This window comes from Bradyrhizobium sp. CFUWI, assembly GCF_056429085.1.
On the sequence record NZ_JBWJZE010000030.1, the window covers coordinates 1 to 47576 of the forward strand.

The following is a 47576-nucleotide window of genomic DNA, read 5'->3' on the forward strand; positions in this document are numbered from 1 at the left end:
GCTCGCCGAGGACGGTCTCGAGGCTGAAACCGTCGCGGCGCACGTCGGACTCCGTCCAGATCTGCGCATCGATCGGCAGCAGGTAGCTCTGGCGCGCCGACTGGATGCCGAAGCCGCAGGTCGAGGCAGCCCTGCCCCCGCCGCCACCGCCTGCGCCGGTGAAGCCGATCGAGGCCGCGCCGGCGCCGAGCACGGACAGCGGACCGAGTGCCGCGGCCCTGGCCGACGATCCCACGATCAAGAGCCTGACCTCCAAGATTGCCGCCAATCCGGACGACGTGAACGCGCTGTACCGGCGCGGCCAGGTCTACGCCAGCAAGGGCGCCTACAACCTCGCCATCAAGGATTTCGACGATACGCTTCGGATCAATTCGAAGGACGTCGAGGCGCTGAACAATCGTTGCTGGACCCGCACCGTGGTCGGTGACCTCCAGGGCGCATTGAAGGATTGCAACGAGGCGCTGCGGCTGCGGCCGAATTTCGTCGATGCGCTGGATAGCCGCGGGCTCGTCAATCTCAAGTCGGGCGCGGTCAAGAACGCCATCGCCGATTTCGATGCGGCCCTGAAGATCAACCCGCGCCTGACCTCCTCGCTCTACGGACGCGGCCTCGCCAAGCAGCGCAACGGCTCCGCCCAGGAAGGGGCGCTCGATATCGCCAACGCCAAGGCGATGGATCCGAACATCGTTCAGGAATTTGCAAGCTACGGAGTGCGCTAGTATTTTTTTGAGCTGAGGCCGGCGGCGCCTCGAACCCTGGGGGGCCCAGGCAAGACTAACGAACGGATGCCGCAGGCTCCCCACGGGGGGCTGATTGCAGGAATTTTCGAACCGCGCGAGCTGGCTGCACTGGAGGGACTGGCTATGAAATCGGCTGCAAAGGGACTTACCGCGATCCTGTCCATCATCGCTCTTGGCGCCGCCCTGTCGCTGCCGGCCGCGCCCGCATTCGCCGGCGACGACGGCAACAGCAAGAACGTCACCGAGGACGACATCGTCCGCGCACTGGCACCGGCGCCGAAGAAGCCCCTGACCCGCGGCCTCTCGATCGCCCCGCAGGCCAATCCCGCGCCGAACGCGGCGGAGACCAAGCTGATCCAGTCGGTGCGCGGCCGCTCGACGCGTTCGCTGTCGTCGACCGAGCGCGAGGAGATCGCGTCAGTCGCCAAGGACAAGCCGAACATCGATCTCGAAATCACGTTCGACTACAACTCCGCCAATATCAGCGCCAAGTCGATGCCTTCCGTGCAGGCGCTCGGCCGCGCACTGACCAGTCCCGACCTGAAGGGCTCCACCTTCGTGGTTGCCGGCCATACCGACGCCGCCGGCGGCGAAGCCTACAATCAGGACCTGTCGGAGCGTCGCGCCGACGCGATCAAGCGCTACCTCGTCGACAAGTACAGCATCTCCGCGACCGACCTCGTCACCGTCGGCTACGGCAAGAGCAAGCTGAAGGATCCGAGCCAGCCGATGGCGGAGGTCAACCGCCGCGTGCAGGTCGTCAATATGGAAAACAAGACCACCGCATCGAAGTAAGCACGACGCAATCCTTTGAAGTGACCGGTCGTGATGTGGTGTAAAGTCTCGCTTCCAAAGCGCGTCCCGCAGCCTTGCGGGACGCCGCTTCGTTTCAGGGAAACGCGTTTCATGGGCCTCGCACGGACGGCCGTGAGCCAGGCCAGGATGATCCGGCGATGAATCTCTCCGAATATCTCAAGCCTGCCGGAACCGTGGTGTTCGTCGTGGCACTCGGCGTCGGCTATTATCTGTTCGAGCATCGCAAGCGCCCCGAGCCGAAGGAGACGCAAAGCGATGCGCTCGTCATCGTGACGAAGTCGACCAATGCCTGCTTCTCCGACCTCGTGCGTGTGACCGGCTTCTTCGTGCCGCGCCGCGAGGCCGTGGTCGTCGCCGACCAGGAAGGCTCCAAGGTCACCGACCTCCTGGTCACCGAGGGAACAATCGTCGCCGACAACCAGGAGCTGGCGCGCCTGACCGCGCCGCCGCAGATCCCGGGCCAGCCGCAGCGACCGGGCCCGCAAGGTCCGATTTCGCTGAAGGCGCCGGCGGCGGGCCTCGTCACCGAGGTCCGCACCATCGTCGGCGCGCCGGCCTCGCCGCAGGCCGGTCCGATGTTCCGTATCGCCGTCAACAACGAGATCGAGCTCGATGCTCAGGTCCCGGCGGTGCACATGACCAAGCTCAACTCCGGCGCCACCGTGCGCATCAGCCGCGACGACGCGCCCGATCTGATCGGCCGGGTCCGGCTGGTCGCGCCCGAGATCGACCGCACCACGCAGCTCGGCCGGGTCCGTATCAGCGTCACCAACAATCCCTCGCTGAAGGTCGGCGTGTTCGCGCGCGCCTCGATCGACGCGAAGCGAAGCTGCGGCGTCTCGATTCCCAAGACGGCGATCGACCATCTCACCATTCAGGTCGTCAAGGGCAACACGATCCAGACGCGCAAGGTACGGGTCGGACTGTCGTCCGACAGTGCCACGGAAATCCTGGAAGGGCTCGAGGTCGGCGAGATCGTCGTCGCCGATGCCGGCTCTTCGCTCCATGACGGCGACCAGATCAAGACCATGTTCGCCGATGAACTCGATCGCACGCGGGTACGCTGATGGCTCTCAATATCTCGGCATGGTCGATCCGCAATCCGCTGCCGTCGGTCGTCTTCTCGATCATCCTGCTGATTCTCGGCTGGGTCTCCTTCACCAAGCTCGCAGTGACGCGGCTGCCGTCGGCCGACATTCCCGTAATCTCGGTCGTGGTCTCGCAATTCGGCGCGGCACCCGCCGAGCTGGAATCCCAGGTCACCAAGACGATTGAAGACGCCGTCTCCGGCGTCGAGGGCGTGCGGCACATCACCTCCTCGATCACCGACGGCGTGTCGGTCACCACGATCCAGTTTGCGCTGGAGACCAATACCGACCGCGCCCTCAACGACGTCAAGGACGCGGTGACGCGCGTGCGCTCCAACCTGCCGCAGAACGTCACCGAGCCGCTGATCCAGCGCGTCGACGTCATCGGCCTGCCGATCGTCACCTATGCCGCGATCTCGCCCGGCAAGACGCCGGAGCAGCTCTCCTATTTCGTCGACGACGTGGTCAAGCGCGCGCTGCAGGGCGTCCGCGGCGTCGCCCAGGTCGAACGCATCGGCGGTGTCGAGCGCGAGATCCTGGTCTCGCTCGACCCGGACCGCCTGCAGGCCATGGGCCTGACCGCCGTCAATGTCAGCCAGAGCCTGCGCGGCACCAATGTCGACGTCGCCGGCGGGCGCGCCGAGATCGGCAAGAACGACCAGGCGATCCGCACGCTCGCGGGCGCCAAGACGCTGGGTGACCTTGCCGGCACCATGATTCCGCTGTTCGGCGGCGGCGAGGTCCGGCTCGACGATCTCGGCACCGTCACCGACACCATCGCCGACCGCCGCACCTTCGCCCGCTTCAACGGCGAGCCGATCGTCGCGCTCGGCATCAAGCGGTCCAAGGGCGCCAGCGACGTCAAGGTGGCCGAGGCCGTTCAGAAGCGCATCGACGCGCTCAAGGCCGCCTATCCCGACGTCGATCTGAAGGTGATCGACACCTCGGTCGAATACACCAACGGCAATTACCACGCGGCGATCTCGACCCTGTTCGAAGGCGCCATCCTCGCCGTCATCATCGTGCTGCTGTTCCTGCGGGACCTGCGCGCCACCATCATTGCCGCGATCTCGTTGCCGCTGTCGATCTTCCCGGCGTTCTGGGCGATGGATCTGCTCGGCTTCTCGCTCAACCTCGTCAGCTTCCTCGCCATCACGCTGTCGACGGGTATCCTGGTCGACGACGCCATCGTCGAGATCGAGAACATCGTTCGGCACATGAACATGGGCAAATCGCCCTATCGCGCCGCGCTCGAGGCCGCCGACGAGATCGGCCTCGCGGTGATCGCGATTTCGCTGACCATCATCGCGATCTTCGCACCCGCAAGCTTCATGTCGGGCATCGCCGGACAGTTCTTCAAGCAATTCGGCATCACCGTCTCGGTGCAGGTGTTCTTCTCGCTGCTCGCCGCGCGCTTCGTCACGCCGGTGCTGGCCGCCTATTTCCTCAAACATGGCCATCACGAGGAGCCGCCGCCCGGACGCATCTTGCGGTCCTATCACCGCATCGTGACCTGGTCGGTGAAACACTATTTCATCACGGTGCTGATCGGCCTCGGCATCTTCGCCGCCTCGATCTGGAGCATCACGCTGCTGCCGCAGGGCTTCCTGCCGGCGCAGGACAGCGCCCGCTCGCTGCTTGCCCTCGAGCTGCCGCCGGGCACCCAGCTCGCCTACACCGAAAAGGTCACCGAGGACATCGTCGCGCGCCTGCGCAAGCGGCCCGAGGTCAAGAGCATCTTCGTCGACGGCGGGCGCGTCCCGCCGGGCACGCAGGAAGTGCGGCGCGCCGCCCTGATCATCAACTACACGCCCAAGGGCAGCCGCGACATCACCCAGCGCGAGCTCGAGTTCTCGATCAGCCAGGAGCTGGAGAACGTTCCCGATATCCGCTTCTGGTTCCTGGACGAGAACGGCCTGCGCGCCATCTCGCTGGTGGTGACCGGCGTCGATCCCAACATCGTCAACAACGTCGCGAGCGAGCTTGCGACGCAGATGAAGCGCATTCCCACCATCGCCAATGTGATCTCGGAGACCTCGCTGGAGCGTCCCGAGCTGCGTATCGAACCGCGCGCCGATCTTGCCGCGCGGCTCGGCGTGTCCACCGAAAGCCTGTCGCAGACCATCCGCGTCGCCACCATCGGCGACGTCGGCCCTGCGCTCGCCAAATTCGACGTCGGCGATCGCCTGGTACCGATCCGGGTGCAGCTCGAGGATGCCGCGCGCGGCAATCTGAAGACGCTCGAACAGTTGCGCGTGCCGCTCGGCGAGCGCGGCGAGAAGGGCGGCGTGCCGCTCTCGGTCATCGCCGACGTCAAGCTCGACCAGGGTCCGACCAGCATCAACCGCTACGACCGCGAGCGGCAGGCCACCGTCGCCGCCGACCTCGTCGGCTCCGCCGCGCTCGGCGATGCCACCAAGAAGATCTACGACCTGCCGGTCATGAAGACCCTGCCGAAGGGCGTGAAGGTCTCGCCCTCCGGCGACGCGGAAAGCCTGAACGAACTGTCCGAGGGCTTCGCCACCGCGATCACGGCGGGACTGATGATGGTCTACGCCGTGCTGGTGCTGCTGTTCGGCACCTTCCTGCAGCCGATCACCATCCTGTTCTCGCTGCCACTCTCGATCGGCGGCGCCATCGCCGCCCTGCTCCTCACCGGCAAGCAGCTCACCACGCCGGTGTGGATCGGCATCCTGATGCTGATGGGTATCGTCACCAAGAACGCGATCATGCTGGTGGAATTCGCGATCGAAGCCATACGCGCCGGCAAGCCGCGCGAGGAGGCCATGATCGACGCCGGCATGAAACGCGCCCGGCCGATCGTGATGACCACGATCGCGATGGCCGCCGGCATGATACCGAGCGCTCTCGCGGTCGGCGCCGGCGGCGAGTTCCGCTCGCCAATGGCGCTCGCGGTGATCGGCGGCCTGATCTTCTCAACCATCCTGTCGCTGGTGTTCGTGCCCGCGATGTTCATGGTGATGGACGATTTCGGCGCCCTGATCTGGCGCTTCGCCAAGCGCCTGATCGTGCACAGCGAGGACGCCGAGACGGACGATCACCACGGAACGGCTCCAGCGGAGGCGCCCCGCGCACCAAAGAACTTCGTGCACCCGGCGGCGGAGTAGGACCGCGCGTCTCAAACGGACGACGCCGCCGGTTGGGTGCGATGATGAGTGCGCGGCGAGCAGGAAGATCGGACGACGCGAGCCGCCGCCTCCCCTACTCGTTTCGCGCGATCGCCGTCAGCTTGGTCATGTTCCGCAGCAGGATGCGGCCGCGCTGCAGATCGAGGATCGCCTCCTTGCGCCAGGCCTGGAGCTGGCGGTTGACGCTCTCGCGGGCGGCGCCGACGAAGACGCCGAGCTGCTCCTGCGAGATGTGCACCTCGGAGCCGAAATCGGCGGCGAGGGCGCAGAGCCGTCGTGCCAGGCGGACCGGCAGCGGCTGCAGCATGGATTCCTCCATGCGCTCGCTCTGCCAGCGGATGCGCTGGCACAGCAGCGCGATGATCTTGATCGCGACCTTCGGCTCGCGTTCGAGGAAGCTGAGAAAATCTTCGCGCCGCAGCACGAATAGTTCGCTGGCCTCGCCCGCGGTCGCATCCGCGGTGCGATTCTGGCCGTCCAGCACCGCGACCTCGCCGAACAGGTCGCCCGGACCCATGAAATTCAGCGTCAGCCGGCTGCCGTCGGCGGCGCCGGTCTCGATGCGGACCTGGCCACGGCGCACGCCGAACAGCGCGTCCCCGGGGTCCCCTTTCTGGAACAGCACCTCGCCATTGCCCAGATGCTGGGTGTGGCAGAGGTTGGACAGCCGCTGGAGCTCGTCTGTACCGAGATCCGCGAACATCGCGTTCATCTTCAGGATGACCGCAAATTCGGCCTGCTTGCTCATTTCAATGTCCTTGTGAACGTTTCTGGTCCGTTGTCTCGGCAAATCGCTTGAAACCATCACCATCAGGATCGCGTAAAACCGCGTCGGAGAAGTGTGTCATAAGTCACATAACTTTGCAGCACCCCCTGACTATTTTTACGCGCTTGGAGCCGCTTCCCGTCCGGGGATAAACTCAGGGCGCGAAGGATGGGTGGCCGGCGGGATTCGACGCCGACCGCCCGTCATTGGAAAGTCGACATGAGAGCAGTGAAATTCGTCGGCGCGGCTCTGGCCGCCGTCATTATCGTGATTGCAGCCCTGCTGGTGATCGGGATCCCGTCGGGCTTCCTGACCTCGACGATCGCCTCGCGGGTCGAGAGTGCGACCGGCTATCGGCTGTCGATCGACGGCACCACGAAGATCAGCCTGTGGCCGACGCTGAACGTCACCCTGAACGACCTCACGCTTGCCGACCCCAGGGATCGCAGCGGCATTACGCGCCTGACGGTCGATAGCGTGCAGGCCGAGATGTCGCTCTCCAGCCTGTGGTCGGGCCGCCCCGAGATCAGCGAGCTCATCGTCACCCATCCCGTGCTGTACCAGCCGCTGCTGCGTGAGCGCCTGCCGAATGCCGGATCGTCCTCGAAGCCGCCGACGCTGAAGGTCGACGGCGCGTCCATCGACCGCGTCAAGGTCACCGACGGCGAAGTCGCCTTCTCCCGCCTGCGCGATCGGGTCGAGGGCCGCATCAGCGCCATCAATGCCGACGCAATCGTCGGCCGTGACCGCAGGGTCAACGTCACCGGCACCGCGCGCGTGGGCGATCATCCGACCAAGTTCGACATCAAGGCAACCGCGCCGGCATCGCCGGCCGAACGGCCGACCGTTCCCGTGGATTTCGCCATCGACATGCCCGATGTGCTCAAGTCTCAACTCACCGGACATGCCGAGATGCGGCTGAGCGGCGACGTCGTGATGATCAACGGCGTGAATGGCCGGCTCGGCGACGGCGCGTTCAACGGCTGGGCGTCGGTCGACATCGCGAGCAAGCCCCTGGTGAAGGTCGATCTCGACTTCCAGCGGCTGGCGATCCCGCTGGCGAAATCGCCGCAGGGCGCGGCCGGACAGCCCTGGAGCAATGCGCCGATCGACGTCTCCGGGCTCAATTATGTCGATGCGCAGGTGAGAATCTCCGCGAACGAGGCCGTGATCGGCGATGCGCGCATCGCGCCGCTGGCGCTCGATGCAAAGCTCGCCGGCGGCGTGCTGAAGGCCGGCACCGCCAATCTCGGCGCCTATGGCGGCCAGGTCTCGGGCGAGGTGATCCTCGATGCGACCACCGGCGCGCCGAGCTTTGCCATGCATTCCGATCTGGTCGGCGTGCGGGCGCTGCCGCTGCTTCAGGGCCTTGCCGAATTCGACCGCATCGACGGCAAGCTGCAGGCCAAGCTCGCGCTGCGCAGCGCCGGCACCAGCCAGCGCGCCCTGATGGCGAACATGCAGGGCACCGCCTTCGTCAATTTCCAGGACGGCGCCATCCGCGGCATCAACGTCGCGCAGATGATCCGCTCGCTGACGACGGGCACGCTGTCCGGCTGGCAGGACAGCCAGAGCCCCGCTCAGGAGCAAAGCACGGACCTGTCGCAGCTCTCGGCCTCGTTCCGCATCGACAAGGGGCAGGCGGTCACGACCGATCTCAACCTGATCGGACCGCTGGTGCGCGTCACCGGCGCCGGCACCATCGCGCTCGACACCAAGATGATGGGTTTCCGCGTCGAGCCGAAGCTGGTGATGACCACCGAAGGCCAGGGCCGCACCAATGAGCCGGTCGGCTTCGGCATTCCCGTGATGATCCAGGGCTCCTGGTCGCAGCCGCGGATCTACCCCGATATGGCCGGCATGCTGGACAATCCGGACGCCGCCTATGCCAAGCTGCGCGAGATGGGCAAGGGCCTGTTCGGGCCTGACGGCGCCGGGCTCGGCAACATTCTGGGCAGCCTCGGTCTCGGTGGGGCCAATGCGCCGGGCAGCGGCAATGCGGCCGGCAGCGCCAATCCGCAGGCCCAGCAGTCCGGTCAGAACAACCCGCTCGGCGGCCCGCTGGGGGAGGCGATCGGCAATCTGATCCAGCAGGGGTTGTCCGGTGGCGCGGGAAGCAGCACCGGCACCGCGCCAGGCAGTGGCCGCAACCGCAGCCTGCCGGCCCCATCCTCCACACCGGCGCCGCAGGCTTCGCCCACCGCCCCGACCCTGGACGACCCGCCGGTCGCGCAGCAGGACAGTCAGCCAATGAACGACGTGCTGCGGCAACTCTTCAACCGCTGATGGGGCTGCGACCATCCCTCCTTCCATCCGCCCCGGCGTCCACAGCGGGTAACCACGCCGGCTTGTCGCCGGGGCGCGCGGCGGTCCTTTGGCCCAAATTGTGATAGAACGACCCCGCATGGGCCCATCGGCCCTTAGCGCCGGCGTCGATGGCGGCGCAAGAGGATCGGGATGGCAGGAGCGAACGACAAGACACGGTTTCTGCGCGAGGGCCTGTTCGCCAAATATGTCGTCTCCCTCGTCGGCCTCGTCGTGTTCGTCCTCGCGGTCAACGGCGCGATGGAGACCTGGATCTCCTACCGCGCAACCAGGACCCAGCTGACCGACGGCCTGGAGGACAAGGCGCAAAGCGCCGCCCGGCGCATCGAGCAGTCGATCTCGGAGCTCGACCGCCAGATCAGCTGGGTGACGCGGGCGAGCCAGGACACGCTCGAGAAGCGCCGCGCCGACTATGCCTCGCTGCTGCACCAGGTCTCGGTCGTCAAGCAGCTGTTCCAGCTCAACGGCGAGGGCCGCGAGGTGCTGCGCGTCTCGCGCCAGTCGACCACGACCGGCAGCAACGCCGACCTCTCCCGCGACATCCGCTTCACCGAGACGGTCGCCCGCGGCGTCAGCTATGCGCCGGCCTGGTTCGCCGACGGCACGCCCTTGATGTCGATCTCGGTGGCGCATTCCGGCTTCAATGCCGGCGTCACCGTGGCCGAGATCGATCTCAGCTTTCTCTCCGACTTCCTGTCCGACGCACAGGTCGGCAAGGCCGCCTTTGCCTATGTGGTCGATCCGCGCGGCCGCGTGCTGGCGACGTCGTCGAAGGGGCCCGAGGTCGGCAAGGATCTGTCGAAGCTGCCGCAGGTCGCGGCCGCGATCGCGCCCGACCACGCGGCCGACACGTCCGGCACCGACTTCAACGGCCATGCGGTGATGAGCGCCGCGAGCACCGTGCCGAAGCTCGGCTGGAGCGTGCTGTTCGAGCAGCCGACCACGCAGGCCCTGATGCCGATCCGCGACCAGCTGGTGCGCATCGCACTGCTGATCGGGATGGGCCTGATGGTCGCGATCCTCGCCGGCACGCTGCTCGCCCGCCGCATGATCATCCCGATCACGGCGCTGCGCGACGGCGCCCACAAGCTCGGCGAAGGCGATTTCAGCCACCGCATCGACGTGCACACCTCGGACGAGCTGGAAGACCTCGCCAGCCAGTTCAACCGCATGGCCGACCAGATCCAGGAGACCTATTCGAACCTGGAGACCAAGGTCGAGGAGCGCACCCGCGATCTCGCGCAGTCGATCAACGAGCTGAAGGTGCTGGAGGAGGTCGGCCGCGCGCTCGCCGCCTCGCTCGATCTCGACGCCGTGCTTCCGACGATCGCCGCGCGCGCGATCGAGATCACCCATGCCGATGCGGTGCTGATCTACGGCTTCGACGCCGAGCGGCGCCGCTTCAACCTGGTCGAGGCGGGCGGCATCGACAGATCCGCCGACGGCGCGCATGTCACCATCGACGAAGGCGACAACATCCTGAGCGATGCGGCCAGAAGCGGCGAGCCGATCGCGCTGGCCGATCTCGATCAGGCCACCGAGCAGCCGCTGCGCGAGGTCGCGCTCGCGGCCGGCTTCCACTCGGTGTTGGTGGTGCCGCTGGTCGACCAGCAGGGCACGCTCGGCTCGCTGGTGGTGCTGCGCCGCGGCGGTGGCGAGTTCGCTCCCAGCCTGATCGGCCTGATGCGCACCTTCGCCAACCAGGCGGTGCTGGCGATGCGCAATGCGCGCCTGTTCACCGAGGTCGACCACAAGGGCCGCGAGCTCGAGGCCGCGAACGAGACCGTGCGCGCCCAGGCCGACAAGCTGCGGATGCAGACCGAGCAGCTCAAGGACTGGAACAAGTCGCTGGAGGAGCGCGTCAAGACCCAGCTCGGCGAGATCGAGCGCATCCGCAAGCTCGAGCGTTTCCTGGCGCCGCAGGTGGCGCAGCTGATCGCCTCCTCCGACAGCCCGGAAGGGCTGCTCACCAGCCAGCGCCGCGAGGTGACGGTGGTGTTCTGCGATTTGCGCGGCTTCACCGCGTTCACGGAAGCGACCGAGCCGGAAGAGGCGATGAACGTGCTGCGCGAATATCACGCCGCGCTCGGCGGGCTGATCTTCAAATACGAGGGCACGCTCGACAAATATGCCGGCGACGGCGTGATGATCCTGTTCAACGCGCCGATCCAGTTCGAGGACCACACCAGGCGCGCCGTGAAGATGGCGGTGGAGATGCGCGACACCATCGGCCCCCTGACCGAGCGCTGGCGCAACCGCGGGCACAGCCTGGGGTTCGGCATCGGCATCGCGCTCGGCTATGCCACGCTCGGCCAGGTCGGCTTCGAGCAGCGGCTGGAATATGCCGCGATCGGCAGCGTCACCAACCTCGCCTCACGCCTGTGCGGCGAAGCCAAGCCCAACCAGATCGTGGTCAGCCGCCGCGTCTACGGCATGGTCGAGCCCTGGGTCGAAGCCCGCGCCCTCGACGATCTCCAGCTCAAAGGTTTCAATCACCCCGTGCTGGCGATGGAGATCCTGAGCTGGAACGATGAGGCGGAGAACGTGGTGGACGCATCAGCGGTGCGGCGACGGGGATAATCTTTCCGCCTGCGTCATGGCTTGTTCTCGTTCGCCGGCAGCATGTCGCGATCCCGCGGCGCATGGCGCCCGGGTTTTGCGCAGGTCTTGCGACCCTTCGAAATGGAAGGGCGCAGGGAAGGCCGGGCACCGGCTGGCACCCGCAAGACCCCTGTGCGTGAGTGCGTAATAAGTCGCTCACAGGGGAGAAACAGGTGTGGCCGAATGCCCGGCCTTCCCTGCGCGATGGTTGAAACGGCTTATGTCGCGCTCTCGCCGGTGAGTCGGTCCCTTTGCCACCGTCGCCTTGCGGCTTTCATCGGATGCGCCGTCCGGTTGGACCCACGCAACGCCGCAAGACTTGACGCCGGAGATTCGGGCGTCACGACCACACGATTTTGCCGTACGTCGGCAGCGCCGTCGTACACGCGCCCGCTGATCGCTCACGGGGACTACCCGCCCTGCGACCGCATCTGGCGCCAACGCCGCCCGCGTCCACCGCCCCTCATCCCACGAACCCTGACGATCGCGATCCGTCCCTTACCATGGGATGAGTTGGGAGAGATCATAGGGTGTGTCGCGCTTCTGGTAAAGAGAATTTTTGATTATTCGAATGTGGCCGGCTGCGGCCCGGACACGGAATGTAAAAAACAACCCCATGCACAGTAGATGGGGCCAGCCGGATCAAGGGGTTAGAGGACACGGATTCCGGCAGACTGAGGCTTGAGCGGGCACGTTCGCTGAGGGCTTGTTTGCTCATCGTGGTATGAGCCGAGAATGCATCCATGATGGCGTTCATCAACTCTTTCGACAACGTCGGCGCCCCCGCGCTCGCGACCCAACTCGAGCAACGGGATCAGCCGACGGTAGAGCATGAAACGCTTCTCAATGAGGGCGGAAAACGGCTCGTCAACGTTTTTCCTTAACGACGGATAGACCTCCTTCTGGACTACCCCTCTCCCCCGCCCTCCCCCGCAAGGGGGGAGGGAGCGCAGCAGGGCATGCCGCGCCGCAGGTCTCTCAATTTGGCACGAACCACATCCCCGCTCCCCGCGACTAACCCTCGCCTCAACGGCGAGGCGGCTTCGATGGGAGACGGCCTGTGACGTTTGCCTTGCCTTCGCGTGCTTATGATCTGCAGATGCTGGACCGGCCCACTGACCGCGCGCGCGACCAGGGCTGGGTCTTTGGGCTGCCGCCGGGCATCGCGAGCGAGCAATGGCCGCTCGATCCCGTCACCGGATATCCGCTGATGCACGGTTTTACGCTTCTGCTGCCGGAAGACTATCGCGTGCATGGCAAGGACATCGTCGCGTTGTCGTTCTTCGCCACTCCGGCCGATCACACTGACGGCGGCGCGATCGATGCCCCCGAGATCCGCGAGGCCGTGATGGCGCGGCCGTCGCATCCCCGTCTGTCGCGGATGACCGACATCCTCGACTACGAATATGCCGCGCTGTTGCTGACCAAGAGCGAGTACGAAGGCGCGTTGGCGACGCCGCCGGCGCCGCTTGCGCTGGCGACGGCCGATCGGCCGCGCTGGCTCGATGTCGGCGGCGCCAGCGCCTTCTACGGGGCCGCCCCGCCCTTCGCGCAGAAAATGTTCGCGGGCCCTCCACGCGCCGATCTGACAGAGACCCTCGGAATTGCCTTGAGGCCGCGGGCGACCGATCCCAACGCCGGCAAGCCTCCGCAGGACCCGCACTTCCCGCGCAACCCGCCGAGCGACTATCAGCCCTACTACTACTTTGTGGGCGCCCCGAGTCCCGAGAATTACCGCCTGCACGAGTGGGCCAAGGACCACGCCCACAATCATCTCGGCGGCACCATGCGGCCGTGCCAGGCGGTGCCGGAGATGAGCCCGTTCTACATCGAGTTCGAGGAATATTTCGGCGGTTACAATTTCGGCACGGGCAATGCGCAGCTCGATTTCAAGGAGATGAAGTTCGACTGGGCGTGCGGGTGATCACGCCCCCCGCTTCGGCCCGATCGCCTCGAACCCCGCCTTCTGCTCGTCGCTCAGATCCGCCTCGAAATCGTCGAGCGCGTCGGTGACGCCGTTGACGGCCTGCAGCATCACTTCCAGCCGCGCCTTGGCGGCGGTGAGGCGGGCTTGGGGTGTCGCGGCTGACACCGCCGGGCAGGCGCTGAGCGTCTGCATGGTGCGCAGGGCGGTGTCCTGGAGCACCTCGAAGCGGGCGCGGGCCGTCTCGTCGAGGCGCAGCGTGGCGGCGATGTCGTTCGCGGGCCATTGCTGCTGCACCAGCTGCTCGTATTGACGCTGCAGCTTTTCGTCATAGCGGGGATCGCTGTCGGCATCGCAGGCGGCCGCCTGCGCATCCTTGCTCGTATCCTTGTTCGTATCCTTGCTCGTTTCCTTGCGCTGCATCGACGCCAGCGCGGCGCGGCGCTCATTGGCGAGCGCATTGAGCCGGGCCTTCTGTTCGTCATCGAGCAGATCTGTGAACTTCGACAGCGGCGGCGCGACGGCGTCGATGGCCTTGATCATGGCCTCGATGCGCTCGCGCATCAGGCCGAGGCGCGCGGCGGCCGCGGCAGGCGCCTGCGCCGGGCAGGCCGCGCGAATGGTGTCGCGCGCATTGGTCCAGGCGGATGCGAGCTCGTCGAGCGCGGTGCGCTGCAATTCATTGGGTGCCACGGCCGCAGCGATGCGGTCGACCGGCAGGCCGCCGGTGTCGCTGGCCTCGCAGAGGGTCTCGGCGGTCGGCACGCGTCGGCCGCGCCGGCCTTGCGGCGTGGTGTAGGCCGCGAGCTCGGTCGCCGCATAGGGCGCGAAGATCGCGGCATAGATGTCGCCATAGCCGTAGAGCGAGAGGCTGGTCGCATCGCCGAGGATGATTGCGTTGGTGAGGTCGTCGTGCGCGAACGGCCAGAACACCGGGCCGACCCAGCCATAGCTGCCGTCGGGATGGCGCCACCAGCCTTGCAGGCGGCGGCCGCCCTGCCAGCCGGCAAGCGCGGCCTGCGCCGTGAGCGCCGCGCGCAGCACGTAAGGGTTGGCAGGCTGGCCGCGCTCGGCGCCGCGCGGGTCCTGCGATCGCAAGGCGGCGGAGCGGTAGCGGCCGCTCCGCACCGCCATGCGGGAATGGCGCAGCCGCGACATGCCGATCATGTGGCCGACGGCGAAACGCGCAACGCCGAGCGGGCCGCCGCGGATGCCGAATTGCGCCTCGGCTCTCTCAGGCAGCAGCACGGCCGCAATCAGGAGGGTCGCGCCGGTCAGCGCCAGTCCCATGCGTCCCGACATGACCGCCGACCTGACCAATCCGGCCTCCCTCCCAGCTGCTCACGCGCGCACTGCGTCGCAGGGGACATGACGCGCAAGGGAACCAATTGTTCCGGGTAGACACAGGGCAAAGCGTCGCGGGCGACCTGTGTCGGGGCCTGCACAATGACGCTTTGGCAACGGCCTGCGCGCGCGCCTCGTCCTTCGAGACGCTTGCGGCGCAAGCTCCTCAGGATGAGGCTAAGCACCATCGGTGTCCGTCGAAATTGCCGCCACACACGCAGTCCTCATCCTGAGGGCCCGCCAGAGGCGGGCGTCTCGAAGGATGGCCGCAGGGAAGCTCTCTCGAAGGCTTAGCTCGCAGAAAGACGGGAAGAACCGCGCTCACTCCGGCTTTTGCGGCAGCACGAAAGTCTGGCCGGGATAGATCAGATTGGGGTTGTTGATCTTGTCGCGGTTGGCCTTGAAGATGACGGCATAGCGGGCGCCGTCGCCATAGGCGAGCCGGCTCAGCGCCCACAGGCTGTCGCCGCGGGAGATCACGCGGCTGCCGCCGGCCTCCGGTGCGGCGTGAAGCACATCGGCTGGCGATGCCGATGCCACCGTCGTGGCCGCGGGCACCCGCGCCATGGCCCTGGGTTTCGGCCGGGCCGCTTGCCTGTCGGGCACTGACGCCAGGCGCGGCGATGCCGACGGCAGCGCGGCCACGACGTCCGATTTGTCATCGACCTTCTCGGCCTGCTTCGGCTCCGGCTTGATCTCCGGCTTGGTCTCTTGCCTTGCCACAGGCGCCGGGCGCGCGGGCGGCGGCGCCGCCTCGGCGATAGTCACCGGCATTGTCCGGCCGGACTGCGTGACCGTGCCATCCGGCGCCCTGGCCCGCAGCGTCAATTCATAGGAGCCGGCGGGAAGCCGCGGCGGGGTCATCACGAACTGGCCCGAGGCGTCGGCGATCACCGTATCGAGCGGCTTGCCGTCGCGCAGCAGCTCGACCTTGGCTCCCGGCGCGGCCTGGCCCGCGATCACTGCCGCCTCGCCGTGATCGTCGACGCGGGCGACGTCGAAACGCGGCCCGGTGTCGGCGGCCGCCGGCAGCTTGACCGGCGCGAGATCGGGCAGCGCCGCAGCCTGCTTCGCCGTCTCGGCCAGCGGGGCCGCCTTCGGCGCGAGGGCCGACGCCGGCGCAGGTTCAGGGGCGGGCGGCGTGACGGCAGCCAGCTTTGACTGATCCGGTTTGGGCTGTTCCGGTTTCGGCTCGGGCTTGAGCTCGACCTTGGCCTCGACTTTGGGTTCGACCTTGGCTTCCGGCTTGGCTTCCGGCTTGGCGGCGATTGCGGTCTTGGTCCCGTCGTCCGGCAGCAGGCGGCGCAGCTCGGTTGGACCGATCACCAGCACCGTGCCGACCAGGGCGAGCAGGCAGAAAGCAATGAAGGCCTTGGATGCGGTGATCATCGGAAAAACCTTGGATGGCAAATCAACCGAGGCCGGCAGGGTGCGCCGATTTGGCTGCGGCAGCAAGCCGGTCGAAGGGATGATCGCCCGGTCGCGCCCACGCGTCGCGGATGAACCGGCGCCGCCCCCTCGGCGTCATATCAGCGAGGCCACAACTCTATATTGTAGGATCTTCCCGTGACCGCATCCATTCGCACCGCGCGATGGCTGGCGCTCGCCTTGATGCTCGCCGCCGCCCCCGCGCTGGCGGCCTCCGGTCCGCCGCCCGGCTTCACCGTCACCGACGACGCCGACCTCGCCTTCACCTCGCCCGACGGCGCCACCAGGCTCGAACAATACATGAAGGACAATGGCGACTGGGACGTCAAATGGCAGGTCTGGGCGCGGCGCGGCGAGCAGATGACGGAGCTGAAGCCGGAGCAGGACTATCCGGCCGGCTTCCGCTTCACCAGCGACTCGCAATGGCTGGTTCGCATGCAGAAAGCCGGCTCCGGCGAGCAGGACCTCTTTCTCTACCGTGTCGAGAACGGCGCCTTCGTCAGCGCCACCAAGCAATCCCTCGGCGATCTCGCCTGGGCCTATTTCCGCAGCCGGCCCGACACCCACAAGATGAAGCTCGACTACCACATCTCGGCCAATCTCGTGAAAGGCACCGAGGACGCCTATCGCTGGCTCGGCGTCGACTGGCCGAGCAACCGCTATCTCGTCATCTCGCTGTCGGGCGAAATGGACAAGCATCCGAAGAACGTCGCGGTGAAGGGATTGGCGGATTGGAAATGCCGTTACGATCTCACGACCGGCAAATTCGACGTGCCCAAGATGTTCGCCAAGGGCAATGCGGAAGCGCTGAGATGGGAGATCAAGCGGTGAATGCCGCAACGGTGCTCTCGCCGTTCCCTCCCCCCTTGCGGGGGAGGTCAGGGAGGGGGGTGCCACACGGGGACTCCTTCCGTCACTCGCCACAATGAATGCGTCGTCAATAAGGGGCACCTTTTCCTGAGCCACCCCTCTCCCTAGCCCTCCCCCACAAGGGGGGAGGGAACATACTTCCGTCGCGGCGCCATGCGGGTCTCGATCAGCGGTCGCTTTCGCTAGAAACCAACCCACTCGCTCCGCTCCGATTCATATTTTCCTAACCCTTGCTGGTAACGGGGTCTTGTCGGTTTTGCCGCATCCTGCATTCCACGGGAGGGCTGGATGGGCGCATCGATCCGATGGACCGCGCGACTACGCGCGTTGCTTCGCCGTTGGCAGGGAGCCCCGCTGACGTGGCTGATCGTCGGCGGCTTCGTGCTGATGGCTGCGATGGCGATCGGCACCGCGCTCACCGTCGACCGCTTCCGGCAGAATGCGATCGAAAGCGGCCGCGACCACCTGGAAAGCTCCGTGCGCCTGCTGGCCCGGCATTTCGACCGCGAGTTCGAGGACTTCGCGGTGCTGCAGAAGAGCATCGTCGCCGAACTCGAGAGCCGCGGCATCGAATCCGCCGATGTGTTCCGCAGCGAGATGGGCACGCTGGCCGTGCACGAGGTGCTGCGCGCGAAGGCCAGCGGCTGGACCGACGTCGCCGGCGCCAATCTGTTCGATTCCGGGGGCATGCTGATCAACTCGTCGCGGCGATGGCCGGTCGCCGACATCTCGGTCGCCGACCGCGGCTATTTCCGCCGCCTCCAGAACGATCCGGCCGCGCAGGAGGAGATCGAGGTCGTCCAGGGCCGGCTCGACAACAGACCGGCCATCGTGCTGGCGCGGCGCGTGTCCGGGCCGCACGGCCAATTCCTCGGCATCGTCGCGCGCGCGATCGCGCCCGAGCAGCTCGAATCCTTCTTCGTCTCGGTCGGGCTCGGCGAGGAATCCTCGATCGCCATGCATCACCAGAACGGCCAATTACTCGCCCGCATCCCGCGCGTCGATGCGATGATCGGGCAGAACTTCCGCAAGGGCACGCCAGAGCAGATCGCGGTGTTCCAGCGCACCTTCGTCTCCACGCAGCTCGCAAGCCCGATCGACGGCAAGGACCGCATCGTCGCCTCGCGCCTGCTCACCGGCGTGCCGCTGGTCGTGGTCGCGACCAAGTCGCTGGACGCGGCGCTCGCGACCTGGCGCACGCAGACGAAATTCTTCGTCACCATCGCGGTGCTGTCGATCAGCCTCCTGGTGCTCACGCTGTTCCTGATCTTCCGCCAGGTGACGCACCGGCTCTCGCTGGAGAAGCAGCGGCTCGACACCGCGATGAACACGATGACGCAAGGGCTCCTGATGTTCGACCGGCACGAGCGGCTGATCGTCTGCAACCGGCGCTACATCGAGATGTACGGCTTGTCGACCGACGTGGTGAAGCCCGGCGCCTGGTTCCGCGACGTCATCCAGCATCGCCATGACACCGGCTCGTTCCATGGCGACGTCGAATCCTATTGCGGCGACGTCCTGAGCAATGTCGGCCGCACCCAGAGCGCCATCGTGGAAACCGCCGACGGCCGCCTGATCGAGATCAAGAACCAGCCTGCCGCCGCCGGCGGCTGGCTCGCGACCCATGAGGACGTCACCGACCGCATCCGCGCCGACGAGCGCATCGCGCATATGGCGCATTACGACGCGCTGACCGACCTGCCCAACCGCGTGCTGATGCGCGGGCACCTGGAGCGGCGCGTTGCCGAGCTCGGCGAGGGCAAGCCGTTCGCCATCCTCTATATCGACGTCGACGAGTTCAAGGGCGTCAACGATTCGCTCGGACACGAGGTCGGCGACGAGCTGCTGCGCCAGGTCGCCAACCGCCTGCGCGCCTGCGTCGGCGGCAACGACCTGGTCGCGCGGCTCGGCGGCGACGAGTTCGCCATCGTCAAGGCCGGCACCAGCGACCAGGCCGAGCTGACGGCGCTGGCGGAGAACATCCTTGCGGCGTTGCGCGCCCCGGTGGATTGCAAGGGCCAGGAGATCCCGACCGACGCCAGCATCGGCATCGCGATCGCGCCCGACCATGGCGACAATCTCGACGACCTGCTCAAGTGCGCCGATCTTGCCATGTATGCAGCGAAGTCGGAGGGACGCCGCACCTACCGTATCTTCGCGCCCGAATACGACGCCAAGGCGAAGCAGCGCCGTCAGCTCGAGCTCGATCTGCGTCAGGCCCTGCTCCGCGGCGAGTTCGAGGTGCACTACCAGCCGCTGGTCGACCTCGCGGCCAATGTCGTGACCGGCTGCGAGGCGCTCTTGCGCTGGCGCCATCCGCAGCGCGGCATGATCTCGCCGGCGGACTTCATTCCCGTGGCGGAAGACACCGGGCTGATCGGCGAGATCGGCGAGTGGGTCTTGCGGCAGGCCTGCCTCGAGGCCGCCTCCTGGCCCGGCCAGATCCACATCGCCGTCAACGTCTCGCCGCTGCAGTTCCGCTCGCGGACGCTGGCGCTCAAGGTCGCCGCCGCGCTCGCCGAGTCAGGCCTAGCGCCCGGACGGCTCGAGCTCGAGATCACCGAGACGGTCCTGATCCGCGACGACGAGGAGGCGCTGACGATCCTGCAGCAGCTGCGCGAGCTCGGCGTGCGCATCGCGCTCGACGATTTCGGCACCGGCTATTCGTCGCTGAGCTATCTGCACCGCTTCCCGTTCGACAAGATCAAGATCGACCGCAGCTTCATCAGCGACATCGGCGAACCCGAGGATTCCTCGCCGATCGTGCAGGCCGTGGTGCACATGGCCGCCGCCCGCCGCATGGCGACGACCGCCGAAGGCGTCGAGACCGAAGCCCAGCGCGAGGTGCTGCGCCAGCTCGGCTGCAGCCAGATGCAGGGCTGGCTGTTCAGCCCGGCGGTACCGGCGGCGAAACTGAAGCAGTTGCTGGCGGCGCAGGCGGCAGCGGCCTAAAGCGCGATGCGATCAGGATGTATCGCCATCGCGCTTCACGTTGTTGTTCAAGCATGATCTCTGCGGAAAACCGCGGCGCACTTGTCCGGATCATGCTTTAGCGAACGCGATTATTTCGGAACGCGGGCGAATACGGCGTCGGCTTCGACAGGCCCGGCAGGCTGCATGCGTTCACCCGCCAAACGGGCGACCGCGCGTTGCACGGCGATCCAGCTCAACAGCGCGATCGCCAGGCCGGCGATGACGTCGCAGAAATAGTGGCTTCCATCCACCGGCGTCGCCGCGATCATCGCGACATTGAGCAGGGCGGCGATTCCCCCGACATACTTCACCGGCCACAGCGCCAACAGGAACAGCAATCCGAGCGCGGCATGCAGGCTCGGGAAGCTGATGATGCCGTCGGCGCCCTCGGCGACCAGCTGGCGGAAGGTTCCGTCGCGCAATCCGAAGAATACGGGAAGCGGCAGATCCCGCGTGACCGGCACGATCGCCGGAGAGTCGACCGACGACAGATGCAGATAACCCCAGACGCCCTGCGCCGGCATCAAGGTCGATACACCGATCGTCACAAGGGTCGTCAGCACGAAGCTCAGCATGAAGACGCGCAATCGCAGAGCATGCCCCGCGGCGGCCAGGACGAGAACGATAGCGGTCGCTTGCAAGGCAAAGCTCGCATAGGCAAACGCCAATGTCCGATGCAGAAGCGGCGCGGCGTTCATGGCGTCGAGCCACGACATCCAGTCGAAGCCGAGGCGCCGGTCCAGTGCGGCGAACTCATTGTCCCACAATGGCAATGCCGCGCTCGCCGCGACATAGGAGAGAGGGGCGGCCACCGCTGCAAATGCAATGAGCTGGGCCGCCGCGATCAACGCGCCGGCGAGGGCCGCGTCCTTTCGGACGGCCGTGTAGAACCAGCTCATCGATACGAGCAGGATGCCGACGAGGGCAGGCTTCCAGAACGAAAGCCATTCGATCCGGAACGGCCCCAGCATCGCCGCGATCAGCACGACACCGGCCGTGGACCCGATCGCGAGCCAGGCGATGCGATCGGCGTGCTTCGACGCGTCGGGGGCGGTGGGGTGGGTCATGGACGGCGATCGACCAGGGCGGCAGCGGGAACGACCGGCGGGATGACGTATGACCATGGGCCGCCAGGTGGGGCCAGCTTTATCGGACGAAGATTAAGAGAGTCGTTCCTGGGACCCTTCAATTTCCTTCAGTCGGCGGCACGATCGAAGCCGTCGTCCTAAAATGGACGTTGCACCACGCCCATCGCAGGCAGTCTTTCGCCTGCACCGTGGCGCGCGCGTGCATGGAGGACGATTCCGCCCGGGGATGGCGACCTCGCGCTTTGAGGATAGCGCGGGCTCAGAGCTTCTGTTTGGCCGCGCTGATTTCGACGAACTCGGCGTCGGGATGGCTGACGATGGTGGCGACCCAGATGCCGCTGATGATCAGCGACCAGGCGGTGTTCCAATAGATCCAAAACACGAGCCAGCCTCCATTTTCGATCGCCGTCCGCGGCATCGGGATCGCGACAAGCCGAGGGCTGCTCTTCCCAGGGCGGGGTGCGGTGCGGCCACCGGCGCTATGTTGGCCACTATTTAGATTTGGTCGGCGGCGACACATGATCGGTTTGGCCGGTGTGGCGCTTTGCCACGACGTCCTCATCGCGCTCGCCGTCGCGCGGACGCGGCGGCGACTTGGGGAGGCCGGCCTGGCCGCCATGCTTGCCACCCATGTCGGGCTTACCTTCGAGATCGTTTTCACGGGGCATGCAGGTTCAATGCGCTGGCGCGGCTTTGGTTCGCATGGTGCCGGCCAATTTGGCTGCGAGCGATCTCATGGGATGGCCGCACGTTGCATCCCTCTGGCCCGCCTTTGCCGTCGCGCACGGCGGCGATGCGGTCGTCATCCTGCGGCGACCGATACGATTTCGGCATCGATCAATCCCAATTCGAATTTGGTGCGGCGGTGCGCCGCCCGCTATCCTCATGGGCAAAAGGACAAGGCCGGCAAAAGGACAAGGCCGCGATGCGGCCTTCAGGAGGAGCCCATGTCGAGACCGCCCCGAGGCAGCGCAGCCACGGCGCCCCGCGCTGCGATCGCCGTCACCCTGTTCGCTTCCCTCACTCTCTTTTCTGGAGTCCGCGCCGGCATGGCCGAAACCTACACCTATGTCGGCAACGCCGACAGCAACGACATCAGCGTGTTCAAGATGGCCGAGAGCGGCGAGATGATTCCGCTGCAGACGGCCGCCTTCAAGGGCGTCGACAAGCCCGGCTCCTCGACGCCGCTTGCGATCACGCCCGATCGCCGCGTGCTGATTGCCGGTGTCCGCTCGCAGCCCTACCTCGCCGTGAGCTTCGCGATCGATCCCAAAACGGGCCAGCTCAGCCCTGTCGCCAGCGGGCCGCTTGCCGACAGCATGGCCAATATCGCCGTCGACCGCAGTGGCAGGTTCCTGTTCAGCGCCTCCTATGGCGGCAACAAGGTCGCGCTGAATCCATTGAACGCAAACGGCGTCGCCGGCGAGCCGAAGCAGGTGATCCCGACCGGGCTGAACGCACACGCCTTCCTGCCCTCGCCCGACAACCGCTTCGCGTTCGCGACCAATCTCGGCTCCGACCAGGTGCTGGCCTTCGCGTTCGACGCCACGACCGGCACGCTGACGCCGAGCGATCCGCCGGCTCGCAAGGTGCCGGAGAAATCAGGGCCGCGGCACTTCGTGTTCCACCCCAATGGCAGGTTCGTCTATCTCCTCCACGAGCTGAACGGCGACGTCGCCGCGTTCGCCTATGAGGCCACGAGCGGCGCCTGGGACGAGATCCAGCGCATCACCGCGCTGCCGGAAGGTTTTTCCGGCAAAGAGCCTGACAAGAAACCCTGGGCCGCCGACATCCGCATCACCCCGGACGGCCGCTTCCTCTACGCCTCCGAGCGCAGGACGAGCACGCTCACCGCCTACAAGGTCGACGCTAGCAGCGGCAAGCTGACCACGATCGGCAGCGTGCCGACCGAGAAGCAGCCGCGTGGCTTCCACATCGATCCCTCCGGCCGCTACCTCGCCGCGGTCGGCGAGCTCTCCGACAGCATGACGGTCTATGCGATCGACCAGAGCAGCGGCGCGCTGGCCAAGCTGAAATCCTATCCCACCGGCAAGAAGCCGAACTGGGTTGAGTTCGTGACCCTGCCGTGAGCAGGGCAATCGTTTCGAGCCCTGCACTTTCGAGCACGATAATTCCACATCGTCATGGCCGGCCTTGTCCCGGCCATCCACGGCTTGCCCGCGGCACGAAGAACGCGGATGCCCGGGACAAGCCCGGGCATGACGACCTCCCGTGCAGGTGCATACGATCACCCTCCGCCGTGAGAGGCGCCACGACCGACCTACGTAATCATCCGTAATTTCGGAGAGCGCGCCTTGTCGTCATATCATCGGCCATGGACCGTCATATCGTCTTCAAATGCCCGCAGACGGGCATGAACGTGCAGCATCGGCTCGCCAACGAGCCGACCGACCGCACACATGAATCGGTGTCCTGTCCGGCCTGCACGCGGCTGCATCTGATCGACCGGGCCAGCGGCAAGCTGCTGGGCGAGCGCCGCGGCTGACGGGCCGTTTACGGCTGGGCCGCGACCTGCGCCGTGACGTCCTCGACGTGGTGCAGCAGGTAGAGCAGACGGCCCGCCGCATCGTGGATCGGTGAGTTGATCGGCTGCCAATGGCGCTCGACGAAGACCCCGCCGGGATCCCTGATGTCGTAGCGCTGGACCGCCATGGCGTGCGCCCGGCCGGTCTCGCCGACGATCTTCAAGCTGCTGTAGAGGTTGCTGACGCCATCGGCGAGCGGATCGTCGGGATTATCGGGAAATATCTCGAACAACGACCGGCCGGCGATTTCGGCCCGGTCGGTCAAGGTCGCCACGGCATAGGCATCGTTGATGTCGACGATCACGAGGCCCGGCCCCGGGTCCAGCAGCATATAAGGATGCGGCGAGGCATCGAATTCGGGCTGGAATTGCCGCCGGATCGTGTTGGCGTCGCCTTGCTGCCGCCGCCGCTGTTCGAACGGCGTCGTATCGGCGCCTGAAACCACCGAGCTCAGCAGCGCCAATTGGCGCTTCGCCGATGCCAGCAGCCCCCGCACGGTGTTCTGGACCGTCGGATCGGTCGCTTCATGGAGCAGCCGCTCGAAATGAGCGATATTCTGCTCGCAAACGAACCGTTGCATCCCACCTTGACCATGAGCTGTGCGGCGGCACTACCGCGTTATCCCGATCCCAATCCCATACAGGCGGCTCTGGCCTGTGAGAAGGCCGCCAGAGTCGCACCTTGGGAGTAGCGCCGGCCGCGGGGCGCCGCCCGCAAGAAGCGAACCTGTTCTCCATTCCCGCGACTAATCAAGGACTTGCTGCGACGGCTCGCGGCGGCGCGGCCTCCTTTTGGGGGACAACGCTGCCGTAGTCCGCGACCCTGCCATCTGCTATCGATTGGAGGCATAGAACCCGTGGAATTTCCGATGCGTCATTTGCCCCGTGCCGTTGTTCGAAGCCTGTGTCCCGCAGCCGTCGCCGGCGCGCTGGTCCTCGGTTCATTTCCGGCCAGAGCCGCCGATGACGAGGCGCCCAAGGGGCCGGCGGTCACGGTGCTGAAGGTCGCAAAATCCTGCTTCTCCGACATCGTCGAGGCCACCGGCACGATCATCGCGCGGGAGGAGACCTCGGTGCGGCCCGAGCGTCCGGGCCTGAAGGTCACGGACGTGCTGGCGGAAGCCGGCGACACCACCACCGCCGGCCAGGTGCTGGCGCGGCTGGCGCTGCCCGAGGGCGGCACGCTGCAGGTCACCGCGCCCGTGGCGGGCGTGATCGCGACATCGACCGCCCAGATCGGCAATTTCGCCTCGGCCAAGGGCGAGGCGCTGTTCACGATCGTGGCGCGCAGCGAATACGATCTCGTCGGCCTCGTGGCGACCTCCGATATACGCAAGCTCGCCGTCAATCAGCCGGCGTCGGTGCGGATCGCAGGGAGCGGCGACATCGACGGCAAGGTGCGCCGCATCGGCCCGACCATCGAGCCCAACATCCAGCAGGGCATGGTCTATATCGGCATCTCCTCGCAGAAGCGGCTGCTGCTGAAAGCGAGCGGACGCGCGCTGATCAAGACCGGGCAGAGCTGCAACGTCGCGGTGCCTCTGACATCAGTGCAATATTCCTCCGCCGGCACCGTGGTGCAGGTGATCCGCCGCAACCGCGTCGAGACCAAGCGTGTCGAGGTCGGCTTGATGTCGGGCGGCAATATCGAGGTCCGCGACGGCCTCAACGAAGGCGATGTCGTCGTCGCCCGCGCCGGCGCGCTGCTGCGTGAAGGCGATCCAGTGCGTCCCGTGATGGCGAGCGCGGAAGCGGCGAAGTAGGGCGATGCTTCACCCTCCCCTGGAGGGGGAGGGTCGGCTCACATGAGCGCAGCGAAATGTGAGACGGGGTGGGGTGATCTCTCGGCAACGGGCACTGTTCGTGGGGAGAGATCACCCCACCCCGCTCGCGCTTACGCGCGATCGACCCTCCCTCTCCAGGGGAGGGTAAGAAAAACTAGCCACCGGCTTCGCCGAAATGGACGTCTTCGAGCAGCGAGGAGGAGACGGTCGGGACCTGATCGCCTTCGCTGGCGCGGGAGATGGCGAGGCGGGTCTTGTTGAAGACGCCTTCGGCGCTGCCCTTGGCATTGAGGTTGCTCAGGAACTCGCTGACCAGCACGCTGTGCTCGCCCTTGCCGTCGTCGACGACCTTGCCGGGCGAGGCCGAGGAGAGGATCAGCGCATTGTCGGACGCGCTGATCGGCGCGAGACCGTGGCTGTAGGAGCGGAAGCGGCGCTCGTAGGGGTTACGGCGGGAGGCGTCGACGACGACGAGCTTGGCCTTGGCGCCCTGCTCCTTCATCATGTCGAGCACGCCGTCGATCGAGACGCCCTGGCGGCGGACGTCGCTTTCCTTCCAGATCACGGCGTCGACCGGCAGCATGTAGCTCTCGCGGCCGGCCTGCACGCCGTAGCCGCCGAAGAACAGCATGACGACGCTGTCGGGCTTGATCCGGGACTTCAGGCGGCTCACGGCACGGACCATGTCGTCCCGGGTCGCGTCTTCCACCATGTCGACGTCAAAGCCGTTCTTGCGCAGGGACGAGGACAGCGCGCGGGCGTCGTTGATCGACTGCGTCAGCGGCGCGCTGGCGTCGGGATAATGTCCATTGCCGATGACCAGCGCGAGGCGCGAGGACTGGCCGATCGAGCCGGTGATCTGGTCGGTCGAGACGGCCTTGGCGGCATCGATCGCACGCATGTTGAGAGCAGCATGGGCGCCGATCACCAGCGAGACCGTGCCGATCAGGGCAGCGGCCACCGCGATGGTGCGTCGGGAAAGGTCGAGCTGCTTTACATTCATCTCGGTTCGTTTCCTGTGCCAAAGACCAGCCAAGCGCGCGCACACTGTTTGAGTAGCGCGATAGCGTCTTTAGGTTTGAGGGATTGGCCGGGGATGTGCCCCCGAATTGCGCGCAATTTGCGGCGCCGCACCAAACAAACCTTTAACCGGATATAGGGCGCCCGGCAACAGATTGCTCAGAATTTCAGCTAAGCTGCTGAAGATACTTGATAAATCCGTCGCTTGGATTGCTGCATTTCCTGCTCTCCCCGTACCCTTCCGGGCCCGATCATGCAGCCTTCGTGCCGGCTTCTTCCGTGACTTTCATCACATTTGTTTTTCCTGCGAATCCGGGTAGCTTTTTCAACGACTTGCAGGGGGTGGCGCGCGGCTGGGAGTGCGCTGGCCGGCCCCTGGCCAAGACCCGCCAAGACCCCGCCCAAGCCTCGCGACCAGGTACTTCATGAGCTTTCATTATTTTGCCGGCGCCGCCTGCCGGGCGCTGCTGGCGCCGAAGGACGGCCCTTCGCTGTACGACGTGTGCGATCCCGTCCTATCGGGCCCGGCCAGCGGCGATCCGCATCTGGCCAAGTTCTACAAGACCGCGCTCGGCAATCCCGCGCTGCGGGTGCTGCTGCGGCGGGCCGGGCTGCCCGAGCTGCGCGACGAGGCCAGGCTGACGGCGCTGCGCGAGGCACTGGTTCGCGCCCGCGACGAGGCCGAACCCGACTGGGCGGCGGTGGGCCAGCCGGTCGCCGATCTCGTCGACAGCATCGCGCTCGACCATCCCAAGCCGCCGCCGGCGATGTTCACCGGCTCCGCGCCGCCCGAGGCGCAGATCGACGCCGTGATCCGGGATTGCGCGCAGCATCTGCTCGGCTCCTACCGCAAGAACGGCTTCCTGCCGACCTATGCCGCCTTCAATCTGATCGGCGATCCCGATTTTCGCGGCCGCGAGCTGATCATGGCGCTCACGGGCCTCAATGCCCGCGGCTACAAGAATTCCTCGCTGCTGTTCAACCTCGCCCGCGTCTTCATCGCGCGCTCGCCGGCCCGGGCCGTCGTCAATCCGCCCTGGCGAGGAATCGCCGAACCGATGTGGGAGCCGGTGCAGATCCGGCACCGCTCGGCCTATTACGACGCGTTCTTCATCGAGGCGCTGCTGAGCTATGGCGAGACCGGCCTCGCCTCATCCGCCGACAAGGTCGCGGCACAGCGCGCCATCGCCGACATGGTGGATTTCTGCGTCAACATCAGCCGCGAGGAGGTCGACGGCATCGACGGCGCGCGCTTCAACGTCGTCACCGCGCTGGCACCCGCGCCGCATCCGCGCTTCTCGCGCTACTTCGCGCAGATCAAGCAGGATCTCGGCTTCGGCATCTACGTGCCGGATTGCGACACCACGGCGTGCTCGATCTCGGCAGCGACGCAGGCCGGCTGCCTTGATCCGATCATCGACCAGCCGCTGCTCGACTTCTATTCCGGCTACCAGGTGCGCGCCGGAATCAACGCGCCGCGCGTGACCGTGCCGCTCAACGACAACATCGATTACGAGGGCGGGGTCGCGACCTGGATCGACAACATCGAGGGCGAGCGGCCCTACGGCAACGATCTCGATCCGACGCTCAATCTCGACATTCTCGAGGTGAGCTTTCGCAACCTCGCACGCTGGAAAGTGCTGGAGACGCCGTCGCGGCTCGCCACGGTGCATCGCATCATCGGCTTCCAGAAGCGGCTGGCTGCGAGTGGCGCCTTCGCCAATCCGCGTTCCCACATCTATTACCTGCCGGAACTCTACAGCGCCTATTTCGGCCGCTGCTATGCGGCCTTCCTGGCGCTGCCGCTGGCGGCGCAGGCCGCGATCGATCCCGGCGGCGATTTCGACTTCATCCGCGATCGCGTGCTGTCCTACGTCAAGGGCGAGCTGATGGCCGCGGAGATGAACGTGTTCGACGCCGCGCTGGCGCTGATTGCACTCGGCCATCTCGGCGCCGACCCGCGCGCCTTCGCACCGGCGCTGAGCGTGATCCTCAGTGCCATCGGCGAAGGCGGCCGCCGCGGCCCGTTCCGCGCCTATGAGTGGAACAAGATGAAGACGCCGACGCGGATCCTGGTGGGCGGGCCGGAGGTGACGTCGGCCTTCGTGCTGATGGGGCTCGCGCTGGCGAAGCGGGCGATGGCGCGGGGGTAGGTCTCTTACCCTCCCCTGGAGGGGGAGGGTCGGCACGCGATCGAGCGAAGCGAGATTGCGTGACGGGGTGGGGTGATCCCTCCACGCAGACACTGCCCGTGTGGAGAGATCACCCCACCCCGCTCGCGCTTCGCGCAATCGACCCTCCCCCTCCAGGGGAGGGTCAGCAACGCCGTCACAATGACGGGAAGTTGAAAGCCAATTCGTCGGGCCCAAGCTGGCCGACAGGCCAAAAGCCGACCACAATTGCACGGCTTATCGAGATTTCATCACACGCGGACCGGCACGTTGCGAAAATCACTGATTGCGCTGGCTTTACTCGGCTTGTCTCGGCTCGCACTCCCCGCGCCGGCTGAGGCCGCCGACATCACCGGCATCGCAAAAGTTCGCGCCGGCGATGCCGTCGTGATCGGCAATACGCGGATCCGGCTCGGCGGCATCGACGCGCCGGCGATCGACCAGCTCTGCCTCAACACCAAGACCGAGCGCTGGACCTGCGGGATCGCGGCGCGCGACGAGCTCGCCAAACATGCCGACGGCAAGAGCTGGGCCTGCCACACGAGGTCGATCGACCGGCGCGGCCGCACCGTGGCGCGCTGCGAGGTCGGCGGCGAGGACATCCAGAAATGGCTGGTGCGCAACGGCTGGGCACTGGCCTACACCCGCATGTCCCACGATTACGAAGCGGACGAAAAGGCTGCGCGCGAGGACAAAGCCGGGATGTGGCAGGGGGCCTTCATCGCGCCCTGGGACTGGCGCGTCCGCAACAAGAAGACCGTCATCCTCGGCGCCACCAAGGCGCCCGACGGGGCGCATGCGGTGCTGCTCGCCTCGGCCTCGGGCCCGGTCGCCCCCTCCCCGGATTGCACAATCAAGGGCAACGTCAACAGCGCCGGCGAGTGCATCTTTCACCAGCCGACCAGCCGCTGGTACACCCAGATCAAGATGAAGATCAGCAAGGGCACCCGCTGGTTCTGCTCGGTCGAGGAGGCCGAAGCCGCCGGCTGCCGCGAGACGAAGCGATAACCAGACCTGCGTTTTACGTGCTTTTCTCAAACCCCAGCCGCGCGTAAAACGTGATTCAGCAACCCACCATCCTGTTCTCTGGCAACAAGGACTGACAGCAATGACCGTTCGCGCGGGCCGGGAGTTTCTGGCCATCCCCGGGCCCACCACGATGCCCGACGAGGTGCTGCGGGCGATGCACCGTCCGGCGATCGACATCTACTCCAAGGAGATGCTCGACCTGACCGAGAGCCTGCTCGGCGACATCTCGAAGCTGTTTGCGACCAAGGGCAAGTCCTACATCTACATCGCCAACGGTCACGGCGCCTGGGAAGCCGCGCTCAGCAATGTGCTGTCGCGCGGCGACAAGGTGCTGGTGCTGGAGAGCGGGCGCTTCGCGATCGGCTGGGGCAACGCGGCGGCGCTGATGGGCGCCGAGGTCGAGGTGCTCAAGGGCGACTGGCGCCGCGCGGTGCGGCCGCACGAGGTCGAGGAGCGCCTGCGCCGCGACAAGGAGCACAGCATCAAGGCCGTCGTCGTGGTCCAGGTCGACACGGCTAGCGGCGTGCAGAACGACATCGAGGCGATCGGCAAGGCGATCAAGGCGTCCGGCCATCCCGCGCTGTACATGGTCGACACCGTGGCCTCGCTCGGCTGCATGGCGTTCGAGATGGACAAATGGGGCATCGATGTCGCGATGTCCGGCTCGCAGAAGGGCCTGATGACCCCGCCCGGCCTCGGCTTCGTCGCCGCCAATGCGCGCGCGCTCGAGGTGCACAAGAAGGCCAACATGTCGACGCCCTATTGGAGCTGGAGCGAGCGCGAGGGCACCGAGAATTATCGCAAATATGCCGGCACTGCGCCGGTACACCTGTTGTTCGCGCTGCGCCGTGCGATCGACATGCTGCACGAGGAAGGGCTTGAGAACGCCTTCCGCCGCCACAGCCTGCTCGGCGAAGCCGCGCGCCGCGCCGTTGCCGTCTGGGCGGAAGGCCAGGTGCTCGGCTTCAACGTCGCCGAAGCGAGCGAGCGCTCCAACACCGTGACCACGGTGACCATGAGCAACGGCTACGACCCCGCGGTGCTGCAACGCTATTGCAAGGACAAGTGCGGCGTGGTGCTCGGAACCGGCATCGGCGACCTCTCCGGCCAGGCCTTCCGCATCGCCCATATGGGCCACGTCAACGCGCCGATGCTGCTCGGCACGCTCGGCGTGATCGAGGTCGGCCTGAACGCGCTGAAGATCCCGCACGGCAAGGGCGGACTCGAGGCGGCCGTGTCGTATCTCGGCGACGAGGTGGCGGTGTAATAAAGCGGCGCTCGTGCCCCGGACGCAGCGCAGCACGGAGTGATGCGCTGCTGAGCCGGGGCCCACGTGGCTGCGATGGGTCCCGGCTCAGCAGAGCGGCACTTCGCGCCGCACCGCGTCCGGGACACGAGACCAACGATCAGCAAATCGATCTTGAGCTCTGGCCAGGTTACGGCTGTGGCACGCGATACGCCTCGACCTGCGCCTTCAGCTCCTCCAGCGACGCGGTCGGCTGCTTCGGATCGACGCGATATTCCCCGCTCGCCAGCCATCTCAGCACCATGGCGTCCACCACCGGCGAATGGTGGATGACGTCGCTGTAATTGTTCAGATCGTGCGTCACTTCCTTGACCGCGCGGAAATCGTGCAGGCGCACATTGGGAAGCGGCGTCAGGCGCCGCGCGATGACGGCCGTGAGATCGGTAACAATCTTCAGCGTGGCAGGCGAGGCCTCGCGCATCGCGACGAATTGCAGGATCGAATAGGGCGGGAAGTAGACGTCGAAGGTGACGTCGGGGTGACGCGCGATCAGGCCGACGGCATCGCGCTCGAAATGCCGCACCATGGCCTCATAATTGTAGCCTTCGCCGAGGAAACGGCTTCGCGTGGGATTGGTGATGTAACTGAAGGCAGCGAGCGTCTTCTTCGCATTGTAGTCGCGCGCGACGTCGAAATCCCGCGGCAGCGCGTAGATGTCGTCGACGTCAGGCAGCGCGAATTTCACAGGCAGGAACGGCGCGGCCCGGGTCAGCGGCCGCCGCAATGGGGGAGCCGAGCGCAGCAGCGCGAACATGGATTCCTTCGCCATCGCGGCGCTGAACAGATAGGACGCAACGCCCTTCGCCGTCCCGCGGTAGAGATCGACGGAGAGATAAGGATCGGCCTCGATATCGGCGGCATCGATGAAGATGAAATCGTCCATCGCCCAGATCACCCGCCTGGCGCCGCGCCCGATCGCCTGCTCCAGCACGAAAGCCTGCTGGCGCGAGTTGGAGCCGGTCATCGCCAGCTTGAGCGAATGCACGCCGAGCGCGCGGTCGATGTCGCTCTGGCGGAAATGGATTGCGAGCGAGGTCCCCATGAAAGCAGTGTCGAACGACTGGCTGCGGATCAGCCCGGCATTCTGCATGCGCGTGTCGTCTGAATAGAAGGCAAGGCGCGAAGGACGGAACAGTTGCAGGGGATCGACGGCATAGGTGAGCGCTGCGGCGCCCAGCACGCACACGATGCTCGCGAGCAGAAGACGCGCCAGATGTGTGAAAGCCCCGCGCATCAGAACCGGAAATAGATGAATTCGCTGTGGCTCTGGATGCCCAGGATTCCGAACGCGAGCACCAGCGACGCCACATAGAGGAACAGCGGCCGCATCCGCCCTGCCCGAAAGGCTTCGCCGACCCTGCGGCCAGCGTGGTCGTATCCCATGATGCCTTGCGTGTTCGGCGCCAGCCACACCAGCGCGGCGTAGATGGCGACCATCACCAGCGCCGCGATCTCCTCGCGGCCGAAGACGATATTCGAGGGATCGGCCATGGCCTGGAGCACGCGCAGCGCCCATGTGACGCTCTCGGCGCGGAAAAACACCCAGGCGACGACGACGGCCAGGAATGTCAGCGCAGCTCCGGCGATGCGGGCCGGCCGCGCGAGACCAGATGGAATCGTCGGCACCAGCGCAGTGAAGGCGTGATTGACACAGAGATAGGCGCCGTGCAGCGCGCCCCAGATGACGAAGGTCCAGGCCGCGCCGTGCCAGAGCCCGCCGAGCAGCATCGTGATCAGCAGATTGGCGTAGCGCAGCACGCGACCCCTGCGGTTGCCGCCGAGCGGGATGTAGAGATAGTCGCGCAAAAATTGCGACAGCGTCATGTGCCAGCGGCGCCAGAACTCGACGATGCTGGTCGCCTTGTAAGGCGAGTTGAAGTTCACGGGCAGGAAGATGCCGAACATCAGCGATATCCCGATCGCCATGTCGGAATAGCCGGAGAAGTCGAAATAGAGCTGGAACGTGTAGGCCAGCGCACCCAGCCAGGCCTGGTCGAAGCTCGGCGAGCGCGCCTCGAAGGCGAGCGCGACCAGCGGCTGGATGCCGTCGGCGAGGCAGGTCTTCTTGAACAGGCCGATGGCGAAAATGATGACGCCGCACAGGATGAGATGCGCGTCAGGATGTTTGGACTTTTCCTGCTCGAATTGCGGGATCATGTCCTTGTGGTGGAGGATGGGCCCGGCGATCAGATGCGGGAAGTAAGTCACGAACAGCGCGTAATGCGGCAGCGCGTAGGCCGCGACCTGGCCGCGATAGGCATCGACTAGGAACGCGATCTGCGTGAACGTGTAGAAGGAGATGCCGACCGGCAGCAGGATTTGGACCGCGAGATGGGTGCCGAACAGCGCGTTGACATTCTCGGTGACGAAACCGGCATATTTGAAGATGCCGAGCCCGAGGAGATCGCCGGCGACGCCAAGCGCGAGCACCGCCTTCCGTCGTGACGGGCCGAGCTCCGACACGATCAGAAGATGGCCGACGCCGTAGTTGAAGCCGATCGACAGCAGCAACAGGGCCACGAACTGCCAGTTGCCGATGGCGTAGAAGGCGAGCGAGGCCAGTGCCAGCCAGATCACCGGCGTGAGATTGCTGCGCTGCCCGAGCCAGAAATGGCCTGCCAGCACCAGGGGCAGGAACAGCAGGATGAACGGGTAGGAATTGAACAGCATCTGGCTGGACCGGCGGCGGGGATATCGTCCCTAAAGCATACAAGGGGCCGATCAACAACCCGGCGGCCTGGCGCGGACGCGCTGGCAATTGGCGGAATCGGAGCGATATAAGGGAGGGCAGCGAGTTGCGCTCTTCCCCCTCTCCCCGCTTGCGGGGAGAGGGTCGGGGTGAGGGGGAGTCTCCGCAAGACTGGTGAGAGTTGGATTCGCGGAGAGTCCCCCTCACCCGGAATTTGCTCTCGCAAATCCCGGCCTCTCCCCGCAGGCGGGGAGAGGTGAAGAAAGGACGCTGCGCGAATGAGACACAACGAGGACCGAGTGACCCAAGCCAAGATGCCTTCCCAGCCCCCCGTCGCCCCGCGCCGGCCGCATTCCTTCACGCAGCACGGGATCACCGTGACCGACGACTATGCCTGGCTGAAGGACGCGAAATGGCAGGAGGTGCTGCGCGATCCCGGCGTGCTCGATCCCGACATCCGCAAATATCTCGACGAGGAGAACGCCTATACCGAGAGCCTGCTCGGCCACACCGCTCCGTTGCAGAAGACGCTGGTGCGCGAGATGCGCGGACGGATCAAGGAGGACGATTCCAGCGTGCCGTCGCCCGATGGTCCCTTCGCCTATTTCCGCCGGTTTCGCGAGGGCGGGCAGCACGAGCTGTTCGGCCGCATGCCGCGCGAGGGCGGCGACGGCGAGATCGTGCTCGACGGCGATGCGCTGGCCAAGGACCACAAATATTTCAAGTTCGGCGGCAGCCGGCACTCCTATGATCACAAGCTGCAGGCCTGGAGCGCGGACACCAAGGGCTCCGAATATTTCTCGATCCGCGTCCGCGACTGGGCAAGCGGCAAGGACTTCGACGACCTCGTCGAGGAGACCGATGGCGGCGTGGTCTGGGCCAAGGACTGCAAGAGCTTCTTCTATGTGAAGCTCGACGACAATCACCGGCCGATGCAGGTGTGGCGCCACAGGCTCGGCACTGGGCAAGCCGACGACACGCTGGTCTATGAAGAGCAGGATGCCGGCTGGTTCACCCATCTGCACGAGAGCACCAGCGGCCGCTTCTGCGTGATCGCGGGCGGCGATCACGAGACAAGCGAGCAGCGGCTGATCGATCTCGCCAATCCCGAGGCGCCGCCGCGCCTGGTCGCCGCGCGCGAGGAAGGCGTGCAATATTCGCTGGCCGACCGCGGCGATCAGCTGTTCATCCTCACCAATGCCGATGACGCCATCGACTTCAAGATCGTCACCGCGCCGCTCTCTTCGCCCGAGCGCAAGAACTGGCGCGACCTGATCCCTTACCGGCCCGGCATCTACATCATCGACCTCGATCTCTATGCCGGCCATCTGGTGCGGCTGGAGCGCGCCAATGCGCTGCCCTCGATCGTGATCCGCGATCTCGCCTCGAACGAGGAGCACGCCATCGCTTTCGACGAGGCCGCCTATTCGCTGGATACGATGGGCTCCTACGAATTCGAGACGACGAATTTGCGCTTCTCCTATTCGTCGATGACGACGCCGTCCGAAGTCTACGACTACGACATGGCGACGCGCACGCGCACCCTGCGCAAGCGCCAGGAGATCCCGTCCGGCCACAACGCGGCCGATTACGTCACCACGCGTATCATGGCGAAGGCGCATGACGGCGCCGAGGTGCCGGTGTCGATCCTCTATCGCCGCGGGCTCAAGCTCGACGGCTCGGCGCCGCTGCTGCTCTACGGCTATGGCTCCTATGGCATGGCGATGCCGGCCTCGTTCAATGCCAACCGCCTGTCGCTGGTCGACCGCGGCTTCGTCTATGCCATCGCGCATATTCGCGGCGGCGCCGACAAGGGCTGGGGCTGGTATCTCGACGGCAAGCGCGAGAAGAAGACCAACTCGTTCGACGATTTCGCGGCCAGCGCCCGTGCGCTGATCGACGCGAAATACACCAGCGCCAGGCGCATCATTGGCCATGGCGGCTCGGCCGGCGGCATGCTGATGGGCGCGGTCGCCAACCGCGCCGGCGAATTGTTCGCCGGCATCGTCGCCGAGGTGCCGTTCGTCGACGTGCTCAATACCATGCTCGACGACACGCTGCCGCTGACGCCGCCGGAATGGCCGGAATGGGGCAACCCGATCGAGAGCGAGAAGGATTTTCGCACGATCCTGTCCTACTCGCCCTACGACAACGTCGCGGCGAAGGACTATCCGGCGATCCTGGCGATGGGCGGGCTTACTGATCCCCGGGTCACTTACTGGGAGCCCGCCAAATGGATCGCTCGCCTGCGCGCCTCCATGACCGGCGGCGGCCCGGTCCTCCTGCGCACCAACATGGGCGCCGGCCACGGCGGCGCCTCAGGCCGCTTCGACCGGCTCGACGAAGTCGCGATCGTCTACGCGTTCGCGCTGTGGGCGGCAGGGATGGCGGAGGCGTGATCTTCGCCCGTCCCGGCTTGCGGCAGGCCATCGCATTTGAGAGCTTTTCCCTGCGGCCATCCTTCGAGACGCCCGCCTTTGGCGGGCCCTCAGGATGAGGACCGAGTGCGTGACACCGGTTGCAACAAGCAAAGATGCCGCTCAGCCTCATCCTGAGGAGACCGCGAAGCGGTCGTCTCGAAGGACGAGGCGCGCGCTCAGCTCGCGAATGATCCCATATGCGATCGCCCTGCCGCTTGCGCGGAGAGGCGAAGAGACTACCTCGCGTTCTTCTTCCGCCACTCCGCAAAGTCGGTGAGCGTCTGCGGGTCGGTGGCGGGATAGAGGCCGAAGATGCCGCGGCCCTTGCCGACTTCCTCGGTGACGAAATCCTCGAACGCGGTCATCTCGAAGGTCTCGTTGGCGATCTCGTCCGCGAGATGCGCCGGGATCACGATGACACCGTCGGCATCGCCCAGGATGACGTCGCCGGGAAACACCGGCGCGTCGCCGCAGCCGATGGGAACGTTGATCTCGATCGCCTGGTGCAGCGTGAGATTGGTCGGCGCCGAGGGGCGATGGTGATAGGCGGGAATGCCGAGCCTGGCGATTTCGGCGGAATCGCGAAAACCGCCGTCGGTGACGACGCCGGCGACGCCGCGCTTCATCAGCCGCGTCACCAGGATCGCGCCGGCAGAGGCCGCGCGCGCATCCTTGCGGCTATCCATCACCAGCACGGCGCCGGGCGGGCAATCCTCGACCGCCTTGCGCTGCGGGTGCGAGCGGTCCTTGAACACGTCGATGGTGTTGAGATCCTCGCGCGCCGGCATGTAGCGCAGCGTGAAGGCCTCGCCGACCATGGTCGGCTGGTTCGCGCCGACGGGATGGACGTCCTGGATCATCTGGATGCGCAGGCCGCGCTTGAACAGCGCGGTGGCGACCGTGGCGGTGGAGACGGATTTGAGCTTGTTGCGGGTGGCTTCGGAAAGTTTTGTCATGTCGTTCTCTCTCATGGCGTCATTCCGGGGCGCGCCACTTGGCGCGAGCCCGGAATCCATCGAGCGACAGCGATTGCGGCCTGATGGATTCCGGGCTCGCCGCTTCGCGGCGCCCCGGAATGACAGGTGGCTAATAAATCGACGGCTCGCCGATCGGCGCGCCGAAATCGGTCTCGAGGAAGTCGAAGTCACAGCCGTCATTGGCCTGCTTGATATGCCTGGTGAACATCCAGCCATAGCCGCGCTCGAAGCGGCGCTCGGGCTGCTTCCAGGCGGCGCGGCGTTTTTCCAGCTCGGCTTCGGGAACATCGAGATTGATGGTGCGCGCGGCGACGTCGAGCGTGATGCGGTCGCCGTTCCGCACCAGCGCGAGCGGACCGCCGACATAGGATTCCGGCGCGACGTGCAGGATGCAGGCGCCATAGCTGGTGCCGCTCATGCGCGCATCCGAGATGCGAACCATGTCGCGCACGCCCTGCTTCACGAGCCTGGTCGGAATCGGCAACATGCCCCATTCCGGCATGCCCGGCCCGCCTTGCGGCCCGGCATTGCGCAGGATGAGAATGTGGTCCTCGGTGACGTCCAAGTCGGGATCGTCGACCGCCTTCTTCATCGACGGATAATCGTCGAACACCAGCGCAGGCCCGGTATGTTTGAGAAAGCGCGGCGCGCAGGCGGAGGGCTTGATGACGCAGCCGTCGGGCGCGAGATTGCCCTTGAGCACGGCAAGCGCGCCCTCCTTGTAGATGGGATTGTCGATGGAGCGGATCACGTCGGCGTTGTGCACCTCGGCGCCGTCGATGTTCTCAGCCATCGTCCTGCCGGTGACGGTGATGCAGTCGAGATGCAGATGCGGCTTGATCTGGCCCATCAGCGCCGGCAGGCCGCCGGCATAGAAGAAGTCCTCCATCAGGTAGGTGTCGCCGCTCGGCCGGACGTTGGCGATGACGGGCACCTTGCGGCTCGCGATCTCGAAATCGTCGAGGCCGATGTCCTGGCCGGCACGGCGGGCCTGCGCGATCAGATGGATGATCGCATTGGTCGAGCAGCCCATCGCCATCGCGACCGCGATCGCGTTCTCGAAGGCCTTGCGGGTCTGGATCGTCTTTGGCGTCAGATCTTCCCACACCATCTCGACGATGCGGCGGCCGCATTCTGAGGCCATGCGGATGTGGTTGGCGTCGGCGGCCGGAATGGAGGAGGCGCCGGGCAAGGTCATGCCGATCGCTTCCGCAATCGCGGTCATGGTCGAGGCCGTACCCATGGTCATGCAGGTGCCGTAGCTGCGCGCGATGCCGGCCTCGATGTCGAGCCAGTCCTTGTCGGAGATCTTGCCAGCGCGGCGCTCGTCCCAATATTTCCAGCCGTCGGAGCCGGAGCCGAGCGTCTTGCCCTTCCAATTGCCCCGCAGCATCGGGCCAGCCGGCAGATAGATCGCCGGAATGTTCATCGAGGTGGCACCGAGCAGCAGCGCCGGCGTGGTCTTGTCGCAGCCGCCCATCAGCACGACGCCGTCGACGGGATGGCTGCGCAGCAGCTCCTCGGCGTCCATCGCCAGCAGGTTGCGATAGAGCATGGTGGTCGGCTTGAGCAGCGATTCCGACAGCGACAGCGCCGGCAGCTCCAGCGGCAGGCCGCCGGCCATCAGGATGCCGCGCTTGACGTCGTCGACGCGCGACTTGAAGTGCATGTGGCAGGGCTGCGCGTCCGACCAGGTGTTGAGGATCGCGATGATCGGCCGGTCCTTCCACTCCTCCGGCGCGTAGCCCATCTGCATGGTGCGGGAGCGGTGGCCGAACGAGCGCAGATCGTCGGGCGCGAACCAGCGCGCGCTGCGGAGCTGATCGGATGTTTTCTTCTTGCTCATGATTGAGTGCCCCATTTCTGGACCGTGTTCCGCTCGATGGCGCGGAAGATCAGGTTCTCGACAAAGAGGCCCGATGATTATCACGGTCAAGAGGCCTGCGAAGACTGCAGGTATGTCGAGCAGATTGCGGTTCTCGAAGATGAACCAGCCGAGCCGCGACGCCCTGATGCGCCTCGAGGAAGAAGGGCTCGTCGAGGTGTTTCCGCAGCACGCGACCGTGGTCAGCCGGGTCGATGTCGGCCGCGCCGAGCAGGCCCATTTCCTGCGCCAGGCGCTCGAGCTCGAAATCGTCCGGCTGCTCGCGGAGCAACACGACCAGGCCCTGGTTCTCCGCCTCGACCACGCCATCGCGCTGCAGCAGCAATTCGCCAAGGCCGGCGATTTCGAGAGCTTCATCGCCGCCGACAATGATTTTCACGCGCAGCTTTATGCCGCGGCCGGCGAGCAGGAGTTGTGGACGCTGGTGCGCAGCCGCAGCGGACATATCGACCGGCTGCGCCGGCTGCACCTGCGTTCGCCCGGCAAGGCCCAGAACATCCTCCGTCACCACCGACTGATCACCCGTGCGATCGAGGCCGGCGACCCCGGCGCCGCGCAACAGCATCTGCGGAAGCACCTGTCGGGCACGCTGAGCGAGCTCGACAAGATTCGAAGCCATTATCCGGAATATCTAACCGATTAGACGGGCGATCCCGGCGCTTATGCACGCAACCGTGCATAAGCATGCCCTGTTTTGTTTCGGCTTAGGCGAGCGTTCACCGGCCATTCGCGAAGTGCTTGCAGGCCGGGCGGAATCCGCGCAACAATTTCATCTTTGATGGCTTGATTTGCGGCCGATGGGGAATGGCCTGTCCGGCGCGGAGGAATGCAGACGTGGCCAACATCCTGATCGTGGATGACGACCCGGCCGTTCAAATCACGATCCGGCTGCTCCTGGAGAGGGCCGGTCATCACGTCACCCTCGCCGGCGATGGCCGCAAGGGGCTTGCGCTGTTCGAGGCCGGCCGGTTCGATCTGCTGTTCCTCGACATCTTCATGCCCGGCATGGATGGGCTGGAGACGATGCGTCACATCCGGGCGTTGGCCCCGGCCATTCCCATCATCGTCATTTCCGGCCGCTCGGCCGCGCCGGATGCCTATGCGGAACCCGATTTCCTGAAGATGGCGACCAAGCTCGGCGCGGTGGCAAGCCTGCCGAAGCCATTCCGGCCCGGCGCACTGCTCGCCGCAGTCGATGGCTGCCTGAAGGCGGGTGAGCCGGAGGGGTCCGATGTCAGCTCCGGCCGCCGATAACGAGGGCTCCTCTGCTTCAGGCCAGATCGGCCGCGATCATCCGGGAAGTCCTGCGAGCATCCCCATGACGCTCACCACGCGGCTGGCCATCGCCATGATCCTGCTGGTGGCGGTCACCGTGGCCGCGGTCGGCTGGCTGGGCTATCGCAACACCACGCAAGCGGTCATTCCGCGGGTCCTGGAACGGGTCGAGGCCCAGTCGCGCCTGCTGGCGACCAATCTTGAATCCTACGTTTCCGGAGTGCGCGGCGATCTGATGGGTTATCGCGCCGCCGCGGCCATCCAGGGCCTGATCCGCGCTCACGGCGGCGGCGGAATTGATCCTGCTGACGGCGTCTCGGAACAAACCTGGCGCGAACGTATCGCCGCGCGGCTCGCGGCCGAGATCGAGGCCAAACCTATCTATGGGCAGTTTCGGATCATCGGCGTCGATAACGACCAGCGCGAGCTCGTCCGTGTCGATCGCTCCGGACCGGACGGAGTACGGATCGCCCCGGACAACGAGCTGGAGAGCAAGAGCGATCGACCGTACTTTCAGCAAACGATCCGGCTGCCGCCTGGCGAGATCTATGTGTCGCCCGTCGATCTTGCCACCCGCCAAGGGGGCACCACGACCCCTCACGTTCCGACTCTCCGGGTGGCGATGCCATTGTTCGCACAGGACGGCAAGCCGTTCGGCATCATCGTCGCCAATATCGACATGCGCCCGGCCCTCGACCACGTCCGCGCGACGACGAACTCGGGAGGAGAGATCTACGTCGTGAATTCGCACGGCGACTATCTCGTTCATCCCGATCGCTCGCGCGAATTCGGCACGTTGCGTGATCGTCCCAGCGACTGGCGCAAGGACTTCCCCTATTTCGCGGCTCTGACGGGCACGCAGGATGTCTCCACGCGGCTCATGACCGACGGGTCGGGCCGGCCGAGCGGTGCGGCCCTCGCCCCTGCGCTGCTTGCCGGCAAGGAATGGGTCGCCGTCATCGAAACAATTCCCGCGCCTGTGTTCGGCCTCGTACCGGCAGCGATCCAGAAGACGTCCCTGCTGGTCGGCATACTGGCCGTCCTCGCCGCAGCCGGGCTTGCGGTTCTGGTGGCGCGCTCGCTCACGCGTCCGATCGGCCGCTTGACCGCGGCGGTCCAGGCCATCGGCAGCGGCCGTCCGGCGGACATCCCGGTCGATGCCAGCGGTGAGACGGGCGTGTTGGCGCGGGCCTTCGCGCAGATGGTCGAGGAAACAAGGGTGAAAACCGCTGCGCTCGAACGCGAGATCGAGGAGCATCGCCGCACCGAAGCCGCGCGCAGCCATCACGCGGCGCGCGAGCGCCTGTTCAGCGCCGCGATCGAATCCTCCGACGATGCGATCGTGATGCAGACGCTCGACGCCATCATCACGGGCTGGAATCCGGCCGCCGAGCGTCTGTATGGCTATTCGGCGGACGAGGCGATCGGCAAGCCGACATCGATCATCGTCCCGGCGGACCGCCGCGAGCAGGGCAAGGAATATCTGGCGCGGATCGCGGGGGGCGAGCCGATCGAACGTTTCGAGACGGTGCGCCTGCGCAAGGACGGCACGCCGGTCGAAATCTCGCTCAGCCTGTCGCCGATCAAAGGTCCGTCGGGCGAGATCATCGGCGTCTCCGGGACCGCGCACAGCCTGACCGAGGCGCGGCGGGCCGAGCGGCAGCTCCAGCAGCAGCTCGAAGAGCGCCGGCAGATCTTCGACACTTCGCAAGACCTGATCATGGTCATGGACTCGCACGGCCACATCGCGCAGATCAGCCCGAGCAGCGAGACCATTCTCGGCTACCGGCCGGACGAGATGATCGGCCGGAGCGGCGCCGACTTCATTCATCCCGGTCATCTGGAGGGCTCCCGCGCCGAGATGCGCGCGCTGCGCCGCGGCGAGCGCGTCAAGATTGCCGACACGCGCTGCCTCCACCGCAACGGACACGAAGTCTGGCTGTCCTGGCTCGGCAGCTGGTCCGAGCAGGCGCAGCGCTACTTCTTCGTCGGGCGCGACATGACGGAGGCACGGCTCGCGCAGGAATCGCTGCGCGAGAGCGAGCGGCTCGCCCGCAACATCATCGAGACCTCGCTCGACGCCTTCATCCAGACCGACGAGACCGGCAGCATCCTGAACTGGAACTCGCAGGCCGAGCAGCTGTTCGGCTGGCGCCGCGAGGAGGTGCTCGGCAAGAGCACGATCGACCTCATCGTCGCCGAGAGCGAACGCGAGCGAGTGAGGTCGGGTCTGCAGCAGTTCCTGGCGAACGAGAACGGCAGGTCGCTGAACCGCCGCCGCGAGCTCATATGCCGCCGCCGCGACGGCAAGGAATTCAAGGCCGAGCTGAGCGTCACCGCGCTGAAGCGCCGCGAAGGCCTGCTGTTCAACGTCTTCTACCGCGACCTCACCGACAAGATCGCCGCCGAGGAGCGCATCCGTCACGCCGAGAAGATGGAGGCGATCGGCCAGCTCACCGGGGGCGTGGCGCACGATTTCAACAACATCCTCACCGTCATCACCGGGACGATCGAAATCCTCGCGGAGGCCGTCGAGAAGGAGCCGCAGCTTGCGGCCATCACGAAGATGATCGACGAGGCGGCCGCGCGCGGCGCCGATCTGACCCAGCACCTGCTCGCCTTCGCGCGCAAGCAGCCGCTCCAGCCGCGCGAGATCGACATCAACTCGCTGGTGGTCGACACCGCGAAGCTGTTGCGGCCGACGCTGGGCGAGCAGATCCAGATCGAATCGGTGTTCGAGGACGAGAACTGCGTCGCGATCGTCGATCCCAACCAGCTCACCACCGCGATCCTCAACCTCGCGCTCAATGCCCGCGACGCCATGCCCGGCGGCGGCAAGCTGATCCTGGAGACGGGCGCCGCCTATCTCGACGAGGTCTACGCCAGTGCGAACGATGTGCCGCCGGGGCACTACGTGTTGATTGCCGTGAGCGACACCGGCACCGGAATCCCCGCGAACCTGCTGACCAGGGTGTTCGATCCCTTCTTCACCTCGAAGGGACCGGGCAAGGGCACCGGACTCGGGCTGTCGATGGTCTACGGCTTCATCAAGCAGTCCGCGGGTCACATCAAGATCTACAGCGAAGAGGGCCACGGCACCACGATCAAGATGTACCTGCCGCCCGGCAAGACGCCGACGGCGGCCGGCGAGGGCGTGACGCCGGCGACCATCGAGGGCGGACACGAGACGATCCTGGTGGTCGAGGACGACAGGCTGGTGCGCGACTACGTGCTGGCGCAGCTGCATTCGCTCGGCTACGTCACCTTGCAGGCCGCGAACGCCGCGGAGGCGCTCGCGATCGTCGCCGCCGAAAAGCCGTTCGACCTTCTGTTCACCGACGTCATCATGCCCGGCAAGATGAACGGACGGCAGCTTGCCGACGAGCTGATGAAGACGCGGCCCGACCTCAAGGTGGTGTACACGTCGGGCTATACCGAGAATGCGATCATCCATCACGGCCGGCTGGATTCCGGCGTGATGCTGCTGGCCAAGCCTTATCGCAAGTCGGATCTGGCGCGGATCATCCGCAAGGCGCTGAGCGCCTGAGGCTGCGTAGCCCGGATGAGCGAAGCGATATCCGGGACTTTGCAGCAGCGGTCCCGGGTGTCGCTTCGCTCACCCGGGCTACAAGAGCTTGCTACGACGCGCGCTGGGCCGCGGTCATCACGATGCGGATCAGATCCGCGGCGTTGCGCGCGCCGAGCTTCTTCATGATGTTGGCGCGGTGATCCTCGATCGTGCGCGGGCTGATGCCGAGCGTGCGACCGGCTTCCTTGTTGGACGCACCGGAAGCAAACTGCTCGAGCACCTCGCGCTCCCTGCGCGTCAGCGGCTCGCGTCCGGGGAAATGCAGCGAGCTGAATTTCGGCGAGGCGTTCTCCGCCTGCCTGCGTGCATAGGCGCCGATCGCCTCGTCGAGCCGGCCGACGATCTCGCTGCCGCGGAACGGCTTCTCGATGAAGTCGAGCGCGCCGCTCTTGATCGCGCCCACCGCCATCGCGATGTCGCCCTGTCCGGAGATCATGAAGATCGGCGCCGGATAGTCCTCGCCCTGCAGCTCGTTCAGAATGTCGAGCCCTGACTTTCCGGGAATGTGCACGTCGAGCAGGATTGCAGCCGGCGTTCGGCTTCGCGCGACGGAGAGCAGCGCCGCGCCGTCCGCAAAACAGATCACCTCATAACCCGCCGCCTTCAACACCATCGACAGAGTGTCGCGAACGGCAGGGTCGTCGTCGACCACGAAGATTTCACCGCGAGAGCTTTGTTCGGCCATGTGCCACATCCGGTTGGCATGAAGGACTCGCGTCCGCGCCAACCGTTATGGCGTTCGGCGCGGATTCGGCCCACCCGTATTTGTACGGGACATGGACTTACCGCACAAGTAGCGGCAGGGTGCCTAATTGCGGGTAGGGAGACTATCCATGCAAAATTTCGCTGGCGCACCCCCGATCGTCGCGAGGCCCGAAACCGACAGCCGTCAGTTGATCGCCGCCGATCTTCGCGCTCTGATCACAGGGATCGAGAGCAGCATGCGCCTGATCGACGCAGCCATGATGGAAGCCAGCGCGTTGGAAACGGGTCCGGCCCGCGGCGATCCGGCCGGTTCCGCCGACATTTTCGTGCTCGACGACGTCACGCCGCGTTATGCGACGGCGAGCGCCGCCCTCAATGCGTGTCGGGCGGGCCTTGGCCACGCCCTGCGATGTCTGTCTGATTCCGGCAACCCGGCATAGAGCGCGATCGGCGCGGCGCGCCGCTCGCATCCCATCGCATGGCGGTTCCGCACGCCTAAAGCAGGATCCGGAAGAGCGCGCGGCGGTCTTCCGAGAAGATCATGCTTAAACAACAAGCTGAAGCGCGATGGCGCTTCATTCTCATTGTATCGTGCTTAGGCGCGGTGCCGTTCCACGATCGCGTCGGTGGCGACACCGCCCCAGGTGTGGATCGCGGGAAGGCCCATCGCGATCTTGCCCAGATTGGCGAGGCTGATGCGCAGGGCCGCGAGGTCGAGCGGCTTCGGCAGGCTCTGAAGCTCGATCCCGACGGACCTGGCGAAGCTGCGAGCGGCGCTGCGGCGCTTGCCGTCCATGCCGCTGATGACGATCACGGCGCCGCCGAACTTCGCCGCCGCCATCTCGCGCAGCACGTCGATGCCGTCGCCATCCTCCAGCACGAGATCCAGCGTCACGCAATCGAAGCGGGCGGTGCGCAGCTTCTCGATCGCATTCGCCACGGACGGCGCCACGGTGACTTCGTGGCCGGCCTGCTTGGCGGCGACGGTGATCAGGCTGCGCTGCGTGGCGTCGTCATCGACCACCAGAAGCTGAAGCGCACGCCGTTCGGCGCCGTCGGGCAGGTTTGACGTCATGGGCGAAAGAGGGCTTCTGGGCATTTCCGTATCCTGAGATTGAGACCGGCAACGGATACAATGTTCGCGCTTAGGCCCCGTAAAGCTGCCGCCGCGAATTCGCTTTGAAATCTTCAGAAAATGTGAAGCAAGAGATCGGAAGGGACGGCAACGGACGCGGGCGGATCACGCCGCGGCGTCATGGCCGCCGGCCGCTCCGCGCTTCTTCCTGTTCTTGCCGCGCAGGAACTGGATGTCCATTTCGGCGCCGTTGACGCGGACCAGCTCGCAGCGACGATAGGCAAGGCCCGTGGACGACAACAGCAGGAAGAACTCTTTCAGGTTCAACCCCTGGATCGAGCCTTCCACCGTGAGAATGGCGTCGGTGTCGGAGATCGCGTTGAGCTTGCAGTCGCGGCGCCAGGTGCCGTCGATGGCCATGATGCAGACATCGTAGCCGCGACTGAAAGTCACGCGTTCGCTACCCTTGCCATCCTCGGCCATGTCTATCGTCCTGCCATCACCGCGAGGCGCGGCGCCGCGCCGGCGAGAACCGGCTTGGCGGCGGCGGCACGCGGATCGTTCGGCTTGTAGAGGCCGCGCCGCTCCGCAATCGGGCGGAACGTATCGGTGAGACCGACCACGGTTTCGGCCGCGCCCAGCACCAGGAAGCCATCGGGCTCGATCTGGCGCGCCAGCCGGTTGAAGATGTTGATCTTGGTATCCTGGTCGAAATAGATCAGCACGTTGCGACAGAAGATGACGTCGAAAGTGCCGAGCTGGGAGAAGTCGTGCAGCAGGTTGAGCTGGCGATGCTGGATCATCGCCCGCAATTCGGGATTGATCTGCCAGGTCTCGCCGGTCTGCTTGAAGTATTTGACCAGCATCTGGATCGGCAGGCCGCGCTGCACCTCGAACTGGCTGTAGACGCCGGCCTTGGCCTTCTCCAGCACCTCCTGCGACAGATCGGTCGCGATGATCTCGATGCGCCAGCCGGTGAGGGCCGCGCCCATCTCCTTCAGGCACATCGCCAGCGAATAGGGCTCCTGCCCGGTCGAGCCGGCGGCGCACCAGATCCGCACGCTGCGTTTGCCGGCACGCGCCTTGATGATCTCGGGCATGATGTGGTCGCGGAAATGATCGAACGGGACCTTGTCGCGGAAGAAGAAGGTCTCATTGGTGGTCATGGCTTCGACCACGTCGGTGATCAGCTGACGCGCGCCGCCTTGCAGCTTCTGCACGAGCTCGGCGATGCCGGAGAGCCCGGCCTTGCGGGCGAGCGGCAACAGGCGGCTCTCGATCAGATATTGCTTGTCTGCGGACAGGTCGAGACCGGAATTGTCCTTCAGGAACTTACGCAGGTACTCATACTCGGTCGGGGTCACTGATCGCCTCTTCGAAGCTGTACTGGAACATTCTGGCCAAATGCGCGGGCCAGATTCGCTCAGACCATGGCTTGTCCGACCGGGATCAGGCCGACTTCAGCAAACTTGTCGGCGATAATGTCCTTGTCGAAGGGCTTCATGATGTACTCGTTGGCGCCGCCGCTGAGCGCCTGGGCGATGTGAGCCACATTGTTCTCGGTGGTGCAGAACACCACCTTGGGCTGGTCGCCGCCGGGCAGGCGGCGCATGTGGCCCATGAACTCGAAACCATCCATCACGGGCATGTTCCAGTCGAGCAGCACCGCATCGGGCAACTGCCGCTGGCAGATCTCGAGCGCCTTCGAGCCGTCCTCGGCCTCGGTCACCTCGAATTCCAGGCCTTCCAGAATCCGGCGCGCGATCTTGCGCACCACGCTGGAATCATCGACCACCAAGCAGGTTTTCATTTTGGTTCTCCGGCTCCGATGTTTCGTTGGCTCACGCGGCCATCTGCACTTTGGTTTCGAGCTCGAGGACGCGATCGACGTCGAGCACGACCATGAGCTGTCCGTCGAGGCGGTGGACGCCGCCGGCGAGCTTGGCCATGCGGGGATCGAGGTTGACGGGGTTCTCTTCCATGCCGGCCTCGGG

Annotated in this window: 40 protein-coding genes and 2 pseudogenes; 21 read left to right on the forward strand and 21 right to left on the reverse strand. The window is 65.9% G+C overall.

The window, feature by feature from the left end; genetic code table 11:
- On the reverse strand, window positions 1-235 hold a 235-nt coding region (locus AC066S_RS34955; protein ID WP_478271777.1), incomplete at its 3' end, for a hypothetical protein.
- Here AC066S_RS34955 and AC066S_RS34960 point away from each other — a divergent pair.
- The 4 genes from AC066S_RS34960 (at window position 159) to AC066S_RS34975 (ending at window position 5772) form a co-directional block, all read left to right on the forward strand.
- A complete protein-coding gene (locus AC066S_RS34960; RefSeq protein WP_478271778.1) occupies window positions 159-719 on the forward strand; it encodes a tetratricopeptide repeat protein in 561 nt (186 codons plus the stop codon). The two genes, AC066S_RS34955 and AC066S_RS34960, sit on opposite strands and share 77 nt — an antisense overlap.
- A 144-nt stretch (window positions 720-863) precedes the next feature.
- Window positions 864-1535 carry an OmpA family protein gene (locus AC066S_RS34965; RefSeq protein ID WP_167767804.1) on the forward strand — a complete coding sequence of 224 codons (672 nt, stop codon included), beginning with the start codon at window positions 864-866 and terminating at the stop codon, window positions 1533-1535.
- A gap of 158 nt (window positions 1536-1693) precedes the next feature.
- A complete protein-coding gene (locus AC066S_RS34970; RefSeq protein ID WP_478271779.1) occupies window positions 1694-2623 on the forward strand; it encodes an efflux RND transporter periplasmic adaptor subunit in 930 nt (309 codons plus the stop codon).
- Window positions 2623-5772: an efflux RND transporter permease subunit gene (locus AC066S_RS34975; RefSeq protein WP_135171679.1), complete on the forward strand. Its 3150-nt coding sequence runs from the start codon at window positions 2623-2625 to the stop codon at window positions 5770-5772. Before AC066S_RS34970 ends, AC066S_RS34975 begins: the two co-directional genes overlap by 1 nt.
- A gap of 94 nt (window positions 5773-5866) precedes the next feature.
- Here the strand turns inward: AC066S_RS34975 and AC066S_RS34980 are convergent, their stop codons facing one another.
- Complete coding sequence (locus tag AC066S_RS34980; RefSeq protein WP_126260607.1) at window positions 5867-6541, reverse strand: Crp/Fnr family transcriptional regulator; 675 nt, start codon at window positions 6539-6541, stop codon at window positions 5867-5869.
- Window positions 6542-6778: 237 nt separating this feature from the next.
- On the opposite strand from AC066S_RS34980, the gene AC066S_RS34985 reads away from it, so the two are divergent.
- From AC066S_RS34985 to AC066S_RS35000, 4 genes are all read left to right on the forward strand, one after another.
- Window positions 6779-8845, forward strand: a complete 2067-nt coding sequence (locus tag AC066S_RS34985; RefSeq protein WP_478271780.1) for an AsmA family protein — start codon at window positions 6779-6781, stop codon at window positions 8843-8845.
- A 171-nt stretch (window positions 8846-9016) separates the two neighbouring features.
- Entirely contained in the window at window positions 9017-11464 is a 2448-nt protein-coding gene (locus AC066S_RS34990; RefSeq protein WP_478271781.1) for an adenylate/guanylate cyclase domain-containing protein, read from the forward strand.
- 764 nt (window positions 11465-12228) lie between these two features.
- Complete coding sequence (locus AC066S_RS34995) at window positions 12229-12369, forward strand: hypothetical protein (RefSeq protein WP_164718951.1); 141 nt, start codon at window positions 12229-12231, stop codon at window positions 12367-12369.
- 215 nt (window positions 12370-12584) lie between these two features.
- A complete protein-coding gene (locus AC066S_RS35000) occupies window positions 12585-13409 on the forward strand; it encodes a hypothetical protein (protein ID WP_478271782.1) in 825 nt (274 codons plus the stop codon).
- Here the strand turns inward: AC066S_RS35000 and AC066S_RS35005 are convergent, their stop codons facing one another.
- Window positions 13410-14711, reverse strand: coding sequence for a Spy/CpxP family protein refolding chaperone (locus tag AC066S_RS35005; RefSeq protein ID WP_478271783.1), 1302 nt, complete (start codon window positions 14709-14711; stop codon window positions 13410-13412). It lies immediately after the preceding gene.
- Between the two features lie 363 nt (window positions 14712-15074).
- A complete protein-coding gene (locus tag AC066S_RS35010; protein ID WP_478271784.1) occupies window positions 15075-16142 on the reverse strand; it encodes a LysM peptidoglycan-binding domain-containing protein in 1068 nt (355 codons plus the stop codon).
- 177 nt (window positions 16143-16319) lie between these two features.
- On the opposite strand from AC066S_RS35010, the gene AC066S_RS35015 reads away from it, so the two are divergent.
- Both AC066S_RS35015 and AC066S_RS35020 read left to right on the forward strand, forming a co-directional pair.
- The gene (locus tag AC066S_RS35015; RefSeq protein ID WP_478271785.1) at window positions 16320-17012 is read left to right on the forward strand and encodes a hypothetical protein; all 693 of its coding nucleotides are present in this window, start codon (window positions 16320-16322) and stop codon (window positions 17010-17012) included.
- Between the two features lie 327 nt (window positions 17013-17339).
- Window positions 17340-20003, forward strand: coding sequence for a bifunctional diguanylate cyclase/phosphodiesterase (locus AC066S_RS35020; protein ID WP_478271786.1), 2664 nt, complete (start codon window positions 17340-17342; stop codon window positions 20001-20003).
- A 110-nt stretch (window positions 20004-20113) separates the two neighbouring features.
- Here the strand turns inward: AC066S_RS35020 and AC066S_RS35025 are convergent, their stop codons facing one another.
- From AC066S_RS35025 to AC066S_RS35040, 4 genes are all read right to left on the reverse strand, one after another.
- A complete protein-coding gene (locus AC066S_RS35025) occupies window positions 20114-21091 on the reverse strand; it encodes a phosphatase PAP2 family protein (protein ID WP_478271787.1) in 978 nt (325 codons plus the stop codon).
- 280 nt (window positions 21092-21371) lie between these two features.
- Complete coding sequence (locus AC066S_RS35030) at window positions 21372-21494, reverse strand: hypothetical protein (RefSeq protein WP_283810171.1); 123 nt, start codon at window positions 21492-21494, stop codon at window positions 21372-21374.
- Window positions 21495-21603: 109 nt separating this feature from the next.
- Window positions 21604-21780 (reverse strand): hypothetical protein, encoded by a 177-nt coding sequence (locus AC066S_RS35035; RefSeq protein WP_164718949.1) that lies wholly within the window; start codon window positions 21778-21780, stop codon window positions 21604-21606.
- Window positions 21770-21946, reverse strand: coding sequence for a hypothetical protein (locus AC066S_RS35040; protein WP_478271788.1), 177 nt, complete (start codon window positions 21944-21946; stop codon window positions 21770-21772). The genes AC066S_RS35035 and AC066S_RS35040 overlap by 11 nt, the downstream gene beginning before the upstream one ends.
- Before the next feature lie 113 nt (window positions 21947-22059).
- Here AC066S_RS35040 and AC066S_RS35045 point away from each other — a divergent pair, with 113 nt between their 5' ends.
- Window positions 22060-23202: a lactonase family protein gene (locus AC066S_RS35045; protein ID WP_478271789.1), complete on the forward strand. Its 1143-nt coding sequence runs from the start codon at window positions 22060-22062 to the stop codon at window positions 23200-23202.
- Window positions 23203-23486: 284 nt separating this feature from the next.
- Window positions 23487-23618, forward strand: a complete 132-nt coding sequence (locus AC066S_RS35050; protein WP_478271790.1) for a hypothetical protein — start codon at window positions 23487-23489, stop codon at window positions 23616-23618.
- An 8-nt stretch (window positions 23619-23626) separates the two neighbouring features.
- On the opposite strand, the gene AC066S_RS35055 is transcribed toward AC066S_RS35050, so the two are convergent.
- Window positions 23627-24238 carry a PAS domain-containing protein gene (locus tag AC066S_RS35055; protein WP_478271791.1) on the reverse strand — a complete coding sequence of 204 codons (612 nt, stop codon included), beginning with the start codon at window positions 24236-24238 and terminating at the stop codon, window positions 23627-23629.
- Window positions 24239-24526: 288 nt separating this feature from the next.
- On the opposite strand from AC066S_RS35055, the gene AC066S_RS35060 reads away from it, so the two are divergent.
- A complete protein-coding gene (locus tag AC066S_RS35060) occupies window positions 24527-25420 on the forward strand; it encodes an efflux RND transporter periplasmic adaptor subunit (protein ID WP_164718950.1) in 894 nt (297 codons plus the stop codon).
- A 175-nt stretch (window positions 25421-25595) separates the two neighbouring features.
- Here the strand turns inward: AC066S_RS35060 and AC066S_RS35065 are convergent, their stop codons facing one another.
- On the reverse strand, window positions 25596-26444 hold the full coding sequence (locus AC066S_RS35065) for a caspase family protein (protein WP_126260595.1): 849 nt from the start codon (window positions 26442-26444) through the stop codon (window positions 25596-25598).
- A gap of 442 nt (window positions 26445-26886) precedes the next feature.
- Between AC066S_RS35065 and AC066S_RS35070 the strand changes: the two genes are divergently transcribed.
- From AC066S_RS35070 to AC066S_RS35080, 3 genes are all read left to right on the forward strand, one after another.
- Window positions 26887-28614, forward strand: coding sequence for a hypothetical protein (locus AC066S_RS35070; protein ID WP_135171668.1), 1728 nt, complete (start codon window positions 26887-26889; stop codon window positions 28612-28614).
- 288 nt (window positions 28615-28902) lie between these two features.
- A complete protein-coding gene (locus AC066S_RS35075; protein WP_478271792.1) occupies window positions 28903-29640 on the forward strand; it encodes a thermonuclease family protein in 738 nt (245 codons plus the stop codon).
- 100 nt (window positions 29641-29740) lie between these two features.
- Window positions 29741-30928, forward strand: coding sequence for a pyridoxal-phosphate-dependent aminotransferase family protein (locus AC066S_RS35080; protein ID WP_478271793.1), 1188 nt, complete (start codon window positions 29741-29743; stop codon window positions 30926-30928).
- Between the two features lie 169 nt (window positions 30929-31097).
- On the opposite strand, the gene AC066S_RS35085 is transcribed toward AC066S_RS35080, so the two are convergent.
- Together AC066S_RS35085 and AC066S_RS35090 are read right to left on the reverse strand one after the other, a co-directional pair.
- A complete protein-coding gene (locus AC066S_RS35085; RefSeq protein ID WP_478271794.1) occupies window positions 31098-32201 on the reverse strand; it encodes a hypothetical protein in 1104 nt (367 codons plus the stop codon).
- Window positions 32201-33637 (reverse strand): MBOAT family O-acyltransferase, encoded by a 1437-nt coding sequence (locus AC066S_RS35090; protein WP_478271795.1) that lies wholly within the window; start codon window positions 33635-33637, stop codon window positions 32201-32203. Before AC066S_RS35090 ends, AC066S_RS35085 begins: the two co-directional genes overlap by 1 nt.
- A gap of 318 nt (window positions 33638-33955) precedes the next feature.
- Here AC066S_RS35090 and AC066S_RS35095 point away from each other — a divergent pair, with 318 nt between their 5' ends.
- Window positions 33956-36055 carry a S9 family peptidase gene (locus AC066S_RS35095; protein WP_478271796.1) on the forward strand — a complete coding sequence of 700 codons (2100 nt, stop codon included), beginning with the start codon at window positions 33956-33958 and terminating at the stop codon, window positions 36053-36055.
- Between the two features lie 257 nt (window positions 36056-36312).
- On the opposite strand, the gene AC066S_RS35100 is transcribed toward AC066S_RS35095, so the two are convergent.
- The 3 genes and pseudogenes from AC066S_RS35100 to AC066S_RS35110 all read right to left on the reverse strand — a co-directional run.
- The gene (locus tag AC066S_RS35100; protein WP_478271797.1) at window positions 36313-37032 is read right to left on the reverse strand and encodes a ribonuclease activity regulator RraA; all 720 of its coding nucleotides are present in this window, start codon (window positions 37030-37032) and stop codon (window positions 36313-36315) included.
- 130 nt (window positions 37033-37162) lie between these two features.
- Window positions 37163-38899: an L-arabinonate dehydratase gene (gene araD / locus AC066S_RS35105; protein ID WP_478271798.1), complete on the reverse strand. Its 1737-nt coding sequence runs from the start codon at window positions 38897-38899 to the stop codon at window positions 37163-37165.
- Window positions 38896-39052: pseudogene (locus AC066S_RS35110) on the reverse strand (ABC transporter permease); the annotation flags it as partial. The pseudogene AC066S_RS35110 and the gene araD, both read right to left, overlap by 4 nt.
- Here AC066S_RS35110 and AC066S_RS35115 point away from each other — a divergent pair.
- The 3 genes from AC066S_RS35115 (at window position 39012) to AC066S_RS35125 (ending at window position 43760) form a co-directional block, all read left to right on the forward strand.
- Window positions 39012-39581, forward strand: coding sequence for a GntR family transcriptional regulator (locus AC066S_RS35115; RefSeq protein WP_478271799.1), 570 nt, complete (start codon window positions 39012-39014; stop codon window positions 39579-39581). The pseudogene AC066S_RS35110 and the gene AC066S_RS35115 overlap by 41 nt on opposite strands.
- Before the next feature lie 191 nt (window positions 39582-39772).
- On the forward strand, window positions 39773-40192 hold the full coding sequence (locus AC066S_RS35120) for a response regulator (RefSeq protein ID WP_126260589.1): 420 nt from the start codon (window positions 39773-39775) through the stop codon (window positions 40190-40192).
- Window positions 40170-43760, forward strand: coding sequence for a PAS domain S-box protein (locus AC066S_RS35125; protein WP_478271800.1), 3591 nt, complete (start codon window positions 40170-40172; stop codon window positions 43758-43760). The genes AC066S_RS35120 and AC066S_RS35125 overlap by 23 nt, the downstream gene beginning before the upstream one ends.
- A gap of 91 nt (window positions 43761-43851) precedes the next feature.
- Here AC066S_RS35125 and AC066S_RS35130 read toward each other — a convergent pair whose 3' ends face one another.
- Window positions 43852-44487, reverse strand: a complete 636-nt coding sequence (locus AC066S_RS35130) for a response regulator transcription factor (protein ID WP_135171660.1) — start codon at window positions 44485-44487, stop codon at window positions 43852-43854.
- A gap of 148 nt (window positions 44488-44635) precedes the next feature.
- Here AC066S_RS35130 and AC066S_RS35135 point away from each other — a divergent pair, with 148 nt between their 5' ends.
- A complete protein-coding gene (locus tag AC066S_RS35135) occupies window positions 44636-44947 on the forward strand; it encodes a hypothetical protein (protein WP_478271801.1) in 312 nt (103 codons plus the stop codon).
- A 155-nt stretch (window positions 44948-45102) separates the two neighbouring features.
- On the opposite strand, the gene AC066S_RS35140 is transcribed toward AC066S_RS35135, so the two are convergent.
- The 5 genes and pseudogenes from AC066S_RS35140 to AC066S_RS35160 all read right to left on the reverse strand — a co-directional run.
- Complete coding sequence (locus tag AC066S_RS35140; protein ID WP_126260585.1) at window positions 45103-45606, reverse strand: response regulator; 504 nt, start codon at window positions 45604-45606, stop codon at window positions 45103-45105.
- Between the two features lie 141 nt (window positions 45607-45747).
- Entirely contained in the window at window positions 45748-46065 is a 318-nt protein-coding gene (locus AC066S_RS35145) for a PilZ domain-containing protein (RefSeq protein ID WP_126260584.1), read from the reverse strand.
- Window positions 46066-46067: 2 nt separating this feature from the next.
- A complete protein-coding gene (locus tag AC066S_RS35150) occupies window positions 46068-46946 on the reverse strand; it encodes a CheR family methyltransferase (protein ID WP_126260583.1) in 879 nt (292 codons plus the stop codon).
- 59 nt (window positions 46947-47005) lie between these two features.
- The gene (locus AC066S_RS35155; protein WP_018321619.1) at window positions 47006-47392 is read right to left on the reverse strand and encodes a response regulator; all 387 of its coding nucleotides are present in this window, start codon (window positions 47390-47392) and stop codon (window positions 47006-47008) included.
- Window positions 47393-47423: 31 nt separating this feature from the next.
- Window positions 47424-47576, reverse strand: a pseudogene (locus tag AC066S_RS35160) (chemotaxis protein CheW); the annotation flags it as partial.

Coding starts and splice junctions, on each gene's coding strand:
- AC066S_RS35040 (WP_478271788.1), bottom strand. CDS start 21,946: ATGCCGAAATCGTATCGGTCGCCGCAGGATGACGACCGCATCGCCGCC.
- AC066S_RS35130 (WP_135171660.1), bottom strand. CDS start 44,487: ATGGCCGAACAAAGCTCTCGCGGTGAAATCTTCGTGGTCGACGACGAC.
- AC066S_RS35020 (WP_478271786.1), top strand. CDS start 17,340: ATGGGCGCATCGATCCGATGGACCGCGCGACTACGCGCGTTGCTTCGC.
- AC066S_RS35005 (WP_478271783.1), bottom strand. CDS start 14,711: ATGTCGGGACGCATGGGACTGGCGCTGACCGGCGCGACCCTCCTGATT.
- AC066S_RS34980 (WP_126260607.1), bottom strand. CDS start 6,541: ATGAGCAAGCAGGCCGAATTTGCGGTCATCCTGAAGATGAACGCGATG.
- AC066S_RS35060 (WP_164718950.1), top strand. CDS start 24,527: ATGCGTCATTTGCCCCGTGCCGTTGTTCGAAGCCTGTGTCCCGCAGCC.
- AC066S_RS35070 (WP_135171668.1), top strand. CDS start 26,887: ATGAGCTTTCATTATTTTGCCGGCGCCGCCTGCCGGGCGCTGCTGGCG.
- AC066S_RS35000 (WP_478271782.1), top strand. CDS start 12,585: ATGCTGGACCGGCCCACTGACCGCGCGCGCGACCAGGGCTGGGTCTTT.
- AC066S_RS35155 (WP_018321619.1), bottom strand. CDS start 47,392: ATGAAAACCTGCTTGGTGGTCGATGATTCCAGCGTGGTGCGCAAGATC.
- AC066S_RS35080 (WP_478271793.1), top strand. CDS start 29,741: ATGACCGTTCGCGCGGGCCGGGAGTTTCTGGCCATCCCCGGGCCCACC.
- AC066S_RS35115 (WP_478271799.1), top strand. CDS start 39,012: ATGTCGAGCAGATTGCGGTTCTCGAAGATGAACCAGCCGAGCCGCGAC.
- AC066S_RS35010 (WP_478271784.1), bottom strand. CDS start 16,142: ATGATCACCGCATCCAAGGCCTTCATTGCTTTCTGCCTGCTCGCCCTG.
- AC066S_RS34985 (WP_478271780.1), top strand. CDS start 6,779: ATGAGAGCAGTGAAATTCGTCGGCGCGGCTCTGGCCGCCGTCATTATC.
- AC066S_RS35100 (WP_478271797.1), bottom strand. CDS start 37,032: ATGACAAAACTTTCCGAAGCCACCCGCAACAAGCTCAAATCCGTCTCC.
- AC066S_RS35125 (WP_478271800.1), top strand. CDS start 40,170: ATGTCAGCTCCGGCCGCCGATAACGAGGGCTCCTCTGCTTCAGGCCAG.
- AC066S_RS35025 (WP_478271787.1), bottom strand. CDS start 21,091: ATGACCCACCCCACCGCCCCCGACGCGTCGAAGCACGCCGATCGCATC.
- AC066S_RS35055 (WP_478271791.1), bottom strand. CDS start 24,238: ATGCAACGGTTCGTTTGCGAGCAGAATATCGCTCATTTCGAGCGGCTG.
- AC066S_RS35035 (WP_164718949.1), bottom strand. CDS start 21,780: ATGCCCCGTGAAAACGATCTCGAAGGTAAGCCCGACATGGGTGGCAAG.
- AC066S_RS35065 (WP_126260595.1), bottom strand. CDS start 26,444: ATGAATGTAAAGCAGCTCGACCTTTCCCGACGCACCATCGCGGTGGCC.
- AC066S_RS34995 (WP_164718951.1), top strand. CDS start 12,229: ATGATGGCGTTCATCAACTCTTTCGACAACGTCGGCGCCCCCGCGCTC.
- AC066S_RS35140 (WP_126260585.1), bottom strand. CDS start 45,606: ATGCCCAGAAGCCCTCTTTCGCCCATGACGTCAAACCTGCCCGACGGC.
- AC066S_RS35145 (WP_126260584.1), bottom strand. CDS start 46,065: ATGGCCGAGGATGGCAAGGGTAGCGAACGCGTGACTTTCAGTCGCGGC.
- araD (WP_478271798.1), bottom strand. CDS start 38,899: ATGAGCAAGAAGAAAACATCCGATCAGCTCCGCAGCGCGCGCTGGTTC.
- AC066S_RS35050 (WP_478271790.1), top strand. CDS start 23,487: ATGAACGTGCAGCATCGGCTCGCCAACGAGCCGACCGACCGCACACAT.
- AC066S_RS35045 (WP_478271789.1), top strand. CDS start 22,060: ATGTCGAGACCGCCCCGAGGCAGCGCAGCCACGGCGCCCCGCGCTGCG.
- AC066S_RS35135 (WP_478271801.1), top strand. CDS start 44,636: ATGCAAAATTTCGCTGGCGCACCCCCGATCGTCGCGAGGCCCGAAACC.
- AC066S_RS35085 (WP_478271794.1), bottom strand. CDS start 32,201: ATGCGCGGGGCTTTCACACATCTGGCGCGTCTTCTGCTCGCGAGCATC.
- AC066S_RS35090 (WP_478271795.1), bottom strand. CDS start 33,637: ATGCTGTTCAATTCCTACCCGTTCATCCTGCTGTTCCTGCCCCTGGTG.
- AC066S_RS34970 (WP_478271779.1), top strand. CDS start 1,694: ATGAATCTCTCCGAATATCTCAAGCCTGCCGGAACCGTGGTGTTCGTC.
- AC066S_RS34965 (WP_167767804.1), top strand. CDS start 864: ATGAAATCGGCTGCAAAGGGACTTACCGCGATCCTGTCCATCATCGCT.
- AC066S_RS34990 (WP_478271781.1), top strand. CDS start 9,017: ATGGCAGGAGCGAACGACAAGACACGGTTTCTGCGCGAGGGCCTGTTC.
- AC066S_RS34975 (WP_135171679.1), top strand. CDS start 2,623: ATGGCTCTCAATATCTCGGCATGGTCGATCCGCAATCCGCTGCCGTCG.